The sequence below is a fragment of the Lactiplantibacillus pingfangensis genome (assembly GCF_005404945.1).
GTDB lineage: Bacteria > Bacillota > Bacilli > Lactobacillales > Lactobacillaceae > Lactiplantibacillus > Lactiplantibacillus pingfangensis.
Window position 1 is genome coordinate 57,672 of the sequence record NZ_BJDG01000007.1, and the last position, 57,671, is coordinate 115,342.

Annotated in this window: 50 protein-coding genes and 1 other annotated feature (2 of these 51 cut by a window edge); of the genes, 32 read left to right on the forward strand and 18 right to left on the reverse strand. The window is 45.0% G+C overall.

Going from position 1 to position 57,671, the window contains the following annotated elements; genetic code table 11:
• Positions 1 to 779, forward strand: partial view of an oxidoreductase gene (locus FFM74_RS04620; protein ID WP_137625463.1) — the 3' portion only. Its footprint begins 109 nt before the window's first position; only the last 779 of its 888 coding nucleotides appear in the window; its start codon lies off the left edge, out of view; it ends in the stop codon at positions 777 to 779.
• A 248-nt stretch (positions 780 to 1,027) separates the two neighbouring features.
• Here the strand turns inward: FFM74_RS04620 and FFM74_RS04625 are convergent, their stop codons facing one another.
• The 8 genes from FFM74_RS04625 to FFM74_RS13635 all read right to left on the reverse strand — a co-directional run bounded on the left by FFM74_RS04625 (position 1,028) and on the right by FFM74_RS13635 (position 7,369).
• Positions 1,028 to 1,903: an ATP-binding cassette domain-containing protein gene (locus FFM74_RS04625; protein ID WP_137625464.1), complete on the reverse strand. Its 876-nt coding sequence runs from the start codon at positions 1,901 to 1,903 to the stop codon at positions 1,028 to 1,030.
• Entirely contained in the window at positions 1,896 to 2,945 is a 1,050-nt protein-coding gene (locus FFM74_RS04630) for an ABC transporter ATP-binding protein (protein ID WP_137625465.1), read from the reverse strand. Before FFM74_RS04630 ends, FFM74_RS04625 begins: the two co-directional genes overlap by 8 nt.
• Positions 2,946 to 2,957: 12 nt before the next feature.
• A complete protein-coding gene (locus FFM74_RS04635; protein WP_137625466.1) occupies positions 2,958 to 3,269 on the reverse strand; it encodes a hypothetical protein in 312 nt (103 codons plus the stop codon).
• Complete coding sequence (locus FFM74_RS04640; RefSeq protein ID WP_137625467.1) at positions 3,238 to 4,152, reverse strand: ABC transporter permease; 915 nt, start codon at positions 4,150 to 4,152, stop codon at positions 3,238 to 3,240. The genes FFM74_RS04635 and FFM74_RS04640 overlap by 32 nt, the downstream gene beginning before the upstream one ends.
• Positions 4,153 to 4,167: 15 nt before the next feature.
• Positions 4,168 to 5,118, reverse strand: coding sequence for an ABC transporter permease (locus FFM74_RS04645; RefSeq protein ID WP_137625468.1), 951 nt, complete (start codon positions 5,116 to 5,118; stop codon positions 4,168 to 4,170).
• Positions 5,119 to 5,143: 25 nt separating this feature from the next.
• Positions 5,144 to 6,811 carry a peptide ABC transporter substrate-binding protein gene (locus tag FFM74_RS04650; protein WP_137625469.1) on the reverse strand — a complete coding sequence of 556 codons (1,668 nt, stop codon included), beginning with the start codon at positions 6,809 to 6,811 and terminating at the stop codon, positions 5,144 to 5,146.
• A gap of 21 nt (positions 6,812 to 6,832) precedes the next feature.
• Complete coding sequence (locus tag FFM74_RS13890) at positions 6,833 to 7,033, reverse strand: hypothetical protein (protein ID WP_137625470.1); 201 nt, start codon at positions 7,031 to 7,033, stop codon at positions 6,833 to 6,835.
• A gap of 183 nt (positions 7,034 to 7,216) precedes the next feature.
• Positions 7,217 to 7,369 (reverse strand): hypothetical protein, encoded by a 153-nt coding sequence (locus FFM74_RS13635; RefSeq protein ID WP_171000654.1) that lies wholly within the window; start codon positions 7,367 to 7,369, stop codon positions 7,217 to 7,219.
• Between the two features lie 229 nt (positions 7,370 to 7,598).
• Here FFM74_RS13635 and FFM74_RS04660 point away from each other — a divergent pair, with 229 nt between their 5' ends.
• The 3 genes from FFM74_RS04660 to FFM74_RS04670 all read left to right on the forward strand — a co-directional run bounded on the left by FFM74_RS04660 (position 7,599) and on the right by FFM74_RS04670 (position 11,700).
• Positions 7,599 to 9,125 (forward strand): ABC transporter permease/substrate-binding protein, encoded by a 1,527-nt coding sequence (locus tag FFM74_RS04660; RefSeq protein ID WP_137625471.1) that lies wholly within the window; start codon positions 7,599 to 7,601, stop codon positions 9,123 to 9,125.
• A complete protein-coding gene (locus FFM74_RS04665) occupies positions 9,126 to 10,094 on the forward strand; it encodes an ABC transporter ATP-binding protein (RefSeq protein ID WP_137625472.1) in 969 nt (322 codons plus the stop codon). It begins immediately after the preceding gene.
• A gap of 271 nt (positions 10,095 to 10,365) precedes the next feature.
• On the forward strand, positions 10,366 to 11,700 hold the full coding sequence (locus tag FFM74_RS04670) for a dihydrolipoyl dehydrogenase family protein (RefSeq protein ID WP_137625473.1): 1,335 nt from the start codon (positions 10,366 to 10,368) through the stop codon (positions 11,698 to 11,700).
• 68 nt (positions 11,701 to 11,768) lie between these two features.
• On the opposite strand, the gene FFM74_RS04675 is transcribed toward FFM74_RS04670, so the two are convergent.
• The 4 genes from FFM74_RS04675 to FFM74_RS04690 all read right to left on the reverse strand — a co-directional run bounded on the left by FFM74_RS04675 (position 11,769) and on the right by FFM74_RS04690 (position 15,281).
• The gene (locus FFM74_RS04675) at positions 11,769 to 12,386 is read right to left on the reverse strand and encodes a sugar O-acetyltransferase (RefSeq protein ID WP_137625474.1); all 618 of its coding nucleotides are present in this window, start codon (positions 12,384 to 12,386) and stop codon (positions 11,769 to 11,771) included.
• The gene (locus tag FFM74_RS04680) at positions 12,376 to 13,542 is read right to left on the reverse strand and encodes an MFS transporter (protein ID WP_137625475.1); all 1,167 of its coding nucleotides are present in this window, start codon (positions 13,540 to 13,542) and stop codon (positions 12,376 to 12,378) included. The genes FFM74_RS04675 and FFM74_RS04680 overlap by 11 nt, the downstream gene beginning before the upstream one ends.
• Before the next feature lie 3 nt (positions 13,543 to 13,545).
• Complete coding sequence (locus FFM74_RS04685; RefSeq protein ID WP_137625476.1) at positions 13,546 to 14,337, reverse strand: Cof-type HAD-IIB family hydrolase; 792 nt, start codon at positions 14,335 to 14,337, stop codon at positions 13,546 to 13,548.
• A 71-nt stretch (positions 14,338 to 14,408) separates the two neighbouring features.
• Positions 14,409 to 15,281 carry an AraC family transcriptional regulator gene (locus FFM74_RS04690; RefSeq protein WP_137625477.1) on the reverse strand — a complete coding sequence of 291 codons (873 nt, stop codon included), beginning with the start codon at positions 15,279 to 15,281 and terminating at the stop codon, positions 14,409 to 14,411.
• Positions 15,282 to 15,451: 170 nt separating this feature from the next.
• Here FFM74_RS04690 and FFM74_RS04695 point away from each other — a divergent pair, with 170 nt between their 5' ends.
• From FFM74_RS04695 to FFM74_RS04705, 3 genes are all read left to right on the forward strand, one after another.
• The gene (locus tag FFM74_RS04695) at positions 15,452 to 16,264 is read left to right on the forward strand and encodes a Cof-type HAD-IIB family hydrolase (protein WP_137625478.1); all 813 of its coding nucleotides are present in this window, start codon (positions 15,452 to 15,454) and stop codon (positions 16,262 to 16,264) included.
• Between the two features lie 240 nt (positions 16,265 to 16,504).
• Positions 16,505 to 16,767 (forward strand) — a binding site (T-box leader).
• A gap of 142 nt (positions 16,768 to 16,909) precedes the next feature.
• A complete protein-coding gene (gene brnQ, locus FFM74_RS04700; protein WP_137625479.1) occupies positions 16,910 to 18,280 on the forward strand; it encodes a branched-chain amino acid transport system II carrier protein in 1,371 nt (456 codons plus the stop codon).
• 46 nt (positions 18,281 to 18,326) lie between these two features.
• A complete protein-coding gene (locus tag FFM74_RS04705; RefSeq protein WP_137625480.1) occupies positions 18,327 to 19,487 on the forward strand; it encodes a cation:proton antiporter in 1,161 nt (386 codons plus the stop codon).
• 541 nt (positions 19,488 to 20,028) lie between these two features.
• Here the strand turns inward: FFM74_RS04705 and FFM74_RS04710 are convergent.
• On the reverse strand, positions 20,029 to 23,301 hold the full coding sequence (locus FFM74_RS04710) for an Ig-like domain-containing protein (RefSeq protein ID WP_137625481.1): 3,273 nt from the start codon (positions 23,299 to 23,301) through the stop codon (positions 20,029 to 20,031).
• Between the two features lie 860 nt (positions 23,302 to 24,161).
• Positions 24,162 to 26,471 carry an RNA polymerase recycling motor HelD gene (helD, locus tag FFM74_RS04715; RefSeq protein WP_137625482.1) on the reverse strand — a complete coding sequence of 770 codons (2,310 nt, stop codon included), beginning with the start codon at positions 26,469 to 26,471 and terminating at the stop codon, positions 24,162 to 24,164.
• A 203-nt stretch (positions 26,472 to 26,674) separates the two neighbouring features.
• Between helD and FFM74_RS04720 the strand changes: the two genes are divergently transcribed.
• The 3 genes from FFM74_RS04720 (at position 26,675) to trpS (ending at position 29,972) form a co-directional block, all read left to right on the forward strand.
• Positions 26,675 to 27,454, forward strand: a complete 780-nt coding sequence (locus FFM74_RS04720; RefSeq protein WP_137625483.1) for a carbon-nitrogen family hydrolase — start codon at positions 26,675 to 26,677, stop codon at positions 27,452 to 27,454.
• A gap of 14 nt (positions 27,455 to 27,468) precedes the next feature.
• Complete coding sequence (locus FFM74_RS04725; RefSeq protein WP_137625484.1) at positions 27,469 to 28,638, forward strand: pyridoxal phosphate-dependent aminotransferase; 1,170 nt, start codon at positions 27,469 to 27,471, stop codon at positions 28,636 to 28,638.
• Between the two features lie 317 nt (positions 28,639 to 28,955).
• Complete coding sequence (gene trpS / locus FFM74_RS04730) at positions 28,956 to 29,972, forward strand: tryptophan--tRNA ligase (protein ID WP_137625485.1); 1,017 nt, start codon at positions 28,956 to 28,958, stop codon at positions 29,970 to 29,972.
• A 94-nt stretch (positions 29,973 to 30,066) separates the two neighbouring features.
• Here the strand turns inward: trpS and FFM74_RS04735 are convergent, their stop codons facing one another.
• The gene (locus FFM74_RS04735) at positions 30,067 to 30,411 is read right to left on the reverse strand and encodes a hypothetical protein (RefSeq protein ID WP_137625486.1); all 345 of its coding nucleotides are present in this window, start codon (positions 30,409 to 30,411) and stop codon (positions 30,067 to 30,069) included.
• 193 nt (positions 30,412 to 30,604) lie between these two features.
• Between FFM74_RS04735 and FFM74_RS04740 the strand changes: the two genes are divergently transcribed.
• The 7 genes from FFM74_RS04740 to metG all read left to right on the forward strand — a co-directional run bounded on the left by FFM74_RS04740 (position 30,605) and on the right by metG (position 39,181).
• Complete coding sequence (locus tag FFM74_RS04740) at positions 30,605 to 31,600, forward strand: tRNA dihydrouridine synthase (protein ID WP_137625487.1); 996 nt, start codon at positions 30,605 to 30,607, stop codon at positions 31,598 to 31,600.
• 262 nt (positions 31,601 to 31,862) lie between these two features.
• Complete coding sequence (locus FFM74_RS04745) at positions 31,863 to 32,786, forward strand: Ppx/GppA family phosphatase (RefSeq protein WP_137625488.1); 924 nt, start codon at positions 31,863 to 31,865, stop codon at positions 32,784 to 32,786.
• Between the two features lie 22 nt (positions 32,787 to 32,808).
• Positions 32,809 to 34,083, forward strand: coding sequence for a hydroxymethylglutaryl-CoA reductase, degradative (locus tag FFM74_RS04750; RefSeq protein ID WP_137625489.1), 1,275 nt, complete (start codon positions 32,809 to 32,811; stop codon positions 34,081 to 34,083).
• Entirely contained in the window at positions 34,076 to 35,035 is a 960-nt protein-coding gene (locus tag FFM74_RS04755) for an IpaB/EvcA family protein (RefSeq protein ID WP_137625490.1), read from the forward strand. Before FFM74_RS04750 ends, FFM74_RS04755 begins: the two co-directional genes overlap by 8 nt.
• Positions 35,036 to 35,059: 24 nt before the next feature.
• Positions 35,060 to 35,755, forward strand: a complete 696-nt coding sequence (locus tag FFM74_RS04760; RefSeq protein WP_137625491.1) for an NAD-dependent protein deacylase — start codon at positions 35,060 to 35,062, stop codon at positions 35,753 to 35,755.
• Position 35,756: 1 nt separating this feature from the next.
• Positions 35,757 to 36,599, forward strand: coding sequence for a DUF72 domain-containing protein (locus FFM74_RS04765; RefSeq protein ID WP_137625492.1), 843 nt, complete (start codon positions 35,757 to 35,759; stop codon positions 36,597 to 36,599).
• A 512-nt stretch (positions 36,600 to 37,111) separates the two neighbouring features.
• Positions 37,112 to 39,181: a methionine--tRNA ligase gene (metG, locus tag FFM74_RS04770; protein ID WP_137625493.1), complete on the forward strand. Its 2,070-nt coding sequence runs from the start codon at positions 37,112 to 37,114 to the stop codon at positions 39,179 to 39,181.
• A 319-nt stretch (positions 39,182 to 39,500) separates the two neighbouring features.
• Here metG and FFM74_RS04775 read toward each other — a convergent pair whose 3' ends face one another.
• Positions 39,501 to 40,010 (reverse strand): hypothetical protein, encoded by a 510-nt coding sequence (locus tag FFM74_RS04775; protein WP_137625494.1) that lies wholly within the window; start codon positions 40,008 to 40,010, stop codon positions 39,501 to 39,503.
• 672 nt (positions 40,011 to 40,682) lie between these two features.
• Between FFM74_RS04775 and FFM74_RS04780 the strand changes: the two genes are divergently transcribed.
• The 9 genes from FFM74_RS04780 to FFM74_RS04820 all read left to right on the forward strand — a co-directional run bounded on the left by FFM74_RS04780 (position 40,683) and on the right by FFM74_RS04820 (position 47,863).
• Positions 40,683 to 41,459 (forward strand): TatD family hydrolase, encoded by a 777-nt coding sequence (locus FFM74_RS04780; protein ID WP_137625495.1) that lies wholly within the window; start codon positions 40,683 to 40,685, stop codon positions 41,457 to 41,459.
• On the forward strand, positions 41,446 to 42,012 hold the full coding sequence (gene rnmV / locus FFM74_RS04785; RefSeq protein WP_137625496.1) for a ribonuclease M5: 567 nt from the start codon (positions 41,446 to 41,448) through the stop codon (positions 42,010 to 42,012). Before FFM74_RS04780 ends, rnmV begins: the two co-directional genes overlap by 14 nt.
• A complete protein-coding gene (rsmA, locus tag FFM74_RS04790) occupies positions 42,009 to 42,896 on the forward strand; it encodes a 16S rRNA (adenine(1518)-N(6)/adenine(1519)-N(6))-dimethyltransferase RsmA (protein ID WP_137625497.1) in 888 nt (295 codons plus the stop codon). Before rnmV ends, rsmA begins: the two co-directional genes overlap by 4 nt.
• A 105-nt stretch (positions 42,897 to 43,001) precedes the next feature.
• A complete protein-coding gene (locus FFM74_RS04795; RefSeq protein ID WP_137607841.1) occupies positions 43,002 to 43,253 on the forward strand; it encodes a Veg family protein in 252 nt (83 codons plus the stop codon).
• A 130-nt stretch (positions 43,254 to 43,383) separates the two neighbouring features.
• Entirely contained in the window at positions 43,384 to 44,250 is an 867-nt protein-coding gene (gene ispE / locus FFM74_RS04800; protein ID WP_137625498.1) for a 4-(cytidine 5'-diphospho)-2-C-methyl-D-erythritol kinase, read from the forward strand.
• 186 nt (positions 44,251 to 44,436) lie between these two features.
• Positions 44,437 to 45,381: an alpha/beta hydrolase gene (locus FFM74_RS04805; RefSeq protein ID WP_137625499.1), complete on the forward strand. Its 945-nt coding sequence runs from the start codon at positions 44,437 to 44,439 to the stop codon at positions 45,379 to 45,381.
• A gap of 19 nt (positions 45,382 to 45,400) precedes the next feature.
• The gene (locus FFM74_RS04810; RefSeq protein ID WP_137625500.1) at positions 45,401 to 46,249 is read left to right on the forward strand and encodes a glycosyltransferase family 8 protein; all 849 of its coding nucleotides are present in this window, start codon (positions 45,401 to 45,403) and stop codon (positions 46,247 to 46,249) included.
• 131 nt (positions 46,250 to 46,380) lie between these two features.
• Complete coding sequence (locus tag FFM74_RS04815; RefSeq protein ID WP_137625501.1) at positions 46,381 to 47,073, forward strand: metal ABC transporter ATP-binding protein; 693 nt, start codon at positions 46,381 to 46,383, stop codon at positions 47,071 to 47,073.
• The gene (locus tag FFM74_RS04820; protein WP_137625502.1) at positions 47,066 to 47,863 is read left to right on the forward strand and encodes a metal ABC transporter permease; all 798 of its coding nucleotides are present in this window, start codon (positions 47,066 to 47,068) and stop codon (positions 47,861 to 47,863) included. Before FFM74_RS04815 ends, FFM74_RS04820 begins: the two co-directional genes overlap by 8 nt.
• A 409-nt stretch (positions 47,864 to 48,272) precedes the next feature.
• Here FFM74_RS04820 and FFM74_RS04825 read toward each other — a convergent pair whose 3' ends face one another.
• Complete coding sequence (locus tag FFM74_RS04825; RefSeq protein ID WP_137625503.1) at positions 48,273 to 48,797, reverse strand: TetR/AcrR family transcriptional regulator; 525 nt, start codon at positions 48,795 to 48,797, stop codon at positions 48,273 to 48,275.
• A 166-nt stretch (positions 48,798 to 48,963) separates the two neighbouring features.
• Here FFM74_RS04825 and FFM74_RS04830 point away from each other — a divergent pair, with 166 nt between their 5' ends.
• From FFM74_RS04830 to FFM74_RS04845, 4 genes are all read left to right on the forward strand, one after another.
• The gene (locus tag FFM74_RS04830; protein WP_137625504.1) at positions 48,964 to 49,497 is read left to right on the forward strand and encodes a hypothetical protein; all 534 of its coding nucleotides are present in this window, start codon (positions 48,964 to 48,966) and stop codon (positions 49,495 to 49,497) included.
• A gap of 219 nt (positions 49,498 to 49,716) precedes the next feature.
• Positions 49,717 to 50,553 carry a pur operon repressor gene (purR, locus tag FFM74_RS04835; protein ID WP_137625505.1) on the forward strand — a complete coding sequence of 279 codons (837 nt, stop codon included), beginning with the start codon at positions 49,717 to 49,719 and terminating at the stop codon, positions 50,551 to 50,553.
• 69 nt (positions 50,554 to 50,622) lie between these two features.
• Positions 50,623 to 52,005, forward strand: a complete 1,383-nt coding sequence (glmU, locus tag FFM74_RS04840) for a bifunctional UDP-N-acetylglucosamine diphosphorylase/glucosamine-1-phosphate N-acetyltransferase GlmU (protein ID WP_137625506.1) — start codon at positions 50,623 to 50,625, stop codon at positions 52,003 to 52,005.
• A gap of 762 nt (positions 52,006 to 52,767) precedes the next feature.
• Positions 52,768 to 53,376 carry a hypothetical protein gene (locus tag FFM74_RS04845; RefSeq protein ID WP_137625507.1) on the forward strand — a complete coding sequence of 203 codons (609 nt, stop codon included), beginning with the start codon at positions 52,768 to 52,770 and terminating at the stop codon, positions 53,374 to 53,376.
• Positions 53,377 to 53,902: 526 nt separating this feature from the next.
• Here the strand turns inward: FFM74_RS04845 and FFM74_RS04855 are convergent.
• Positions 53,903 to 54,856, reverse strand: coding sequence for a LysR family transcriptional regulator (locus FFM74_RS04855; RefSeq protein ID WP_137625509.1), 954 nt, complete (start codon positions 54,854 to 54,856; stop codon positions 53,903 to 53,905).
• 193 nt (positions 54,857 to 55,049) lie between these two features.
• Between FFM74_RS04855 and FFM74_RS04860 the strand changes: the two genes are divergently transcribed.
• Positions 55,050 to 55,670, forward strand: a complete 621-nt coding sequence (locus tag FFM74_RS04860) for an NADPH-dependent FMN reductase (protein WP_137625510.1) — start codon at positions 55,050 to 55,052, stop codon at positions 55,668 to 55,670.
• Positions 55,670 to 57,671 carry the 5' portion of a flavocytochrome c gene (locus FFM74_RS04865; protein ID WP_137625511.1) on the forward strand. It continues 437 nt past the right edge of the window, so 2,002 of the gene's 2,439 nt are visible here — the first part of the coding sequence; it begins with the start codon at positions 55,670 to 55,672; its stop codon lies off the right edge, out of view. The genes FFM74_RS04860 and FFM74_RS04865 overlap by 1 nt, the downstream gene beginning before the upstream one ends.

A 57,671-nucleotide genomic window follows, 5' to 3' on the forward strand; every position in this document is an offset into this window, starting at 1 on the left:
GAATTGAAAAAATGACCGATTTAGCAGCGGCCGGGGTACACGTGTTAAAACTTGACGTGACCGATGAACAAACATTGGTGGCTGCGGTAGAGACGATTAAAGCGGAACAGCAACGGCTCGACGTTTTGATTAATAATGCCGGTTACGGCTCCTATGGGGCGCTGGAAGACGTGCCGTTAGCGGAAGGCGAATATCAATTTAAAGTGAATGTCTTTGGTGTCATGCGCCTAACCCAATTGGTGTTGCCAATAATGCGGGCGCAACATCGCGGTCGGATCATAAACGTGTCCTCAATTGGTGGTAAGATTTATCAGCCGTTGAGTGCGTGGTACATGGGGACAAAACATGCGATTGAAGGCATGAGTGATGCGCTGCGAATGGAAGTGGCGCCGTTCGGGATTGATGTGTCAATTATTGAACCTGGCGGCATTAAAACGGAATGGGCTGGTATTGCCGAGAAGAAGTTATTGGAAGTTTCCGGCGAAACGGCTTACCACGATCAAGCGGTTAAAGTTGGGGCAATGTTATCATTATTTGATCAATTTGCCTCCAATCCTGGGGTTATCGCCAAGTTAATGGTGCGTGCCGTCAACGATGTTAAACCAAAGTCACGCTACCATGCGGGGATGAGTTCCGGTTTAGCTTTGACTGGGCGCCACTGGTTATCAGATCGTCAATTCGACAAGATGATGACGTTAGCGATTAATGGCGCGGCCAAATTGGCTAAGCTTGAACATCATGGGCAACGGGCCGGTAAGCGACATTATCAACATAATTAAAAAATTAGCACTTATGGATGTGTGTGCATCTGTAAGTGCTAATTTTAATTGAACTCTGAAGGCTGAAATTTGCTCTGTCAATAAGCGGCCTTTACAAATTAGTTAACCGGAAACTAATTAGGCTTAGTGGAGACGGTCAAGATCGTTGTGCAGTGTTGGTAAGATTGGTCGCCTAATCTTACAAGTCGGTCTGGGACTTTTATCTTTAGTCGAAACGTGCAAAAAGCTTATCTGTTGTTTCGCCCTTTTTAGGCAAGCACAAAATGTTGTGCTTCCTTTTCAACCAAGTGGCCACTCGTTACGGCAGTTGTTGAATCAAAATTAATGATTCGCTTGTGTTGCTCATAGATAGGGTCGGCGTGTGGTACAGCTGATAAGAGCGCCTTCGTGTAAGGATGCAAAGGATGATGATAGACCAGTTGTGTCGGTCCCGTTTCCACAATTTTGCCATGATACATGACAACGATACTGTCACTAATGTGATGGACCATTGAAAGATCATGCGCGATAAACATGTAGGTCAGCTGTTGTTGTTGCTGAATGTTATGCAAAAGGTTAACAATTTGGGCTTGAATAGAAACATCAAGCGCTGAAATTGGTTCGTCTAAGACGAGAAATTTAGGGGCGACTGCGAGTGCCCGTGCGATACCAATTCGTTGGCGCTGCCCACCGGAAAATTCGTGGGGAAAACGATTAATGGCGTCACTGGGTAGGCCGACTTCAGCGAGCAGGTCAATAATTTTGGTCTCGCGGGCATGTCGATTGGCTCCCAGGTGAAAGTTTTCCAAGCCTTCCCCAATAGTCGTTCCTACTTTTTGTCGTGGGTTTAGTGCGGCAAAGGGATCTTGAAAGACCATTTGAACTTGCCGGCGAAACTGGTAAGTTTGCTGTCTCGTAAAACTGCTCAGTGATTGCCCATTAAAGAGAATTTCACCGCTAGTGATTGGCCCAATCTTAGCGATGGCTCGGCCAGTCGTGGTTTTACCGCTGCCAGATTCGCCAACAATCCCAACGGTTGTCCCAGCTGGAATGGCAAAGCTGACTTGGTCGACCGCTTTGATTAAGTGATGATTCTTATGAAAATGAACACTTAAATTTTTAATCTCAAATAGATTTTTAGTCATGCGTGCCCTCTTTTGCTAGTGCTCGATAAGTTTGCCAGCGCTTTTGAATGCTAACTGGTGGCTCGTAAGCTGGAGTTCGTGGATCTAGTAGCCAAGATTTGACAAAATGGGTTGCACTTAATTGTGTGACTGGTGGTGTAGCTTCAAAGTCAATTGTTAGTGCATATGGATTTCGGTTGGCGAAGGGATCACCCTTGCTTTTTTGATGAAGATCCGGTGGCGTCCCTGGTAAGGTGAATAATTGTTCTTGGTCATCATCGGTATCGGGCACGGAATCTAATAATCCCCAAGTATAAGGATGTTGTGGATAATAAAAAATTTCGTTAGCGGTGCCAACTTCGACAATTTCACCAGCGTACATAATGGCCACCCGATCCGCGATATTGGCCACGATGCCTAGATCATGTGTAATAAAAATGACAGATAAATCATGTTTTTGCTTCTGTGCTTGGATTAAGTCAAGAATTTGAGCTTGCAAAGTGACATCTAGCGCGGTAGTCGGTTCGTCGGCAATCAGAACTTTTGGCTGACCAATCAAAGCCATTGCAATCATGACACGTTGGCGTTGACCGCCCGAAAGCTCATGCGGAAACTTGCTGGCAATTAATGCTGGATTGTCTAAATCGACCGCTTTGATTTCGGCGTTGACGGCGGCAATTAATTTTTTACCATGTAAATGTTCATGATATTTGAGAACTTCACCGATTTGTTTGCCAACACGCATTGTTGGATTTAGCGCACTTAAAGGATCTTGAAATACCAGCGCGAGTTGTGACCCACGAATTAAGGTTAAGTCTTTTTCAGATAATGATTGCAGATCTTGATGCTCAAATTGTAGTTGATCAGCGGTAACCTCAGCGTCTTTCGGTAAAATTCCTAATAAAGCGTGGGTCGTCACCGATTTGCCAGAGCCGGATTCACCAACTAGGGCGAGTGTTTCGCCATGTTTGAGGTTCAAGTTGACGCCTCGCACAGCATAGATTGGTCCGGCTTCGTCTGGAAAAGTTACTTGTAAATTTTTAATTTTAATAATATCAGACATTTGCAAAACTCCTTAGGATAGCCAGTGATCAATTAGTGTGCCAACTATGAGGCCAATCGCCAGCATGGCTAAGCTAACTTTAGTTGCTGGAATGTGAGTCGAAAGCCACTGCATTGGCCCAGTATGAGCGTGTTTAGGAGCTAGCAGCAATTGAAAGGCGAGGTTGAGGCACGCTACTGCGACGAGACCCCAGGCCAATTCATGAAACGTCCAGCCAACTGCGAGTGGCAGAGCCTGAACATGACTGTTAACGCTGAGAAGGGCGAGGCAGCCGCCAACAACCAGCCCGATTTTAAGCTTTAAACTTTGGATCGAGTGCGTCACGTAAACCATCTCCTACAATGTTGAAAGCTAGTACAATTACGACCAGCACGAGAATCGGAATATAAAGTTGCGAAGCATGCTGTAACATCTGATTTTGACCTTCCGAAATCAGAATACCCAAGCTTGTATTTGGCGCTTGAATGCCAAGACCCAGAAAGCTTAAACTCGCCTCTGCAAAAATATTTGCGGGGATGCTTTGACCAATATCCAAAATTAAAATGCTCATCATGTTTGGAACAAAATGGCGCAACATGATTTTCCATAAAGGGGTGTTTAACATAATTGCGGCGGTGACGTAGTCGGTATCCCGTAGTTGTAAGACTAAGCCACGAGCCTGACGTGCGGCGCCTGCCCAACTTGTGATTGCAAGTGCAAATAGCATGGTGCCAATGCCATTGCCTAGCACGGTCATAATAATCATGGTGACGAGTAGACTCGGCAAAGAGTTAAAGATTTCAATTAGGCGCATTAAGCAACTGTCGACCCAGCCACCAAAGTAGGACATCAACATGCCATAAATAGTACCGAAGACCATTGAGAGTAAGGTGGCCACGAGCGCCACAATTAATGAAATTCGTACACCTAGACAAACGCGAGTAAACAGGTCGCGACCTAAGTGATCAGTTCCAAACCAGTAAGTTTGACTAGGAGCCAGATTTTGTTGATTGACGTGGAGCTGATTGGGGTTCAGAGGACTGAGCATGGGCCCAAAAATAGCCACTAAAACTAAAATAATTAGGATGGTGGCACAAGTCATTGAGAGCCGGTCATGGCTAAATTTGTGCCCCGCGGATTGCCAAAATCCAATGCTAACCGGGGTGGTCGGCTGCTCAGCGGTGTCTGTGGCAGATGACGTTGAGACAAAGTTGAATTTAGAATCCATAGAATTAACCTCCTATCAATTTTGGTATAACTTGATTCGTGGATCGACAGCCATATAGAGTAAGTCGGTAATAAATAAAGTAACAATATATAAGGCAGCCAGTAGAACGGTCTCGCCCATGATGATGGGGACGTCACGATTGGTCAAAGCTTGAACAAAATATTGACCAATACCTGGAATCACAAAGATACTCTCAACAAACACTGAACCAGTGATACTAAAGGCAACCGTCACAGGCAACGAGGTAATGATTGGAATGGCCGCATTACGTACCACGTGATTCATGACGACGCGGCGTCCAGTCAGACCTTTTGTTTTGGCCGTGAGAACGTAATCGCTACTAAGGACGTCTAACATGGAATTTTTTAATAAACGCGCGTAACGGGCAATGTAGCCGAGACCGCCAGCTAAAGTTGGTAGGACCGTATATGACCAGCCACCTAGCCATAAATTGGACCCCTCCGGCCAGCCAATGATTGGAAACCAGCCTAATGTACCGCCAAAGTAACTTTGAAGTAGCAACGCAAGGATCAGGCTCGGTACGGACATGAGTAGTAAGGACACAATTGTTACTGAGCGATCAAGCCAAGTGTTTTTATAAACCGCTGCTAAAGTACCTAATAGGAGTCCCAAGGGAATACCAAAGAGTACCTGCTGTAACCCTAGACGTGCGGATAGTGGTAATTTTTCTTTGAGCACGGTATGCATCGTCATACCCGGGTCGGCAATAGAAGTTCCAAAGTCACCATGAAGCATATTTGTCATCGTGATTTCATAACGTTGTAACACGGGTTTATCTAAACCTGTGTTTCGATAGACTTGTTTGCGGGCCGCTGTGGGTAGTTTATCGGTTTGTGCTGAAAGAGCATCACCAGGCACGGCTGCTAATAGGAAAAAGGTCGCACTAGCGATTAAAAACAAACTGATAATCAACGCAACGAGTCGCCGTAGAATTACTTTGAGCATTAGCGCACCGCCCACTTTCTAAAAACTATTTTTTGTTGGCATAGACGTAATCGTAATCGGGACCAAAGACTGGCGTTTGGAAGTTTTTGAGATTTTTATTGGTATAGATTTGGTTCTTTGCGCCGGAAACTGGGGCCACCCCAAAGTCTTTCGCAACGACTAACTTTTCAAGTTGACTATAGATTTTGAGCCGCTTTTGGGTGTCGGCAGTGTCGGCCAAAGTGCCGTAAAGTTTGTCATATTCAGTACTATCATAACCGCCGAAAAACTTTTGGAAGCCGCCGGTTGAAACCCACAAATTCAAGAAGGTGGAAGGGTCATCGTAATCGCCATTCCAAGCATTGGCTAATAAATCATATTTATTAGCATTTCGGTCGGCAATAAAGGAGGCATCATCGGGAGCGGTGGTGATTTTGACATTAATTCCTAATTTAGATTTGTACTGTTGTTTCAAGAAAGTTCCAGTATCATCGCCAGACGTTGTTAAGTAGTTTAGCGTGACTTTACTAAGATCAGTTGATTGACCGGTTTCTTTCAGACCGGCTTTGAATAGTGCTTGAAGCTTGGCCGAGCTGTTATATTGTTTTAAAGCTGAGGTTAAAACATTGCCGGCGTAGTCATGGTAGTTAGTCGTGTTGACATCAATACTGTTAGGCACGAAGCTGTAAACGGCTTGCCCTTGTCCACCATTGATGGCTTTATTGTAAGCATTTCGATTGATTGCGAGCGATAAAGCTTCACGAATCTTGGTGTTTTTAAGTAGTTTGGAAGTCCCACCAGTGTGTTGATTGAAAACAATGAAGCTCGTGCTGCCGCCGGCTTGGGTTCGTTTTGTAATCTTGTTACTAGAAGCGAGCTTGTTGAAATCTGAAGCATTGGCGCCAGAAGTTAAGACGGCATCTAGTTGACCGGATTGGAGGAGCGAAACCATGGTTGAATCTTTAGCAGTGGTCGTGATATTGACCTTGGTTAAGTTGACTTTTTTTGCATTCCAGAATTTAGAATTCTTTTTCAAAACAATCTTGCCATTGGTTTTCCAAGAGGTCATCTTGTAGGCCCCGTTATACACTTGATCCTGCCAATCGGTTTTCCACTTCTTCGTGCCAACTTTATTGATCTTATCAAGACGAACTGGATAAAAGACGACCGAAGAAAGTTTCTTCAAAAAATAGGGCGTTTTATTGGTTAAGGTGATCTGTAGTGTATGTTGATCAAGTGCCTTTGCGCCAACTTGATTGGCAGTACCTTTCCCCGTATTAAAGGCTTCTGCCCCTTGGATGTCATAGGCCATCGAGGCATATGCAAAGCCATTTTTCGGCGTTAATTCGCGGATGATTGAATCCACAAATTGTTGGGCGGTAACCGCTTTGCCATCCGACCATTTTGTGTGCCGTAACTTGAAAGTATAGGTCTTGCCATCTTTTGAAATGGTGTAAGACTTAGCTTGTGCCAGTTTGAGACTATCCTTGCCATTCTTGGAAGTGACCCGGAAGAGCCCTTCTTGAGTAGCGTTCAAGACATTAAATTCGTTGGCATTTCGCACATCATTAACATCAACCGTGGTTGGATCACTAGCTTGTACCAGATTCAATGTTTTGTTAGTCGTTGAAGTACTATTATTTCCGCAACCAGCGAGGAGCGTGGTTAAACCAACCACCGCAACACCAGCTACCAATCCTAAATGTTTTCCCATAGATCCGAACCTCCAAATAAATTAGACATAAGTATAAGACGATTGTGACAAAAAAAGTCCCCGGGAATCTACCAATTGTAGATTCTCGGGGACGACTAAAGCCGTGTTACCACCACGAATTCCGTTCAATTTTGCGATTGAACGCTCAATAAGTACCATTAAACGATACTCGTACGCAATATCGGGCGCACCCGTGATGGCTAACTTTTTCAGCTCGCTCATCATCAGCTCCAAGACCATTTTCAATGTTTACCCGTTATCGGCTTACACCCACTCCGACTCGCTGGAAACGTTTCGACATTTACTTATCTTTTCATCACTGTCTTATTGAAAATTAGTATATGTTTAAACTGATTAAATGTCAATGATAGTTTAATTAAAAATAAATGTGATAAAGTGGTTGGGCTAAAGTGTCAAAGCCATGATGGTTGTCAATATTGTTGGAACAGTTTGAAAAACTTGAGTCATGGTGAAGACTTCTTGATTGTAAAGGTACTTAGTTAAATCAATACCAATCATGTGATTTTTGATGACACTAGTCATGCCTGAATTAGTCACAGTACGTTTTGTGATGTGGACAAGTGGCAGCACTAGATGAACTTAGATGAGAAAGTTCTGATTTGATCCTTTAAAGTAGTGTATATCAGGCGAGTTAAATGAAATTTCAGACACTTACATGAAACTTTTTTAGTTACACCAAGACGAAATTGTCGGGGCGTTTTACTGCGGTTTTAGAACTGGTTATGCTACGATTAAAAACATTAAGGAAAGTACGTGGGAGGCAATTATGCAGACCTTGATTCAAACGTTTATGGAACGTCGTGGGGATTTACTAACCGCGTTATGGCAACATTTGGGTATTTCAATTGCGGCACTTGTGATTGCAATGATTATTGCAATTCCGTTGGCAATTTGGGCGGTGCGCCGGCCTAAGATGGCCGAAGGATTATTGCAGTTGACGAGCGTGCTGCAAACAATCCCGTCGCTGGCACTTTTGGGGTTGTTAATTCCGCTAGTCGGGATTGGGACCGTGCCCGCGGTGATAGCGTTAGTGATTTACGCCTTATTACCGATTTTTCAAAATACGTATTTAGGAATTTCAGAAATTGATGAGTCGATTGAAGAAGCGGCGGATGCTTTCGGGATGTCGCGGATGCGGAAGCTGCTTAAAGTGGAAATCCCGATTGCGCTACCGCAAATCATCTCTGGGATTCGAACGGCGCTAGTCCTAATCATTGGGACGGCGACGTTGGCGGCTCTAATTGGCGCCGGTGGCCTGGGGACCTTCATCATGCTAGGGATTGATCGTAATGATACGTCATTGCTACTTATTGGGGCGATCTCATCGGCCTTATTGGCGATTGTCCTTTCAGCCTTAGTGCGGTGGTTCCAAACGGCGAAGCCCAAACAAGCGTTGACGGTGTTTGCCGTGATTGTGGCGTTACTCGGTGGTGGGGGCGCGTATAGCGTCTATGCCAATCGAACCGAAACGATTACGATTGCCGGTAAGCTCGGTTCAGAGCCAGAAATTCTAATCAATATGTATAAAGACTTGATTGAAGCGAATGACACCCATGTGAAAGTCGCGTTAAAGCCTAATTTTGGGAAAACGACCTTTTTATTCAGTGCTTTAAAGCATAATCAAATTGATATTTATCCAGAATTTACTGGGTCTGTTTTAGAGACCTTAGTTAAGGGCAACAATCCTAAAAGTATGACTGCTAACGAAACTTATCAACTCGCCAAGCAACGGCTGGCCAAACAGGACCAACTCTCACTGCTAAAGCCGATGGCGTATAACAATACTTATGCGTTGGCGGTGACTAAGAAGTTCAAAAAGGACCATCAACTCTCAACCATTAGTGATTTAACCCAAGTTGAATCGTTATTGAAACCTGGGATGACCTTGGAATTTATTGATCGTGATGATGGCTTGAAAGGCTTGAAGAAAGCGTACAACTTAGATGTCACGGCGCAATCAATGGAACCAGCGTTGCGTTATCAGGCGATTAGCCAAGGCCGCATTAATTTAGTCGACGCTTATTCAACGGACAGTGAATTGCGGCAGTACAATTTGGCAATTTTGAAAGATGATAAACATTTCTTCCCGACCTACCAAGGCGCGCCATTAATGAGCACGAGTTTTGCCAATAAGCACCCGAAGGTCGTTAAAGCGTTGAATAAACTTGCTGGCAAGATTTCTGAAACCGATATGCAAGAAATGAATTACGAAGTTAACGTTAAAAATGAATCGGCAGCCACGGTTGCCCGGAATTACTTGATCAAGCATGGTTTATTGGAAGGGAGTAATTAAATGACGGCAGCAATTGAATTTAAACACGTCAAGAAAGATTTCAACGGCAACAACGTCATTCCCGACTTGAATTTAACCGTGCAGCAAGGTGAGCTGTTTGTCTTAGTGGGCACTTCCGGGAGCGGGAAAACCACTTCATTGAAGATGATCAACCGTTTGGAGCCATTGACTTCAGGTGAAATTCGAGTCAACGACCAAGATGCGACGACGGTCCCAGTTCGTGACTTGCGTTGGGATATGGGCTATGTGCTTCAACAAATTGCGTTATTTCCAACCATGACGGTGGCGCAAAATATTGCGGTCATTCCAGAAATGAAGGGAACGCCGAAAAAAGAAATTAACCAGACGATTGATGAACTGTTAGATGAAGTTGGGCTGGACCCCGAAGTCTATCGTAATCGCATGCCAGATGAATTGTCAGGCGGGGAACAACAGCGAATTGGGATCTTACGCGCAATCGCGTCGAAGCCGTCAATTGTTTTGATGGATGAACCGTTTAGTGCGCTGGATCCGTTGTCGCGGCAACAATTACAAGACCTAGTGTTAACCTTGCATCAACGCTATGACAATACGATTGTCTTTGTTACTCATGACATGAGCGAAGCCTTGAAATTGGGCGACCGGATCGGCGTGATGCGGCATGGTCAATTATTGCAATGTGATACCCCGACAGCGATTGCGCAGCATCCAATCAATGATTTTGTGCGGGACTTTTTCGGCGCCAGTCGAGCCAAAAATGTTTACGATATTTATATTGGTCGGGTTGGCTTAGTTCAAGGTTATTTAAAGCAGAAACCAGCAGTAGCCGATGGTCGAATTCAAAGGTTAGATGCTCAGGCCACTTTACGGACAAGTTTTGAAGCCTTAACAAATCACGATTATTTAGCCATTACGGATGATAAAGTGGTGCAAGGCTATTTGGATCGGCAGACAGTGATGGCTTATTTGAGTGAACATGAAAATGATTAGAGCGTGAGATGAGCCGGGTTGCTTCTGAGCATTGCCTAGCCAAGTGATTACTGCGGTTTTGGCAGTGGTCACTTGGCGTAGCAAGCGGAGGAGGCAGGCTCATCGAACGCGTTTCGACTATCGAGCTAAGGCGCGCAGTAGCAACCGGAGTCACCAGCTTGACCGAACGCGTTTCGGCTATCAAGATAACGTGCGCATCAGGGCAACTAGCAAGCTAAAAATCGTCACACTAACCAGCACAACTAACAAAAAAATTGGAGGAAGCAAAATCATGGCAAAACAATATGATGTCGTCGTCATTGGTGGTGGCCCCGCGGGGACTGCCATGGCGAGTGGGTTGAAATCCCAAGGTAAATCAGTGCTCATTGTTGAATCAGATTTATGGGGTGGCACTTGTCCAAATCGTGGTTGTGATCCGAAAAAGATTTTGTTGAGTGCGGTGGAAGCCCAACACGCTGCCAGCAATTTACAAGCGCATGGTTTATCGGGCGTACCAACGATTGATTGGCCGGCATTGATGACGACTAAACATGGGTATACCGATGGCATTAATGATGGCACTTTGGGCGGCTTACAATCGCAACAGATTGAGACGCTGCACGGCGAAGCGTATTTCCGTGCTGACGGTCAATTGACGGTTGATGGCACTGAAGTTAACGGGACCGATGTGGTGATTGCAACTGGGCAACGGCCCGCAATTTTGCCAATTACGGGTCACGAGTATTTCCAAACCAGTACTGACTTCTTAGATTTAGCAACCATGCCTAAACGGGTGACCTTTGTGGGTGGCGGTTACGTCGGCTTTGAATTGGCGACGATTGCACGCGCTGCCGGAGCCGAAGTTCATCTCATCCACCATAATGACCGACCACTAAAAGCGTTTGATGCTGACTTAGTTGATGCCTTGATGACCAATTTAAGAGCGCAAGGGATTACGTTTGACTTGAACGTTGAGCTTAAACAACTGACTAAGACCGATGCCGGCTTGCAACTAAGTGATGAGAATGGTTTCAACTTAACGACTGATTTAGTGATTTGTTCAGCCGGACGCCTACCTAACGCAGATCATCTTGGCTTGGAAAATGTGGGTGTTAGCTATAATCGGCATGGCATTCAAGTTAACGATCATTTACAGACGGCCAACGCGCATATTTACGCGATTGGGGATGTGAGTGATACGCCGGTGCCAAAATTAACGCCATTAGCGGGTTATGAAGCCCGTTACTTAGTGGGCGAATTAGCACATACCGGCGCAGCAATCAGCTATCCGGTCACGCCAACAGAAGTTTATGCCGCACCAAAATTAGCCGAAGTCGGCGTGACTGCCGCCGTCGCTGAAAAACAGCCAGCCAAGTATAAGGTTCAGTCACTAGATATGACTAAGTGGTTTACTTATTATCGGCTTCAAACACCGCAAGCATTAGCTAAAGTGGTGATTGATGCGCAAACAGGGTTGCTAGTAGGTGCCAGTTGCCTGAGCGATATTGCGGATGAAATGATTAATTATTTGACCATTTTAATTCAAAAACAAATTAGTTTGTCTGAATTGAAGCAGTTAGTTGTGGCCTATCCAACCCCGGCTAGCGACTTGCAGTACTTGTATTAACAACGTATTTGAAAAGGGTAGCACCAGTTATCAACAACAATTGTTGATAACTGGTGCTACCCTTTTGCTTAGTCATGTAATAATGTCGGGTCAATCTGTCGATCTTTAAAGTAATACTGCCGGTCATGGTCATTAACGGGGCGTAAGATATGGCAAGGATTACCTACCGCAACCACGTTGTCCGGTAGATCTTTAGTCACGATACTGCCCGCGCCAATGACGACGTTATCACCAATCGTGATTCCCGGTAAAACGATGACACCCGCACCGAGCCAACAATTTTGCCCAATATGAACGGGCGCGTTGTATTGATAACCTTGGGCGCGGAGTTCCGGCAAGATGGGATGCCCAGCCGTCGCCACAGTGACATTGGGGCCGAACATCGTGTGGTCGCCGACATAAATATGGGTGTCATCCACTAAGGTTAAATTAAAATTGGCATAAATGCCACGCCCAAAATGAACATGATGGCCGCCAAAGTTACTGTGAAATGGTGGCTCGATGTAGCAATCGGGGCCGATTTCCGCAAACATTTTTGCGAGTAACACTTGCCGTTTGGTCATTTCGGAAGGCCGGGTTTGATTGAAATCATACAATTGATCGAGATATTGAAATTGTTTTGCTTCAATGGCGGCATCATTTGGCAAGTATAGGTCGCCCGTGTGAAGCTTTTGATTATTTTCCATGGGTTAAACTTCCTTTGATAGTTGGTTTGAGAACGGTAGCAATCGCAATTACCGCCAATACAATCGTAATCCACAACAGGACATTATCGGTCAAGACACCGGGTCCCCAGTGACCTACCAGATTCCAAACTAATGGGGCAAAGAAGGCACTGATAATGGTGGCAATCGTCAGATAACTACTCATCGTGTTGATTTGGTCATCCGCGAGGCCGGCATTGCTAGTAAAAACCAAGTAAGGGCCGGTGTATGAGTAAATAAAATTGAAAAAGATGGCGGCGCCGATGGCAATTGACGCTTCTTGCGTAACTAATAGTAAAAGCACACTAATTGCGGCGCCCGCGTAGCCTAACGTTAAGGTATAGCGGTGAAGCCGTTTGTGCAACAGGCCGAATGTCATGCCAGCGATTAAGCCACCGAGATTCATGGATGCGAGCGTCCAATTTAAGACACTCGCATCACCAAAATGACGATTGGCAAAGAGACTAGGCAATTTTAATTGAACGCCCCAGATCAGCAAATAAGTGATAAACGTCAATCCGGCTAAGCCCCAATGTGAACTGGGAAGCTTAGCGTGGCCCGTCTTAGTCGTGGCGATGACATCGTTAGTTTCTGGGACGAAGCGCCAAACGAGCAAGGCGATGACTGCCAGAACCAAGTAAAGCCAGAATACCGCCTGCCAACTAATGACGACTAGCCAACCGGCGACCGCCAGTAATACTGCGTTGCCGAGGGCGGACAAGCCAGTTTGATAGCCGAGTAAACGCGCACGCAGATCGCCGTGATAGACGTGGGCAATTAAGCTGATGGCATGCGGTGAAAATAACCCAATGCCTAAGCCTAAAATGCCACGACTAATGAGAATGACCGTAAAATTAGTGCTCAATATCGGGAAAGCACCGGCAACTGCACTGAGTAGAAGTCCCGTAATCACGACGCGCCGAATACCGAAGCGTTGCGTGAGCTGAGGATTAATCAACAAGGTGACTAATGCCGTTAAATTGGCCAGTGTGACGACCCATTCAATGACAGTCGTCGGCACTTGTGGAAACTGCCGTTCAAGCTGTGGAATAATCCCTGTAATGACGGTTGAAATACTACTAACGGTGGATAAGCTCAAAATACTGACAGTTGTCCACCGAGAAGGCTGTGCTTGCATGGCTTAACCCTCCAATGCCTCGCTCATAAAGTTGAGGACGCCCTGAGCTTCATTACTATCGGTCGTCCGGTCGGCAACGGCGGTAACTGCGGGTTGCGCGTTTGCCATCGCGACGCCGAGACCAACTTCTCGGAGCATTTCTAAATCGTTACCGCCATCACCGAAGGCACACATTTCACTTAATTCAATGTGTAAAATATTACCTAGTTCCTTTAGTCCCGCGGCTTTATTTAAACCAGGTTGGATAATATCAATGTCACCATGACCACTACTAGTCGGTTCGCCTAAACCTTGAAGCTTATCGCGGAGCTCATCAACGATGGCCATGGTTTTTTCTGGTGGGCAACTGATAGCAAATTTTAAAACGTTGTCGTTAATTGTTTCAAAGTCCGGGACGACGGCTAAATGATGATAATATTGCCGCATTTCAGTGACGTGAGCGGGATCTTCGGTCGTTAAGGCATAAGCACTCTGCGCACCACAAACGAGCAGTTGTAGCTCTGGCATTGCCATGACAATGTTCAGAATTTGAGTGGTAACGGTAGGTTTGAAAGCGTGTAAGGCGTAGGTCTGAGTTTCATCACGAATCAGTGCCCCATTTTCTGCGACATAGATGGTGTCGGGATAAGCTTTAAAAAAGGATTTGAGCTGAAAGTATTGATTGCCACTTGCCACCACCCATTGGATGCCGTAGCGTTGCATTGCCGCATGTAACCGCTTGAATTTTGCTTCGTCATAAGTCATATCGTCACGTAAAAATGAGCCATCCATATCAGTTGCAATTAATTTAATCATATTAAAAAATCTCCCTTGTGTTTGATTGATGTCGTTAGTTTAGCATGGCAGTCAATTAACGGGGGACATTTTTAGAGGCAACTGGTATCAATTTTGTGATACTTGGCAAACGTTTGGCGGTAATCAGTCGGCGTCAGGCCCTTCCAAGCTTTGAAGTTACGGTTGAGCGTCTTGCGATTGGTAAAGCCGCAACTGGTGGCAATATAGTCAATTTTACGGTCGGTCTCTAACAACAAGCGCCGCGCATTCAAGAGGCGGACTTGCCGCAAATAGCGATTGACGGATAGTTGTAAGTTCGCGTTAAACTGCTGATTGAGTGTCGTTAATGAGACGTGAAAGCGCTCCGCCAAAGTTGTGCCACTGATAGGTTCCGCGTAGGCTTGATTGATATAATCCATTACCGCATCGGTCAGATTTTGATTGGGATTAACGTCGTTGGCGGCTAACGGTACGGTAAAAGAGCGCCCCAGTTCAGCAATCAATGCATAAAAATGGCTCAAAATTTCGAGCCGCGCTAAATCGGTTGCGCCCCCGGCCAATAAGTCGTGAATGGCGATGAGATGATTACGGATGTCCGCATATGCCGTGGGATTTTTCAATTCCGCTTGGGCGCTCGTTAAGGTCAGTTGCCATTGGGTGCTGGAAGGCAGTTGGGTTTGTAAAAAGTCGTCGTCAATGATGAGACCAAATTCAATCCAAGCGGCTTGATCTGGGCCAGTCGCACTGTGGACGACCCGGCGGTTTACCGCCCAAATATCACCGGGATGAAATTCAGTTGTTTGACCATCAGTGACGAACTTTAGCGTATCGCCGCCACCGAGGTAGTTTAGTTCAATTCCTTGGTGCCAATGGGGCGCGACGTCAATGGTCGTCAGTGGATCATGTTCATAATATTTAAAGGGCAGATGGGGAATCGTCTGTACGGTTTCATGAAGAATTTTCACTATTATCACCTAAATTGTTAAAAATGAGTCATCTTGGTTTCAGGATTCGGCCTTGTTAGCGTGACTGCTATGCTATATTTAAGACACATTAAGACCGCGAAACCTGCAAGTTGTGTTAACTGACATATGCTAATTGTAACCGTATTCGCGAGTGAAAGGAACTATTGATGATGTCAATTAAATTAATTGCACTAGATATTGATGATACGTTATTGGATTCAAAAGGCGAGCTGCTGGCGAGTACGAAAGCTGCCGTCCAAAAGGCGCTAGCTCAAGGAATTAAGGTGGTGCTCTGTACCGGTCGGCCGCTAGCTGGCGTGCAACCTTATTTGGATGCGCTGCACATTGCTGGCGATGACCAATATGTGATTACTTATAATGGGGCCGTCACGGAATCGGTTACTGGAAAGGTTGTTGCTAAGCACTTAGTAGATAACGTGTTGTATCGTAAAATGACGGCGTTCGGTCAAGAACATCAGGTGCCATTTAATGTCCTAGATGAAAATAGTAATATTTACACCGCTGACCGGGATGTTAATTGGGTGACGGTGATTCAAGCTTGGGAAAATAAGGCCGGGTTGCTCGTTCGCGATCCGGATGAGTTGCCCGCTGATTTCCAAATTACCAAGGGCCTTTTCGTTGGCAATCCAGAACAGTTGGACCCAATCGAAGGGCTGGTTGAAGAAACGTTTGGTCAAGATTGCTACATTGTTCGGGCTGGCAAGTATTTCTTGGAATTGATGAATCCAGTTGTCAATAAAGGCCAAGCGTTGAAAGAATTGGCCGGGGTACTTGGATTGGATGCGGACGAAATCATGGCCGTGGGTGACGAAAAGAATGATATTCCGATGTTCCAATTTGCCGGGGCTGCAGTTTCAATGGGCAACGGCAGCGATGAAGCCAAGGCTCAAGCTGATTATGTCACTGAGACGAACGATGAAGGTGGCCTAGCCAACGCTATTCAAAAATTAGCGTTGATTTAAAACCAGCGAACTAGTTTTAAATGGTTAAACGGGTCTGGCGTAAAAACCAGACTTTTTTTGCGCTTAAAATCTGTGGATAAGCCTTTTTCAGAAGTTATACACAGTGGATAACCGGTTCGTTTGTTAATTGCTGGTCCCGTTGTTGTGGATAGTCGGGCAAGACTGTGCGTAATTTTCTGAAAAAAGTTTGACAAAAGCACAAAATGAGTTTATGATTGCAAATATTAAAAATAAATGAGAAACATCGTGATGATCAGGAGAGTAAAGCCCGAATTGAGTCTAGCGAGTCGACGTTTGGTGTAAGTCGATCTCAAAACGGTCTTGAAAGTAACCTGTGAACGGCTAATGCGAACAATTGTCAGTGTTAGCTGGGGGCACCCATTATCGTGCAGCGTATCGCTTGAGACCGGTGAAAGTTTTTGGTCAATCGCCGTACGTTATAAGTGGGCAACACTTGAATCGTGTTGTCATCTGAGGTGGTACCGCGCGGAAGCGTCCTCTGAAAACCAAGTTGGTTTTCAGAGGACGCTTTTTTTAGTTGTTTAGGGAGGCAAAAAAATGCGATTAAAGACAAGCGATGGTGGATTGAGCCGAGTGTGTCAGGTAAAAGTTGATGTCACTTAAGCTTTAAGGAGGCAATTGCCTATGCAATCAGAAAAACTATCAATCAAACATTATTTAATTATTGGCTCCATGCTATTCGGGATGTTTTTTGGCGCTGGCAACTTGATTTTTCCCATTCATTTAGGGCAACTTGCCGGCAGCCATTGGTTAAGCGCTGGTGCCGGCTTTTTACTCACTGGGACGCTGTTGCCATTACTCGGAATTATTGCCATTAGTGTTACCCGTAGTCGCGGCATTTATGACTTAGCACGGCCAATCGGCAAGCGCTATGCTACCGGTTTTATGATCTTAACTTGTGCAACGTTAGGACCGCTATTTGCAACGCCGCGGACCGCTACGACACCGTTTCAAATTGGGATTGCGAGTCATATTCCTGCTAGCCAGGCGCCGTTATATTTGGCAGGGTATTCCTTGATTTTCTTTGGGCTGACTTATTGGGCGTCACGCAAGCCTTCTGGCATTATGGATTCAATCGGTAAACTGTTAAATCCGGCCTTTCTGATTTTATTGGCGCTAATCTTTGGCGTTGCTTTTACACGGCCATTAGGCACGGCGCACACCGCCCAAATTACGGCCGCTTATCAACATGGGGCGTTCTTGAATGGCTTCTTGCAAGGCTACAACACGATGGATGCCTTGGCCGCGTTACTATTTGGGATCGTCGTGGTTAATGCGATTCGGGGCTTGGGTCAACATAATCCGACGGCAATCGCGAAAACGGCCGCAAAATCCAGTTTGCTAAGCATTTCCCTAGAAGCATTGATTTATCTTGGCTTGATTTGGCTCGGGGCCACCTCGCTAACGGTCTTTAAACTATCGACAGATGGTGGAATTGCTTTTTCACAAATTGCCAAGGCATTTTTAGGTATTCCTGGCGAAATTATTTTAGCAATTATGGCAACGCTGACTTGTTTAACGACTTCGGTCGGGTTAACGTCGTCGTTTTCAGAAGCCTTGCATGCGAAGTTTCCTAAAATTGCGTATCGGACATGGAATCGTTTAGCTTGTGGCGCCTCATTTTTAATTGCAAATATTGGCTTAGACCAGATTATCGCTTGGTCCACGCCAATGCTAATGTTCCTCTATCCCTTAGCCATTACGTTGATAATGCTGTCGATTGCGTCGCCATTATTCCAACATGATCCCCTAGTTTATCGTTGGACAACCGCCTTGACCTTAATTCCAGCCATCTTTGATGCTTTGAATGCTTCTCCAGCAATCATTACGCGCCAAGCTTGGGTTCAAAGCTTGCTGGCCTGGGATGACAAAGTCTTGCCATTTGCTAAATATGGGATGGATTGGGTGGCACCCGCATTGATTGGATTAGCGATTGGCCTGAGTTGGGCTGCCATTCGACGGGTTCTGGCGGGTAAAACGGCCAAAGTCAATTGAGTATCAGGTGTATGATGGAAGTAAGTGGCAATGAAGGATGGCGATTATGAGTTTTATAGGCACATTATGTATTTTATTATTAGCAACGACGCTAGCGGGGCACTTTTCGCATCGACTTGGGATTCCTGCCGTAATTGGTGAAATTCTGGTGGGGGTAATTTTAGGCCCAGCGATTTTCAACTTTGTGCGTTTGGGCAACTTAGTTCAGACGTTCGCCGATTTGGGTGTGATCGTCTTAATGTTCATTGGTGGGTTGGAAAGCAATTTAGCCTTATTGAAAAAATATTTACGACCGGCCATCGTTGTTGCTGTGATTGGGGTCATTTTCCCAGTTTTGATTATGGGTGGCGCCAGTTATTGGTTCCATTTCAGCTGGTTTGAGTCGTTATTTATCGGCGTGATCTTTTCGGCGACCTCCGTGTCGATTTCAGTCGAAGTGTTAAAAGAGTTCAAGGCTTTGGATACTAAGGAAGGTGCCACGATTCTAGGTGCTGCCGTGGCGGATGATATTATTGGCGTTATTTTATTGAGCATCATGATTTCAATGATGGGTGATCGGACTGGGACCAGTCAAATGAACCTTGGGCTAGTTTTATTAGAACAACTCGCATTTTTCGTCGGTGTCTTCTTATTAACACGCTGGATTGCCCCGTTCTTGATGAGTTTGAGCAACCATTTATTAATGGCCGTCAGTCCAACGATTATGTCGGTGATTATTTGTCTAGCAATGGCTTGGCTGGCCGAAACGGTCGGGTTAAGTGGCGCAATTGGGGCCTTCTTTGCCGGGACCGCAATTGCGCAAACCGACTATCAACATCAAGTTGACGTCAGTATTGAGCCGGTTGGTTATACGATTTTTATTCCGATTTTCTTCGTCAGCGTTGGTCTCAATATGACTTTTGACGGTTTCTGGCAATCACTACCATTTGTTGTGGTGATGACGATCTTAGGGGTGCTGACGAAGTTGATCGGTTGCGGTTTAGGCGCCAAATTGAACGGTTTCAGCCGCCATAGTAACTATTTAGTGGGCGCGGGAATGATTTCTCGGGGCGAAATGGCGCTAATTACGGCTCAGATTGGATTTTCGGCACATCTGTTATCAAGTAATTACTATTCGGATATTATCTTAGTCATTATTCTAGTGACGATGATTGCCCCATTTGTCTTGAAAGATGCAATTCACCGGGCTCCTGCGGTGGAAGCCTGATAATAAATCGGCAAACGGTGTTACTTCCGGTTGCCACTGATTACATGCGGGCGTGGGACCGGACCAAGCCAAGCACGTCTTGGCCCTCGCCCGAAACCCTTGCAAAACCCGCAAGTGTCCCGGACCGTCCGTCCCGTAAGACCGGCAAAAATCGCCGATCAAACGGGACTTTCACGCCTGATGCAATCAGTGGCAACCTACAGTTAATGAACAGCTAACTAGGCTTAGCGAAAACAGGCGGAACCGTACTATTACGTATAGACGGTGCAATCACCACGATTCTAATTTAACCGTATTCGTTACTGACAGGACAGTGTTTACAATCTTGTTTGTACTTTCAACACGTATTTAAAACAACCAATCCTTAAAGCTTTCGAGCTGGGATTGGTTGTTTTTTTGTCGTCATTATTAGAAAAAACGGCCCTAGTTATATCAGTATTATGAAACAAGACTGATATGACTAGGGTCGCTGGTGCCAACTAATAAAGGTTATTAGTTGGTGCTGGGTGAAGGTTGCGATAGGGCAATCCGCCTTTCTAAACTATATCTTTCGGTGACGTAACTCGAGGTAACCGAGGCCTAAAGCCAGAACTAAGACTAAACTGCCAATAACTGTGTCGAGCTTGGCATTCCGATCTTCATCGGTTTGTGGCAAACGACCCGGTGTTGGGTTGTAAGGTGTTGGTAGTGGCTTTTGACCGGTTGAAACCGTCGTTCCAGGTTTAGCTGGCGCGGTGGTTCCTGGCGTCGTTGGCGCTGGCTTAGCTGGGGCAGCTGGCCCGGGTTTAACCGGTGCGGTGATTCCAGGATTCTCAGGTTCGGGTATGCCAGGGTTGCCAGGCTCAGTTGTTCCAGGAGTTCCGGGTTCCGGTTCGCCGGGAGTTTCAGGTTCGGTAACACTAGGATTTTCCGGTTCGCCAGGTTCTTCGACGTCATCATCGGGACGATCAATTTCGGTGCTGGCACTAGCGTTATTGTCATTGTCGTCGGTGTAAAGCGCGGCATTGTCGAAGACTTCGGCACCAGTAGCCGAGTTGGTCTTAGTCCGATAACTCAAAGTAATGTTGGTCTCAAAATCACCAGCCAGTTTAAAGGTGAGAGTATTGCCAGTCACACTCACTGTCAGTGGTAAGCGCTTACCATCTTCATCAAGTGCTTGCGCACTCTCAGCGATATAAGTTTGATTATCACTGAGAAGGTCGGTGATAACTGGATTAAGCAACTGATTCCCATTGGCTTTAATGGCTAATGTCCAATTAATTTGTTGATGATCTTCTGGATCACGCCAAGCTGCGATTTTACTCATGCTAATTGGGTCCTTAGCGGGCACAACGGGTGGGTTTTCGCGATCAATTGAACTGCTACCACCGGCATGGTTATTGTTGTCATCATCGACAACAGCCGCGTTGTCAAAAGTAGCGGCGCCAGTTGGGTCGTTAGTGGTCGTTTGATAGGTCAGAATCAAGTCGGTGGCTAAGTCGCCACTGAATTGGAAGGTGAGCGTATTACCATTGACGGTCACGACCATCGGAATCGTAGCTTCGGTGTCATTTACCGCTTTAGCACTATCAGCAAGATAAGTTTGGTTATTGCTGAGAATATCCGTAACGACGGGGTTCTTCAAAGTATTGCCATTTGCGACGACTTTAAGTTGCCAATTGATCTTGCTGTGATCAGTTGGATCGCTCCAAGCCGCGGTTTTGGTCAGGCTGATGGGATCTTTAGCAGGTTCCACGGGCGGCGCTTCACGGTCAATGCTAGTGTTGGCTTCAGCGTGATTGTTGTTTTGGTCATCATAGACTGCGGCATTGTCAAACGTCTCATTCCCAGTTGCGGCGTTCGTCGTTGTTTGATAAGTCAATTTTAAGTCATCAGTCGTTTCGCCGGTGATGTTAAAAGTGACTTTAGCGCCGTTAACCGTTGCGGTGACTGGGAGAGTACCTTTCGTATCACTGACTTGAATACTGTCAAGAACATAGGCTTGATTGTCACTAAGCTGATCCGTAACGACTGGATCTATCAACCGATTGCCGTTTGAGGTGACGGTGAGGACCCAATTGATTTTAGTCTTATCAGTTGGGTCGTTCCAAGCCGCTGTCTTTTGCATGGCAATCGGATCAAAAATCGGTTTCTCAATGGCTTCACGATCAATTGAGGCGTTAGCCGAAGCATGATTGTCGTTTTTGTCCTCGTAAAGGGCAACATTGTCAAAGGTCGCCGCCGTATCTACTTCATCGGTTGTGGTTTGATACGTCAGTCTAAGGTTCGACTGATACGTTCCAGTTAACTGGAAGACGATTTCAGTGCCGCTGGCCGTGGCTTTTAAAGGCACGGTTTCACCGGCCGCCGTAACGGCATGAGCACTACCCGCGACAAAACTTTGATTACTGCTAAGCTTATCGGTGATGGTTGGATTGACTAAGTCGTTACCATTGGCCGAAACCGCCAAGTCCCAATTTAGTTTGGTCTTGTCAGCTGGATCGGCCCAAGCGACCGACTTCTTCATCGTGATTGGTTCGGTGGTTGGTGCCTCCGGTTCTGCCGTACGGTCAATCTCAGCCGTGGCGTTTGCTTTATTGTCATTGTCATCACTGAAAGCAGCATTATTGGAAAATTCCTCAGTCCCTTTAGTAGTGGCGGTGGTTGTCTGATAAGTCAAATGTAGACTCGTCGCATAGGTGCCCATGGCTTTAAAAACAATTACCCGTTTATTCCCGCTGACACTCAGCGCAAGTGGCACTTTGTCACCTAATCCAGTAACCATTTTGGCACTGTTAGGCACAAACGCTTGGTTGGGACTCAGTTGGTCGACAATTAGTGGATTGACCAGTTCGTTACCCTGGTCATTGACTTTGATTGACCAGTTTAGCTTAGTTTGGTCATGCGGGTCGACCCAGCTCACAGACTTGGACATCGTAACGGGTTCGTTTTGTCCGGGCTGTTCAGTACCTGGGTTTTCAGGTTCAGTAGTCGTATTATCTTCACGTGAAATAACTGCATTGGCTGTGGCTTGATGACCGCCATCGTCGTTGTAAACCGCCGTATTGTTAAATGTGTCGGCACCGGTTGGCAACTTGGTTTTCGTCTGGTAGGTCAAGCTAATGTTGGAAGTATACGACCCACTTAACCTAAAGGTCATCGCATTTGATAATAGACTACTCGTGGCAGTCACTGGGTAGCTTTGGCCGTTGCCATCACTGGCTTTAACACTGCCAGCAACGTAAGTTTGATTACGGCTAAAGGTATCCTTAATGACTGGATTTGTCAGTGTATTGCCATCAGGATGGACAGTTAGTTGCCAGTTGATGACGGTTGGATTTTCAGGATCAACCCAACTGGCAGCCTTATCCATTGAGATCGGGCCAGTAGGTTCGGCAGGGACGGTAACGTCAATTCTAATCCAGCCACGCCGATTTCTCGTGTGTGTTTGCATATAGCTGTTCAAAGTTATGGCACCTGTTGAACTGCCTTTACCTACATGAACTGTCCCAACCGCTGCCCCGGATGCGGTGTATGAGGTAAAATCATCGTCTTCAAGGGTATGGATGTTAGGCGGTAACGTGAAGGTTAGAGTATCACCGGCTTGAACGCTAGCGCCATTTGGAATCTGCCAATTATAGTTGACGGTATAGTCGCCAGCGGGTAATTGCACATCATGCGAAATGACTTTTCCTTTTGAATTCTTGATGATGGCACTATTGACATCTAAGCCAGTCGACGGCGCCTCTTTGGCCTGCCCAATAATTGGTGGGCCAAATGCCATTAAAGCCAGACCAGTCACTGCGAGTAAGAAAAAGCGCCAAAATTTACGCATCGTTTATTCCTCCATTTCAAAGAACCATTTTATCAAGTTGGGCAATCCCACTTGATAGTCAAAAGTTACCATGGTTGGTCAGGGAACGTTTACTGAAACTAATTATTCGTTAACCATACAAACTGGTGTAAACCGCGCTATGAATCAGTTTTAATTAATAATTTAATGACAAAGTAGCCGAAATAAAACGCCTCGGAGATGATTAGGTTAGGTGGGAGTTAAATAGTTTGTTGAAAAATAATTTTGAAATTAATATGACAAAATGAGTGCTAATTCAAGCGATATGGACAACTTAAACAGCTGCGCAAAAAATCACCGCTAAGGGCTGCCAATGGCAGGATTAGCGGTGATCGTTAGTTTAAACTCAAGGTTGAAATTCAAAATTTATGAGCAAGCGCTGTAATTAGCAATACAGATTTTACTTCCGGTTGGGACTGATAACATGCGGTCGTGGGACCGGTCCAAGCCAAGAACGTCTTGGACCTCGCCCGGAACGCTTTCAAAAAGCGAAAGTGTCCCGGACCGTTCGTGGTGTAAATCGGCAAAATCAACGGATTAACGCCACCATCACGACCGATGTGATCAGTCCCAACCTTCAGTCATTAAGCTTAGCGGAGATAGACAGAAACGTTGTGCCGTGTCGGTAAGATTGGCCGGTGTTCTTGGCCGCCTAATCTTACGGGCGATTCAAAGACGTGGGTTATCGGCTTTGAATCGAAATCCCAGACCGATCTTTGGCTGGGACTGTCCCACCATGGCACAACGTTTCTGACTGACGGAGCGGTCTAGTTTAAGACCGACCGTTGTTGATATAATCCGGTTCATGAGCCTTTTTGTGCTTGCAACCTTTAGAGGCAAAGCTAAACCCGAACTTGGTGTTCAATCGTAAATAAGGTTGGATCTAAATGAGCAATTAGTGGCGAAACGTCATCCACGCTCAGCAAGGTTAAGTGGTGCATAGCGCGAGAAGCGATCGTGTAGAGTAGCCCGACGGAAGCTTCATCAGGGTAGTTCTTGGCCGAAACATCGTAAGCGATGACGGCATCAAATTCTAAGCCTTTCGCTAAGTAAATCGGCATGACAATGACGCCTTGTGGCATGGTGCGATCGTTGTCAGTCATCAAAGTGGCAATCGTGTAGTGTTTCAAATACTGATAAACTTGCTTGCTTTCAACTAAGTCTTTAGTTAAAACAGCGACGGTTTTCGTATTTGCTAATTGACGGTTAAGTTCAGTTAACAGACCTTTCAAGGCGTTGGTTTCCCCATAGCGAATCATGACTTTAGGCAACGCACCTTCACGCGTGAAGGCTTGAATTTGCTCGCCATCTGGTAATAAGGCTTTGGCGAAGTTTGTGATCTGCAAGGTCGAACGATAGCTCTTGTTCAGTGTAATCAGATTGGCCCGCCGGACATTAAAAGCATCACGTAACCGAGCCAATAATTGTTGCGGCAGCTCGATATCTTTAAACAGCGCCTGTTCGGCATCACCCAAGAGCGTGAATTTTGCTAGCGGAAACGCATGCTTAATGTAAAGCAACTGGGCTAAGGAATAGTCTTGCATTTCATCGACAAAAATATATTGCATCCGTCGATTTTGACCGCTACCAGTTAAAATATCTCGCAGTAATAGCAGGGGGGCACAATCTAATAAGGCAATTCGATGATACTCGATTCCGGTCCGAAACTGCTTTAGCCGATTTTGCCATTGCGCTGCAGTTATCGCGGCTGGTTGGACGACTTGACTCAGAAAATCATTATATTGTTCATAAGTATCTAAAAAGTAACCATTATAAATCGCGTCGTAAACTTGGCGCAGCCGTTTGGTTACGATTTGTTTGCCGATGTAGAAGACTTCATCATCTAATGACTGAAAGTCCCCGCGGCGTTTGTCACCAAGCCAGTCGTGATAATCTTCATCGTTTAATTGGTCGATGATGTCATTAACCCAATCAGCTTGGGCTTCATGATCAATACGGTGCTTGAGCCGTTTGATTAACGTGTTTTTAAGACTTAAGAAGCGGTCGGCCGGCTGCATCGCTGCGGGCAATTCTGTGGCGATTTTAGTGATTTCGGCGCGTGAAAAGAAGACTTCACCATTGAAGACAATATTTGTGAAACGTAATTGATCGGCAGTTAGCTGATGACAATAGGCGTCCACTTGCTGCATGAAGTCAGCACTTTCTTGAAACTGGCGAATGGCGGGCACATTGGTCGTCGTTTGACGGTCATTTTCGTAACGTTCAAATAAACTTTCCACGGTCAGCCCTTGAAAACGGGCACTAAGAAATTCTGCCAAAGTGACTTGACGCATATTACGTTCACCTAAACTCGGGAGCACTTCCGAAATATAGTGACTAAAGAGGCGGTTCGGTGAAAAAAGTACCATTTGATCGGCTTCTAGTGAGGCCCGAGAATGGTAAAGCAAAAAGGCAATCCGTTGTAAGATGGCGGAAGTTTTGCCAGAACCGGCGACGCCTTGAACGACGAGTAAGTCACTGTAAGTATCGCGAATAATATCATTTTGTTCCTTTTGAATTGTCGCGACGATGTTTTGCATATAGGCGTCGTTTTGTTCGCCAAGGACGCTTTGCAAAATTTCATCGCCAACGGTTTCATTCGTGTCGAACATATTTTTAATTTCGCCATGATCAATTTGAAACTGGCGCTTTTTTTGCAGTTCGGTCGTCTGTTCACCGGCCGGCGTTTGGTAGTGAACTTCACCTAAGGTCCCATTATAGTAAACGGATGAGATTGGGGCGCGCCAATCGTAAACTAAGAAGTTCTGGTCTTGGTCAACGAATGAGGCGGTCCCGATGTAGAGCTTTTCCGGGGTTTCGTCGGGGCTATCTTGAATGTCAATTCGGCCGAAATATGGCGAATTGCTCAGGTCTTTCAGGACGCCAACTTGGCGGTTTAAAATTGCCTCAGATTCAACGGCCCGTTCGACCATTTGCTTTTGTTGTTGCAACTCGGCGTTGGTTTCAATCCGGTCATCGACTTCAAATGTATTGACAGAGTTGTTATCACCATAATTTTTTTGAATAATATCGGTTTCAAGATGGGCTTTTTCAACTAAGCGGTCAGCAGCCTTAGCGCGGGCTTTAACCTGCTTAATGACTGCGTCCACACGTTGCTGTTCTTGCTGTTGTTCCTGTTTTGATGTTGTCACTATCAGAAAGCCTCCAATCTTTAGTTCGGGTAAATCGCTTGAACAAGTTTAGGCGGATTTCCGGTGACTGTCAATTAAAGCGCCTGTAATGGTCACAATTAAAGGCGCCAGCCCTTGCAACTGTTATCAGTTTATTCTAAGATGATTTTAATAATTCTAATTATTTAGAGTGGAAATCACTTCAATAGAAAGCTTGTGAAAAAATGCAAGTCGCGTTAGCGCAATTAGATATTCAGTTTGGGAACCCTGATGAAAATTATCGTCAGATTGAGACGGCGATTACGCGGGCCGCGGAACAGGCCGTCGATGTGATTGTCTTGCCAGAAATGTGGAATACCGGCTATGCCCTCACACGGCTGGCGGCACTAGCTGATTTGAACGGGGCACGAACCCAGAAATTGTTAGCGCGGTTAGCCCAGCAATTTCACGTTAATATTGTTGGTGGTTCAGTCGCAGTGGAACGGGATGGCGCCTACTATAATGAAATGTTAGTGCTCAATCGCCATGGCCAGTTGTTAAGTCGCTATGATAAAGTTCACCGTTTTGGCTTAATGGCTGAAGATCGCTATATTACGGCGGGACAAACGGAGAATGTTTTTTCGCTGGATGCTGTTCCAGCCATGGGCGTCATTTGTTACGACATCCGTTTTCCAGAATGGTTGCGGACGCAAGCGGCTCAGGGACCACAAGTGATTTTTGTGAGTGCCGAGTGGCCGACGGTGCGGTTGCCACAATGGCGGCTTTTGTTGCAGGCACGGGCGATTGAAAATCAAGCGTTCGTCGTGGCTGTTAATCGCGTGGGCAGTGATCCGGACAATGAGTTTGGCGGGCAGTCGCTAGTCATTGATCCACTCGGACAAGTGCTAGCTTCGGCGGATGATCATCCGCAAATTATGACGGCCAAATTAAACTTAGCGCAAGTGCAGCAAGTTCGTGGCAGCATGCCGGTATTTGCTGATCGTCGTCCAGAATTGTATCAATAGAAAGTGGTGGGGTCATGAATTTTCCAGAATCAAAAGTCATGCAACAATTACCTAAGCAATTTTTTGCCAGTTTAGTGCAACGTGTCAATGCGAAAGTCGCGAGTGGCGCGGATGTGATTAACGTTGGTCAGGGGAATCCCGATCAGCCAACGCCCGCCTTTGTTGTGAAAGCACTGGCGGAAGCCGCCCAAGATCCGGCGACTCATAAATATGCCCAATTTCGTGGTCAGCCGGCGTTTAAACAAGCCTGTGCCGATTTTTATGAGCGTGAATACGGCGTCAAATTAGACCCCGAAAAAGAGATTGCCGTTTTAGGAGGCACTAAAATTGGGCTAGTAGAATTGCCGTTTGCCTTGATGAATCCTGGTGAAACGATTTTAATGCCTGATCCGGGTTATCCCGACTACTTTTCAGGCGTCGCCTTAGCCCAAGTTAAGTTGGCAACCTATCCATTATTAGAAGCAAATAATTTCTTGCCAGACTATGCAAGCTTTGATCCGGCGGTGGCCGCAGCTGCCAAGTTAATGTATCTCAATTATCCGAATAATCCGACTGGTGCCGTAGCGACGCCGGAATTTTATGATCAAACGGTCGCCTTTGCGCAGCAACATCATATTGGGGTAGTCAGTGACTTTGCCTATGGCGCGATTGGGTTTGATGGGCAGCGGCCGGTCAGTTTCCTACAGCGTGCTGGGGCGAAAGACGTTGGTATCGAGTTTTATTCATTCTCAAAAACGTATAATATGGCTGGTTGGCGCTTAGGTTTTGCAGCCGGTAACGCCGACATGATCGAAGCGATTAATCTGATTCAAGATCACTTATTTGTGAGCGTCTTTCCGGCAGTTCAACGCGCTGGGATGGCTGCCCTTCAAAGTGATCAGAGTGCGGCACAAGCGATTAGTGATCGCTATGAATCCCGTCGTAATGCGTTATTAGCTGCTGCGGCCAAGATTAATTGGCCAGCCTATCGACCGGGTGGGACTTTTTACACGCTAATGAAGGTGCCAGCTGGCTATACGAGTGAACAATTTGCCAATTTACTGTTAGATCAGGCGAGTGTCGCTGTGGGGCCATGTAACGGTTTTGGCGCGCACGGTGAAGGTTACGTTCGGATTGGCTTGCTTGTTTCTGAGGAACGGTTAGTCGAAGCGGTTGAACGTGTCGGTGCCTTGAATTTGTTTTGACAGTGGCGCGCGTAACGCTTACACTGAACATAATTAATCGTTGAAGAAAAGAAAAGTAAGGCGTCCACTGACAGAGACCTAGCGATGGCTGAAAGCTAGGACGGACTAATGAATTGGCTTTTTGGAGATTCGGTGCGAACCGGGAACCCACCCTTATCGGCAGAATGAGTGGCAAGAAAATGTTCTTGCAATTTAGGTGGTACCACGGTAATGCGTCCTAATTGACTATTAGAGTCAATGGGGCGCTTTTTTTGACTCAATTGGCTTTAGAGATGGTTTGAATCGGTGAAAACGTTAAATTTGAAAGGATGTTTAACATGACAAAAAAAGTATTATTAACAGGTGATCGGCCAACCGGACAATTACACATTGGGCATTATGTGGGCTCATTGCGTAATCGCGTGGCGTTACAAAATACGGGCGACTACGAGTCTTATATTATGATTGCGGATAACCAAGCCTTGACGGATAACGCTCATGATCCAGAAAAGATTCGTAAGAGTTTATTACAAGTGGCCATGGACTATTTGGCAGTGGGGATTGATCCAGAAAAATCGACGATCTTAGTGCAATCACAAATTCCTGCGTTAACCGATATGATGAATCAATTTTTGAACTTGGTCACTGTGGCGCGTTTGAACCGGAATCCAACCGTTAAGACAGAAATTAAGCAAAAAGCTTTTGGTGAAAGTGTGCCAGCCGGGTTTTTTGTTTATCCTGTGAGCCAAGCGGCGGATATTACGGCGTTTAAGGCGACAACGGTTCCAGTTGGTGATGATCAAGAACCAATGTTGGAACAAACCCGTGAAATCGTGCGGAGTTTCAACCGGACTTATCAACAAGATGTGTTGGTTGAACCAGAAGGCTATTTCCCACCAAAAGGCTTAGGCCGGATTCCTGGGTTGGACGGCAATGCCAAAATGAGTAAGTCACTCGGTAATGCTATCTATTTAGCTGACGATGCGGATACGGTGCAGAAGAAAGTAATGTCGATGTATACCGATCCAGACCACATTCATGTCGAAGATCCGGGTAAAATTGAAGGCAACACGGTCTTTACTTATTTAGACATTTTTGGCGAAGATACGGCTAAAATTGCTGACTTGAAGGCCCAATACCAACATGGTGGTTTAGGTGACGTTAAAATCAAACGTTACTTAATTGATGTGTTGGATGGCGTCCTCAGTCCAATTCGCGAACGTCGGGCGATTTATGAAGCTGATCCAGCCCAAGTCATGGCGATTTTGAAGGCCGGGACGGCCAAAGCGAATGTCGTCGCTGACCAAACTTGGCGCGAAATGCAAGCCGCGATTGGGATCAACTATTTCGATTAAAATTAGCTTGTGAGTTAACTGAAAATGACCAATTGTTCAGACAATCATGTCTTGACAAATTGGTCATTTTTTAGTTGATAAAAGTACATTGACGCTACGGATATTTAACGGTACTACCGAATTTTAATGGCACGAAACCGTAATGGGTATAACGATCGATGACTTGAGAGTCAATCTTTTTGAGTGCTGGGTCGATCGTCTCAAAAAGGACTTGATACTCAACTGGTAAACCAGCAATTCGGTTTTTGAGTGTCAAAGATAAATCTGCCTGCAACAGTGTGTTGCGTATGCCAAGCATAATCTTGATCTCATCTTCACCAGCAGACAAGTCTTTTGAAAATTGGCCCAATTGTGCGCGAACGGCTGTAAACTTCGCTGTTTGGACATTTTGGTAAGCGGTATTGATTAAGGTGATGAGTTCTTGTCGTTGTGTTGTCATGTTTTCCCCCCCGATAAACCATGTTTTGTGATCAGCCCAAGAAGTCTCCAAGCTTCAGCGGGCCATTCTATTTGAAGTGTACATCCGTCTAATGAACAATTCAAGAGTGCGCTGATAAGTTTGAGCCATGCAGCAAGTGATAATTAATGATAAACTTAATCACAATTATAATCGGAAAAAGGAGCGTTTAAACGTGACAGAATCAACATTTTGGACTGAGATTGCAGCTAAAGCCAAGACCGAACAACGGCCATTCTTTACAATGGCGCCGATGGAAGCTGTCAGTAATACCGTTTTTCGACAAGTTGTGGCTCGTGCAGCCGCCCCGGATACGTTCTTCACTGAGTTTGTCTATGCAAAGGGAATTACTAATCCAAACACTAAGTTCCCGGTGCACGGCCGGTTGTACGTCTCACCGGCGGAAGCCAAGATGCCAGTCGTACAACTTTGGGGCAACGAAGCACTGGATTTTGTGACGGCCGCTGCATCTTTAAAAGCCAAAGGGTTTGAAGCTATTGATCTCAACATGGGCTGCCCGGATAGCACGGTCATCAAAAATCATGGTGGCAGTGATTTAATTCGTCACCCGCAATGGGCGATTGATACGATTGCGGCTGCTAAAACGGCGGGACTTGCCGTAAGTGTCAAGACGCGACTTGGTTATAGCAAATTGGACGAGTTTCGCGAGTGGTTGCCAACCTTGTTACGACAAGACGTTGACGTTTTGACCGTCCATTTAAGAACGAAACAAGAAATGAGTAAGGTACCCGCTCATCTTGAACTGATTGATGACCTGATTAAGTTGCGTGACGAGCTGGCACCGAATACCTTGTTACAAGTTAATGGCGATATTCCTGATTATCAAGCCGGCCTAGCCTTGGCAAAAAAGCATCCAGGCCTCGATGGTATCATGATTGGCCGTGGCGTCTTTGCGAGTCCTTTTGCGTTTGAGTCACAAGCACAGACCCATTCGTTAGCGGAGTTATTAGAATTATTGCGGTTTCAACTGGATTTATTTGATGATTTCGCCACGCGCTACGATGTGCCGCGCTTTCCATCACTCAAACGCTTTTTCAAAATTTATGCGCGCCCAGAACTTGGTGCAACAGCATTACGAAATGCCATGATGGACGCTAAGTCGACGGACGAGGTTCGGAAAATTTTGAATGATTCACCATTTACAGCTTAAAGAGTGGGAAAAAAGGCGGGTTGCTACCGAGCATAGCCTAGGAAGCCGGATGATTGGGGCTTTCAATCGTTCGGTTTCCGTAGCTCTGTTGTATCCATGCCTTTTGTTCCACGTCTCGACCATAAATATTCGGAGCAAAAAGCGAGTCAGGGACACCTCCAGACTCGCTTTTTTTGCACTCGGTAGGCTTCGTTGTCCCGTTTTGAGGCTTTAATGTTAAAATAAAAACAACTAACCTTAACGAAAAGCGAGCGTGGTGTTTATGAGAAATTTAGCAATTGTCGATCTTGGGTCGAATTCGGCTCGGATGGCGGTCAGTCGGTTGCATCCAAATGGTACGGCTGAGGAAATTAAACGTGTCAAGGAAGATACCCGGTTGTCTGAAAGTATGGGGAGCGAACACGTGCTTCAACCGGCGGCCATTGACCGAACGATTCGGGCGTTGTTAGATTTCAAAAAAATATACACGCGGTTGCCAAATACGGATGTCATTGGGATCACGACGGCCGCAGTTCGTATGGCTCAGAATCAAAAGGCCTTTTTAACCCGCGTCAAAAAAGAAGTTGGTTTAGACTTAAAAGTGTTATCGGGCGACGATGAAGCCTATTATGACTATCTAGGCGTGGCGAATTCGCTCGTCATCAACGACTGTCTAATTTTGGATACTGGTGGGGCGAGCTGTGAACTGATTCTGGTCAAAGGTGGCCGGGAGAAACAGCTGATCAGCGTGCCATTTGGGGCCGTCACGTTATCGGAGCAATTTGAGCTAGATGACTTAGTCCCAGCCGCGAATTTGTTCCGGGCACAGATGTTTTTGCGCGATCGACTGGCCGACATTTGGTGGCTGACAGAAGCAATGCATTTTCCAATTATCTTGTTAGGTGGGGCAAATCGAACCCTCGCTCGGGTGAATCGGCGGCGTCAACAGAAGCTTAAGGTTGAGGATATTCACGGTTATCGCTTAAAAACGGAAACGGTTTATCAAACCTTTTTAGACTTATTAACGCGTTCTAAGGCTGGTCGCCAAGATATTTCTGGAATGGAATATGACCGAGCCGATATTATTGTTGGTGGGATGTTGCCCCTAGTGACGCTGTTACAAATGTTGGATAGTGATCGGGTGGTGTTCTCTGAGAGTGGGGTCCGCGAGGGAATCATTTCGGAACACTTGAATTCAGAAAACTGAACGTAAGGATTGGACTGATTATATGACGGCTGACTTTCGCCATTTTTATCAAAAATCATGGTCTGAACGAACGGCAATCGTCGCTGAACAAGCGCAATTGTCCGCCACTGAGACTGAGTTATTCAAAAAATATTATGTCCCGCAACACAGTGAAATCATTGAAAATTATTTAACGGATTATCCCTTGCCAATGGGGTTGGCAGTCAACTTTGTTGTTGATGGTCAGCCGGTCGTGATTCCAATGGTCACTGAGGAACCATCCGTTATTGCTGCGGCTAGTAATGGCGCCAAGATCGTCAAGCGTGCCGGTGGGTTTAAGACGACCTTAACTAAACGTGAAATGGTCGGTCAAATTGTGTTAGAACAACTGGCCGATCCGGCTAAAACGGCAAAAGTGATCATGGCGCAGCAAGCCGAATTATTGGCGGTTGCCGATGACGCCCATCCCAGCCTAAAAAAACGGGGTGGTGGCGCCCGACAACTTCGAACACGAGAACTCGGTCAGGGCTATTTGTCGATTGATTTATTTGTGGATGTTCAAGCAGCGATGGGCGCCAATATGCTCAATAGTATGTTGGAAGCCGTGGCAAAAGCCATCGGTGTGTTGACGAAAACTAACGCCCTGATGAGTATTTTATCGAATTATGCGACCGCTAGCTTAGTGACCGCGACTTGTGAGTTGCCGGTCAGTTTATTACAAGCGGGCCGTTACGCTGGAAAACTCGTTGCGCAGAAAATTGCGTCTGCTAGCACTGTGGCCCAACTCGACCCTTATCGCGCGGCTACCCACAACAAGGGTGTGATGAACGGGATTGATGCTTTGGCGATTGCAACGGGTAATGACTGGCGGGCATTAGAAAGTGGTGTTCATGCATATGCTGCCAGGGACGACCAGTACCGAGGCATTAGCACTTGGACAACTGATGGCAAAACGTTAACGGGAACGATCACGTTACCGTTACCAGTTGGCGTTGTCGGTGGGTCAATCAAGATCAATGAACTTGCACAGTTAAACCAACGTCTCTTGGGGGTTAAAACGGCGCCCGAGTTGGCTAAGATCATGGCAGCGCTCGGGTTGGCACAAAATTTAGCAGCATTGCGGGCACTAGTGACGACTGGGATTCAACAAGGTCACATGCATTTACAATTGAAATCATTAGCATTTGCTGCTGGCGCGACTGCCACCGAATTACCAACGATTTTGCAACAGCTAGAACAGGCACCACAACAAGATCTTGCAACGACGCAGCACTTAATTACAAAACTACGACAATCAAAGGAAGAAACCGATGACTGAACCTAAATTAAACCAAACTTTAACCGATCTACTCAGTACGACAAACTCACTATATCCTGGCAATGTCACCGTGACATTTGGTCAAGAAAAGGCTGGCTTTGTTCGCCATGACCAAGCCAATCAACGACTAAACGCGGGTGATATTGAAATTCAAGTCGCCGATATTACGGCACCTAATTACACGGCCTCGCATGAAATGTTGCATTTGTTGTTAATTTTGCAAGGCTTTCCACAGGTCACGTTTAACTTGACCACCCGTAATGATCAATTGGACGAACAGTTAATGGCAATTGCGATGGAACTCTACGATATGGTGGCACATGTCCTAGTGGTCAAAAAGCAACGCGAGCATGAGCTGATTGATGACACCATCGAAGACTTATATTTTAAGGGTATCTATGCCACGATTGACCCCGAAGATCCGAAACAGGATGATGCCATGATGACGTTACGCTTGTTAACGTTGACCGATTTATTAGTCTTTTTTAACGGTGACTTGACTGTTGAACGTTTGGCACAAGTGAAGGCTGATTTTCCAAAATCATGGAACGCGGCTTTAAAATTATATGCGGTAATTGCGGCGAAGCCGGTTGAGACCCCTTTTGCGATGCGGCGAACTGTCGTGAAGCTATTCAAGGCTTTCGATGAACAGATGGGCTTGTGGGACTTGCCGTTATTGCACGGCAGTGAATTTGTGACGATGCAATCCGTTTTTAGTGAGCACCAATTACGGTTAGAAGTGCGGCAGTTATTCGATGTTTATCATTCCGATATGTTGGACAAAACGAAACATACGCGGGCGTATATTGGCCTGAACAAAGGTGATCATCAAAATGCGTTTGTAGTACCAGCACCGGCGCAAAAGAAGAGCGATGAATTTTTCAAGGAACTATATGGCAAAACGGTCAAGGAACTATTTACGGAATTAGACTTACCATTTACGTTGCGGTAGGTCGACTCAAGGGAGGCCTTGAAAATGACGGCAGCACAAGCACAGTTAGCAGCGGCGAAACACATTGTTTTTATGACCGGTGCTGGGGTTTCGACACCATCAGGAATTCCAGATTATCGGTCTAAGAATGGCCTATACACTGGTCATCATAATGCGGAGTATTATTTGAGTCATGCCTACTTGGAAAGTGATCCGGAAGGCTTTTATCATTATTTAAAAGAAAATTTGTATTATCCAGATGCCAAACCGAATGTGATTCATCAAAAGATGGCAGCGTTGACCCAACAAGGTCGAGCCGGCGTGATTACCCAAAATATCGATAATTTATACCAAGTCGCCAATACTAAAAATTTGGTCGAATTTCACGGTAATCTCTATCAAATATACTGTACTAACTGTGGCCAGTCGGTCCCATTTCAAGACTACTTGAAGGCGCCTTATCATCAAGCTGATCACGGCTATTTACGGCCTAAAGTAGTGCTGTACGATGAGGGGATTGATCAAAATAATGTGGCGCGGTCGTTGGCGTTATTAAGACAGGCCGATTTGGTCGTTATTTGTGGCACCTCATTTCGTGTCTATCCGTTTGCTGGCTTGATTGATTATCGCAATTCGGCGGCAAAAGTGATGGCGATTAATGAAGAACCGCTGCAATTACCATTTGCGTTTGAAATGGTCCAAACAAACGCAATCGACTTTTTCAAAGGGGTGACAGTTTGAGATGATTACGATTGGCTTAACAACTTGGACGGAACACCCCAGTCTACTTGGTGGAACTGATAAACTCACGTTGACCGAGTATTCCGGTGTGCTCCCAGTAGTGGAAGTGGATACCCCGTTTTATGGGATTCCTAAGCCGAGCACGGTCGCTAAGTGGCAAAAATCCGTCCCGGCAAAGTTTCAATTTATTTTAAAGGCGAATCAAACGATGACGTTGCACGACACGCTGGAAGATGGCATTTCGATGGATGCCTTGAAGACGGCCTACCGCGAATATCGTGCCATGCTTAAGCCATTGACCCAGCACGATCAGTTGAAGGCAATTCTATTTCAATTTCCACCATTTTTTGAACGGTCGACCCGTAACTTTCATTATTTACAACGGATCGTGCAATGGCTCCCAGGCTTACCCATTGCGGTTGAGTTTCGTAACCAAAGTTGGTATGAACCGGGCGTCAAAGATTCGGTCTTTGATTTTCTCAAAGATCTCGGCATTGTGCACGTCGTGGTAGATGAGCCACATGCCATGAATGATGGCGTCAGCTTTGAGCCGGTTGTCACGAATCCAGACTTAGCCATTATGCGACTGCACGGTCGCAATCAGGCCGGCTGGTCAGCCAAAGGCAAAGATTGGCGCAGTCAACGGACGTTGTATCGGTATAACGATACTGAACTCGCCCAATTTAAGACGACTGTTGATCAACTCCAGACGCAGGCAAAAGAAATCTGTGTAATTTTTAATAATAATTCTGGCGGTGATGCGGCCGATAATGCCTTAGCATTAAAGGCGTTACTAGGCATTTCGTTCGGCGACTTAGGGCCACAGCAATTGGATTTATTCTAACCGTTTCCTAAGCAACGGTGGAAGTATGATACAATAAAAAAGAATCTAACTAAAAATGTTAATAATAATGTCTTATGCTAATTCAGGTGCTTTGCCACTCTGGTTGGGACAGAATCGGCTGGAACGTGGTGGCCGCGTTTGTGAGCCAAACTGCGGTCTCACAAGCCGGGCTTTATCTAAGTCGCAAAATCGGCGACTAAGATAAATGACACCACTGAGCCAATTCTGTCCCGCCCGACGTTAGATGACCGTTTATTTGTGACTATTGGGTACTTATAAATAATGGTCTATTTAGCCGAGAGGTTGGGGCTTAAAAGGCTCAGCCATGAAATTTATCTTAGTTTGGGCGGTTTTTCCCGGACTTAGATAAAGGCCAGTTTTGAAGACCGCTTTTTGGCTTCAAAATGGCCCATGGCGTTCCAGCCTTTTAAGCCCCAACCGGTAGGCGGAAAACTTAGCTAGCAAGACACGTTAATAGCGATTTAATAACATGTTTGAAGGGAATTAAAGTCATGGCAGACACAAAACCAACCTATTATATTACAACGCCGATTTATTACCCCTCCGGTAAATTACATATCGGGAACTCATATACCACCATTGCGTGTGATACTTTAGCACGTTATAAGCGGGCGATGGGTTACGATGTCTTTTTCTTAACCGGGACGGATGAACACGGCCAAAAGATTGAAGAAAAAGCTGAAAAATTAAATACTGATCCTAAGAGCTATGTCGATGGCATGGCTAAGGATATTCAAGACTTATGGAAATTGTTGGAAATTTCCAATGATAAATTTATTCGGACGACCGATGATTATCATGAACATGCCGTTCAAGTAATTTTTGACCGGTTATTAAAGCAAGGCGACATCTATTTAGGCGACTACGAAGGCTGGTATTCCGTTGATGATGAAGAATTCTTCACCGAAACACAATTAGCCGAAGTTGATCGTGATGAAAACGGTAAAATGATCGGTGGGACGGCACCTAGTGGTCATAAAGTTGAACTGGTTAAAGAACAGTCTTACTTCTTTAAGATGAGCAAGTATGCGGACTGGTTGTTAAATTATTACCAGACCCATCCAAAGTTTATTCAACCAGCCAATCGGATGACTGAAATGGTCAACAATTTTATCAAGCCCGGTTTGGAAGACTTAGCGGTCACGCGAACGAGCTTCACTTGGGGTGTGCCAGTTAAGACCGACCCTAAGCATGTCGTTTATGTTTGGCTGGATGCGCTGATGAACTATATCACTGCCTTAGGTTACGCGACCGACGATGATGACCAATTGTTCAAGAAGTATTGGCCAGCCAATGTGCAAATGGTTGGGAAAGAAATCGTGCGTTTCCATACGATTTATTGGCCAATTTTCTTGCACGCTTTGGGCTTAGAATTGCCTGAAACGATCTTTGGTCACGGCTGGTTATTGATGAGCGATGACAAGATGTCGAAATCAAAAGGTAACGTGATTTATCCTGAAACCATTGTTGAACATTATGGTCTCGATGCACTCCGTTACTATTTGATTAAGGCGATGCCTTACGGAAATGATGGCTCATTTACGCCAGAAGATTTTGTCGCCAAAGTCAACTATGATTTGGCAAACGATTTGGGGAACTTGTTGAACCGGACCGTTGCGATGATCAATAAGTATGAAGCAGGCAAGTTGCCTGAATTCAAAGCTGGTGTCACTGAATTTGACGCGGCCTTAGAACAAACCGCTACTGAAACCATTGCGAACTACAATGATGCGATGGCTAACTTGCACTTATCTGATGCGCTGAGTGAAGTCTGGAAGCTTGTCAGCCGGACGAATAAATATATTGATGAAACAGCGCCTTGGCAACTTGCTAAAAGTGACGATGTCGCTGACGCTGAAAAGTTGGCGAGTGTCATGGCTCATTTAGCGGCTAGTTTACGCGTGATTGGTAGTTTGATCAGTCCAGTGATGACCCACGCACCGAAGGAAATCTTCACGCAATTGGGCTTGGATCCTGAAAGCTTGTCGTTAGCTAATCTGAAACTCAGCGATTTGCCAGCGGGTAACCAAGTCGTTGCTAAAGGCACACCAATTTTTCCACGGTTAGATATGCCAAAAGAAATTGACTTCTTGAAGAGTCAAATGAAGAAATCGGATAAGAAGAAGGGGCGGGCCGCAATGGCTGCCGCCGCGGAAGCCGAAGTGGCTAAGCATGAAGCTGCCATCGAAGGTGACTGGAATCCAGCTGAAACTGAACTGAATTTGACCAAGCCAGAGATGGTCTTCGAAGATTTTGAAAAGGTTGAACTCAAGATTGCCGAAGTTGTGACGGTGCAAAAGATGAAGGGGAGCAGCAAGTTGCTTCAATTCCGTCTGGACGCTGGTGATGAAGATCATCGTCAGATTCTTTCTGGGATTGCCAAATGGTATCCAGAACCAGAAGTCTTAATTGGTAAGAAAGTTGTCATTGTGGGTAACTTGAAGCCACGTAAGATGATGGGACAATTGAGTCAAGGCATGTTGCTTTCAGCGGAACATGATGGTGAAGTTCAATTAATCACCGTCCCCGATAATTTGCCAAATGGGTCTTTAATTTCATAAGTAATTGTTTGAAGTCGTTGTCCATTTTGGATGACGGCTTTTTTAATTGATAAAATTTCTGATAATTCGGTATTTTCTAAAATCAATGTGGACATTAAGATACTGGCGCCTGATCGTAATTCTTACCGCTTACGATTTTTCTGATTGCTAATTTTTGTCACAAAATTTTTTAGGAATAATATCGATAAGACACTTCAATTAAACATTGCCATAAAATTAGCCCTGTGAAACCTAGTTGAGTCTCACAGGACTATTCTATTGGTCTTCTGTTAAGTAGCCAAATCACACAAAGTAACTTATACGGATGTCCGCTAATCTGCTATAACAAGAAAAGTTCATCGTCTTCGGCAATGGCTTGAAGTGTTTGAGCCTCTTTTATACTTTTCCCAATTGCTTCGTCCAGTGACAGTTGCATAATATCACGGTGTTTAGCCATAAAGGCTTCTGCAGTAATCCACATATCACTATCTCTTTCTTGGATTACACCATCAAGTTCTTTAGCTAAATATTTAACTAGGTTGTAAAAAGCCATTTTAGTTACTGTCAACTCATTTAAATGATCCGAATATACCACCAATGTATTTTTTGCTTCTTTCCCTGGAGCGATACACACTGGTGTGGCACCCCAAATGAATGGGACTTTACACCAGTCAACAAAAAGGTCGGTGAAATCGGGCCAGATTTTTAACCAATATTCTTTTTGCAAAGTCTCATCACCACCGATATGACTAACAAAGAACTTATCCTGTGGAACTTGCCAAATAATTTTTGCCAACTGCTGGTATCCAATATTTAGCTTGTTTTTCTTAATTCTGATTAGCGCTTTCATCTTTTTCTCCTTTAGTGTTATCCCCAAAATAACAGCGAAAGCATAGCACGGTTACGTCAGTATGCATGCCCACAAGAATTATTCAGAAACTTTCTAAATGAGCCCGTATCGCCTGAAATCACAATAAATTAAAATGAATTGGCGTTTTGCTGAACTACTACGTAACTCCCGCAATTATTAAGCAAAATATTCTGCAAGGATTTTTACCCAAAATTAATTCGATTTGGGTGACAGTTTTTAGGGGATTTTTGGTTGTTCAGTTTAGGTGTGATGGTGAACTTGGAAAGTTGTCAGTTGCAATTGTTTTAGCAATTAGATAAGGCATCAAGCATCACAACGGGACTAAATGATCAGTTTGCTAGTGTTGGTAGCTGTTAAAGCAATCATCTTTTGTTGGATACAAACTCAAAATAAAACACATTTTTAGCCGTGAGGGGGCTTCGTTTGGGGCTCAGCCGTGGCGTTTGACTTAGCGCGGTGGTTTGTCCGCGCTTAGTCAAAAACCAGTTTTTGAGACCGCCGTTTGGCTCAAAAATGGTTCATGGCGTTCCAGCCCCAAACGAAGCTCCCGGTAGGCGGGAACTGGCTACTATTCGCTGACCGACTTGCGCAACCGGTTAAAATCAACTATGATTACACACTGAATGTCAAAATCGAAAAGGGGTCACGGTCATGCGGATTTTTGATTCTCATACCCATTTAAATGATGAAGCGTTTATTAATGACGTGCCAAAATACTTGGCTCAGGCAAAGGCTTTAGATGTTGTTCGGATGGCAATTGTCGGTTCTAATACCCAATTGAATGCTGACGCAATTAAGTTGGCCGAAACTTATCCGGAATTGGTCGCCATCGTTGGCTGGCATCCAGAAGACTCTAAAAATTACGATGCTGCGGCTGAAAAGTTGTTGATTGAACAACTCCAGCATCCTAAAGTAGTTGCGTTAGGTGAAATTGGCCTCGACTATCATTGGGATACTTCGCCACGCGAAACCCAGCAAAAAGTTTTTGCGCGGCAAGTTGCGATTGCAAAAGACATGCAGCTGCCGATTTCGGTGCATAATCGGGATGCGTTCGCGGATACTTACAAAATTTTGAAGGCTGCCGATATTCGTGACACTGGTGGCGTCATGCACAGCTTTAATGGTGATCCTGAATGGCTCAAGCGTTTCTTGGATTTGGGAATGCACATTTCATATAGTGGCGTGGCGTCCTTTAAGCACACGGATGAGGTTCATGAAGCCGTTAAGCAAACCCCTGCTGATCGGTTGTTAGTTGAAACGGATGCGCCATATTTAACGCCCGAACCTTATCGTGGCAAACAAAATGAGCCTGGGTTTACCCGCTATGTGGTTGAAGCCGTGGCTAAATTGCGTGAAACCACAGCGGACGAGATTGCGGCGCAGACTTATCAAAATGCAGAGGACTTATTTAAGATTGAAGAAAATTAAAGAAGTTATCGTCGTTGAAGGCAAGGACGATACCAAACGATTGGCATTGGCCGTCAACGCTGATACGATTGAAACCAACGGGTCGGCCGTCTCGGATGAAACGGTGGCTCAAATTAAAAAATTACAAGCATCACGCGGTGTGATCGTGTTTACCGACCCAGATTTTTCTGGTGAACGGATTCGCCGGATAATTTCGGCAGCTGTGCCAGGGGTTAAACACGCGTTCTTACCACGTAAAGCGGGTGTGCCAACGAAGTCCGGTGGCAGTTTAGGGGTCGAACACGCGAGTCCCGAAGCGCTTCGAACGGCACTAGCACACTTATACACCGAAAATTTAAGCGAGCCCCAGACTTTAATCAGTCAAACTGAGCTAATTAAAGCCGGCTTGTTGGCAGGACCAGCTGCCCGCCAACGTCGGGAACAACTTGGCGAATTATTAAAAATTGGTTATGTGAATGGTAAACAATTACCGAAACGGCTTCAATTATTTCAAGTCCAGCCTGATGATTTTTGGCAGGCAGTCGACCAAATCAACCTTGAGGAGAACAAATGAGTAAAGAAATTGATATTGCAAACCCCGCCCGTACCCAGGCGATTATGAATTCCTATGGGCTAAGAGTGAAGAAGAGTCTTGGCCAAAACTTTTTAACCGATCAAAATGTGCTCCATAACATCGTCTTTACCGCCGACATCAGCCAGAATGACAATGTCATTGAAATTGGCCCTGGGATTGGCGCGCTAACCGAATATTTGGCCCGCGCAGCGCATCAAGTTCTGGCCTTTGAAATTGATGACCGGTTGTTACCAATTTTAGATGAAACTTTGGCTGATTATGATAATGTTGAAATTATTAATCAAGATATTCTGAAAACGGATCTCCCCGCTATGATTGCAGATCATTTAGATGATGGCCATCCCTTAAAATTAGTGGCCAATTTGCCTTATTACATTACGACACCCATTTTAATGAGTGTTTTGGCGGGAACGGTAAAGTTTGAAAACATTGTGGTGATGATGCAAAAAGAAGTTGCTGATCGACTGGCCGCTGAGCCGGGGACTAAGGCCTACGGGGCTTTGACGATTGCTGTTCAGTACCGAATGGCTGCCGAATTAGCGATGGTCGTGCCACGAACGGTCTTTGTTCCATCGCCAAATGTGGATTCGGCCATTGTTAAGTTAACGGCACTGCCACCACGGACACATGTCCCATTTGATGAAGCCGCCTTTTTCAAAGTGGTTAAGGCTGGTTTTGCACATCGCCGAAAAAATTTATGGAACAACTTACAAAGTTTGTTTGGAAAAGAACCAGAAACCAAAAATGCTATCCAGATGGGCTTAGATGCGGCTGGGATTGATCCTCGAATTCGCGCTGAACGCCTCTCTGTTGATGAATTTATTACTTTAACGGATGCGCTACATGAATCAAAATTACTCTAATATCAACTGACTTATAAAATTGTTGCACATTGGAAAACCTTGTGATATAATATTGACTTTTCTATGAAAAGCTAGTATAGTTGTTTCACATGAGGAGGTTTCTGAATGCCAATTTCACTAGCTGCAATTAAAGATAAGCTTGACGCTCGCATCGGACAACGTATGAAGGTTGTTGCCCAAGCGGGCCGTAAGAAGACCACTGAACGTCATGGTATCTTAAAAGAAACGTACCGTTCTGTGTTTGTCGTTGATCTAGACCAACAAGAAAACGCTTTTGAACGGGTCTCATACAGTTACACAGATGTGTTAACGAAAAACGTTCAAATCGCCTTTGAAGATGAAACAACTGAAGCTTAATTCGCCCTGCGCGAACGCTCAATATTAAGACCCCCAGCAAGGTCTTTTTATTTTGGCCTTTAATTAGTATAATTATAGTCAAAGTCAAAACGACCCAAGTATTCGCGGTCATATGAAGAGGGTGAGACGCGTGCAGATCGTGGAAAAAGCACCAGCTAAAATAAATCTGGGACTCGATACCTTGTTTGAGCATCAAAACGGGGATAAAGAATGGAACATGGTGATGACCTCAGTCGATTTGGCCGACTACGTTCAGATTGAAACGTTGCGGACAAATCGGATCGAAGTTGCGACCGATAGTGGCTTTTTGCCAAATGATCGCCGCAATTTAGCTTTTCAAGCAGTTAGTTTGTTGAAGCGACACTACCATATTCAAAGTGGTGTCCGGATTAAGATTAAAAAATCGATTCCGGTTGCTGCTGGACTAGGTGGCGGTTCTTCCGATGCTGCCGCGGTCTTGCGCGGCCTAAATCGGCTATGGGAACTGAACTTAGATTTGGCAACCTTAGCGAAGCTCGGTCTAAAAATTGATTCAGATGTGCCCTATTGTGTGTATAGCCAAACCGCACATGTGACGGGTAAAGGTGAATTAGTGAAACCGCTGCCAAAACTACCGCCGATGTGGATTGTGTTAGCTAAGCCCAAAATTAGTGTCTCTACACCTAATATTTTGCGGCAGGTTGATTATCGACAGCTAACGGCCCATCCGAATATTGACGGGCTCTTGGCGGGAATTGCCGCCGGTGAACCCGGTGAGATTTTCCCGAATATGGGGAATGTTTTGGAGACAATTACGGCCAAACGCTATCCTGAAATTACGCAAATTAAGCAACAATTGTTGACTTTCGGCGCCGATGCCGCCCAAATGAGTGGTACCGGGCCAACGGTTTTTGGCGTTTGCCGTAAGCGATCGCGGGCGCAGCGTGTGTATAATTCATTGAAGGGCTTTTGCAAGGAAGTCTACTTAGTGCGGCCGGTAAACTTGATTGACCGTTAATCAGTTTTTTACACACCTTATTTCGGCGTCAGTTAACTTAGGATCAAACAACTATCAGTTGGGCGTTACTTGAAGCGAGTCCTCAAGTCGTGGCTAGCTGATTTTTTTGTTTGCATAAATTAATGGTAAATTATGCAAAAGTAAGCGGATTTATGGTTAAATGAAGACAGAAATGAGGTGGTTACGATGAAAGCAACAACTAAACTAGGCCTGACATTAGCGGGCGCGGTCGGTGCAACGACCGCTGCTGGGTCGTTACTTGGCGGCGCAATTGCCTATAAAGTGGCCATGCATGTGAGCGATGACCAAAAAAAGCAAGGCCAAGTCTTATCACAGTCAGAAAATACGGAAATTGAAAACTTTTGGTATGAGAAACAGCCGAAACAACAGTGGTTTATGCAGACATTTGATGGGCTGAATCTAGTTGCCACTTATATTCCTAACCCTCATACGATTGGTCGGCTAGCGATTTTGGCACATGGTTTGGGTCATTCACGCGAGCAAATGATTCCGTATGCCCGAATTTTTATGAGCTTAGGTTATGACGTCTTGATGCCCGATGCGCGCGCTTTTGGCGACAGTGAGGGCCATACGATTGGCTATGGCTGGTTGGACCGATTAGATTATGAGCGCTGGATCATTACCGCATTAAATGAATTGGGAAATGATTTGGAAATTGTCTTGATGGGGATTTCAATGGGCGCGGCAACCGTCATGGCGACGAGTGGTGAGCCATTGCCTAGCAATGTCAAAGCCATTATCGAGGATAGCGGCTATACCGATTTATATGCTGAAGCGAAGTTTCGACTCACCCATAAATTTCATTTGCCGGCTTACCCCATCATGCCAATGGCAAATCAGATTGCGCGCAACAGCGCCGGTTATGCGTTCACAGATGGCAAAATTTTACAACAAGTCGCCAAAAGTGGCCTACCGATTCTGATGATTCATGGGTCACACGATCAAACGGTCCCAGTCCGCAACGCGCATCAATTATACGAGCTGTTGCCACAACAAAAGGGACTTTACATTGATGCGGAAGCCGCCCATGTCCAAGCCATTCGCACGCATCCGGACCGCTACCAAGCAGTGGTGAGTGAATTCTTAACCGAACAAGTCGGATTAAAATAAGTTAACTGAGGTGCTGGAAATGGCTGATGAAATTAATGTGTTAGTGACGCTGAATGCGGGGTACTTGCCACCGTTAAAAGTGATGTTATGGTCGTTACATGCTAACAATCCTACTGAAACAGTGAATGTTTGGCTCGTGCATGCCAGTATGACGGCAGCACAAGTGGCCGAGGTGCAACAATTAACGGACGCGTTTGGCTGGCACTTACATGATGAACACGTCACGGCGGCATTCGTGGCCCAAACGCCGCTAATTGAACGTTATCCGCAAGAAATGTATTTTCGACTATTGTGTGGTCAAATTTTACCAGCTAATGTCAAACGAGTTATTTACTTAGATCCAGATATTTTAGTGATCAATGAGATTCGCCCCTTATGGGAACTGGATTTACAAGGCAAAATGTTAGCGGCAGCAGCCCATCGTGGCGTGACAAAATTGGTCGATAATGTCAACCAGATTCGGTTGGGGACGACCACGAGTTATTTTAATTCTGGCGTCTTAGTGATTGACGTGGCTCAAGCTCGGGAAAAAATTAAGCTGGCAGATATTACCGCCGCCATTGAAAAGTATAGTGCGACCTTAATTTTGCCTGACCAGGATATTCTGAACTTTTTATATGGGAATGATATTTTAGAAATTCCAGAAGAAATTTGGAATTATGATACCCGCAAGTACTTGGTCTATCAAACGCGGACATTGACGGAGCACGATATTCACTGGGTGATGTCGCAAACCGTGATTTTACATTATTGTGGGACACCCAAGCCCTGGGATGTGAAGAGTGATAGTAAGTTTACTGGGTTATTCTTGAATTATCAGCAACAATTAAACCGCTGGGTAGCGAATTTAACGCCAGTGGCCGAATAAGTGACGAGTGACGGAAGCTGATGTCTTCTGGCACTCGTTTTTTAGACCCTATTGACAAATCGCTCATTTCCGGTAAACTAAAATAGTAATCATTACTATTTACTTTATTTAAGAGAGATGGGGGCAGACATATGACGGAACCCTTAATTGCCGTCCAGCACCTGGGGATTAGCTTCCCCAATAATCAGGTTTTCAAGGATTTAAATTTTAAGATCGAGCAAGGTGATTTTTTAACGGTCATCGGTGAAAATGGTGTCGGTAAAACGACCTTAATTCGCGCACTATTAGGCTTAGTTAAGCCGTCTGCGGGGCACATTGATTATTATCCAAATCGCAAAGCAATCAAAATTGGCTATGTGCCACAATTTCGGAATCTCGATCAAGAATATCCATTAACGGTGGAAGATTTTGTCGGTTTAAATATTCGTGGTTGGTTGCCGTGGCTGACGAAAGCGGAACATCGACAAGTGCAGACTGCGATGGCCGTGACGAATGTTAAAAAAATCAAGCAACGGCCACTAGGAATGGCTTCTGGTGGGGAAAAGCAGCGCGCCTATTTGGCCCAAGCGATTGTGCAAGCGCCACAATTACTGATTTTGGATGAATCCACGGCCAGCTTGGACAATGAAATGAAATACGAATTATTGGATCTGGTTCAAAATCTGAACCAAACGAGCAATATTACTGTCTTCTTCGTGACCCATGATTTGCCATTAGCTAAACAGTATGCAAAACATTACTTGGCATTGCGTCCTGGTCAACAACAGTTTGGCGAAATGGCGGAGATGTCGGTTGATCAGCTGAAGGGGGTTACCAATGTTTAGTTTAGCGTTTATGCAAAATGCGTACTTAGCTGGGACCTTCATTGCGATTATTTGTGGCACGATTGGTGTCTTTGTCATCGCCCGGAATTTGTCCTTTTTAACGCATACCTTGTCAGAAATTGGGTTTGCGGGGGCAGCATTTGGTATTTTTATGGGTTGGACGGCGTTAACCGGGATGCTGATTTTCACGGTAGTCAGTTCAGTCATCGTTGGTCAGATGAGTGTGAAACAATCACGGCGAGAAGCGTCGATCTCAGCGATTTCGGCATTGTTCATTGGCTTAGGAATCTTATTCTTATCCTTGTCGAATCAAACGTCGAGTTACGCGACTAGTATCTTATTTGGGAGTGTTATTGGGATTGCCCATGCGGATGTGATTCGAGTGGCCGTGCTCTCTGGCATCGTAATTTTAGTGATGTTAGGTTTGTATCGACCGCTAAAATTTGATTCGTTTGACGCAATTGGCGCCAAGGTTAGTGGGCTATGGACGACGGGGATTTCAGTCATCTTCCTAGTTTTAGTGGCGATGAGTGTCAGTGTCGCCGCCCAGATTGTCGGATCACTGTTGATCTTTATTTTACTCACTTTGCCAGCAGCGGCGGCACGCTATTTTGTGCACACCGTTAGCAAAATGATTGGCCTATCCATTGGTTTTGCCCTGATTGGGGTTTGGTTAGGGCTGTATTTGAGCTATGTGACCAACTTACCAGTGAGTTTCTTCATTGCTTCGATTGAATGTTTATTCTATTTGGCAGCCCTCGGGTTTCAACGGTTGCGAGTGGGTAGCTAGTGATGGCCGTACTGACTAGCTAAAATAGATCATTTTTAAATAGACGTTGGCACAAGCAAATCGTGTCGGCGTCTATTTAAATTGTCTTAATAATCGGCCATACAACTTAATTAGCAGCCATCACTTCCGGTTGAGACCGATAACATGCGGTCGTGGGACCGAGCCAAGCCAAGCACGTCTTGGCTCTCGCCCGGAATCCTTGCAAAAATTGCAAGGATTCCGGTCCGTCCGTGTTGTAACGTCGGCAAAAAAAGCCGATGTAACAAAACCATCACGACCGATGTTACCAGCCACAACCTCCAGCTATTAAGCTTAGCGGAGCGCACATCGCAATTCCTAATTTAGGAGTGTCCGTTGCTGGCATAGTTCTGTTCACACGTATTTAGAAAGCGGTCTAACGCAATCAGTGTCAGACAAACTTAGCGACTTGCTGCGCTAAATAGGTTGGTGATTCAATTAAACCGTGAGTGACCCAGCTAATCGACATATTAATCACGGCACCTGAAAAGAATTCTAAGTAGTAGGGCTCGGTTAGCTTTGCACTGTGGACGCCGATGCGGTCTTGCTTAAGCAATAATTGAAAGGCTGATTGAAAGGTTTGCAGCAAAATATCGATCTTATCATTTTTGATTAGCAGGCGATAAGTGACTACCGCGGATTTAGTGAGTTCAAAATAGTGGGTCATTAATGTGGTTAGCTCAACTTGTGAGCCCGTTGGCAGGCCGCGAAAGTAATGTCTGATTGCTTGTGCTTGAAAGGCTAAAATGATTTGGTCAAAATTTTGATAGTACCGATAGAAATAAGACCGTGAGACATGGGCTTGCTGACAAAGTTCAGTGATGGAAATTGCTGCTAAGGGTTTTCGTGACATCAATTGAAGCAATGCTTGGTAAATTGCGGTTAAATTCTGCTGTTTAAGTTCTGATGGACTCATAGGTAACAACATCCTCTCTTTTGTAACCTAAGACTAGTATAATGGCCGAATAATTTATAAAATAACCATAGCACTTATAATAAGGCCAGTGCCGTTAAATTTTAACGCGCGTTGGTGTATCATGAACAAGCAGTTAGGCTGAAATTAAGAGAATTGAGGCAGAAAATTGACAAACTTATCATTCACCAACCTCGTTTTAGGGGCATGGTTACTCATTGTTGTCATTCGGCGGCAGATTGCGCCCCGGGTGATCCGGTTTAAAGCGAACTTTTATCTTTTAATTATCTTACTAGGGATGGCCTCGATTGGCGATGCCTTTACCAAGCAACACTTGCACATCACGCCAGTTCAAGCCGTTATTTTTGGTGTTCTTAGTCTAGTCAGCGCGATTGTCTTTGCCTTGTTACGGGCTTGGACCTATCACCTCTGGGTCAACGAGGATGGCTTAGTTATGCGACAAGGCAGCTGGCTCACCATTTTGTGGTGGGTGCTCGGGATTGGCGTTCATTTAGGCGTTGATCAGTTATGGACCGGCAGTAGTGCCAGCTTGTTACTATATCTTGGTGTGACACTGGCCGTGCAACGTGGTTGGGTTTGGTGGTTGGCCCGGCGCGCGTATCCAACTGAAATTCAGGCGAACCTGCGGCAACAATCAGCTGAACACCGGCATCATGAGCGTCGGTCACGCAGAGAACGATAATTAATTTTGGGTTATATCAAGCACTAATCAAATTCGATTAGTGCTTTTATTGTTCTCAAATTCCAGTAAAAACTTCTGATATTTTCATTTTTTAGTCAATATTATTAAGAAATTCCGATTGTTTCGTAAAAAGATGCTAAAAGACTACCTAATTTCCGAACGTTTGTGTTATCATTTTGCATGGACTTTAAAAATGAAGATTTAGGTTGAGGTGGAAACATGAAAGTACGTAGAAGCGAACGTTTAATTGATATGACGCGTTATTTATTAGAAAGACCACACACGTTAGTGTCACTGACGTTTTTTGCGAAGCGGTATGAATCGGCGAAGTCTTCAATCAGTGAAGACTTGACCATTTTGAAGCGAACCTTTCAAATGCGGGGCACTGGGATTTTGGAAACCATTCCTGGCGCAGCCGGTGGGGCACGTTTTATTCCGTATATTTTAAAAGAAGAAGCACAAGAATTTATTGATGAAATGACTGATAAAGTCGCTGACAAGAGCCGGGTACTTCCTGGTGGGTACATTTATCTTTCGGATATTTTAGGACAACCGGAAATTTTGCGTCAAGTGGGTCGAGTGATTGCCACGCAATACTTGAATCAAAAAATTGACGCCGTCATGACGGTAGCCACTAAGGGAATTCCGATTGCACAAAGTGTTGCGACTTATTTAAACGTGCCATTTGTCATTGTCCGGAACGATTCCAAAATTACCGAAGGCTCAACGGTTAGTGTGAACTATGTGTCTGGGTCCTCTGAACGCATCAAGAAGATGGAACTTTCGAAGCGGAGTTTAACCGAAGGCGCCAATGTCTTGATCGTGGACGACTTCATGAAGGGCGGCGGCACTATCAATGGGATGAAGACTTTGATTGAAGAGTTCGATGCCAACTTGATTGGGATTACCGTCTTTGCCGAAGCGGCCTTTAGTGGTAATCGTCTGATTGATGATTATACCTCTCTGTTGCAAGTTACGAATGTGAATGATAGCGAAAAGGCAATCAAAGTCGTGCCCGGCAACTATTTGGAAACGGTATTTGGCGCCGAAGTTTAAGTCGCCATGTTAACCATACCAATTATTTGTTATGATTAACTTATCTGAAGACTAAGGAGAAAATTTGTAATGACAACCAAAAATGCAATCATCATGGCCGCTGGTAAAGGGACCCGGATGAAATCCAAGTTAGTCAAAGTTTTGCACCAAGTTTGTGGCAAGTCGATGGTCGACCACGTGTTGACCCAAGTTGAAGCCACTAATATGGATCACATTGTGACAATTGTTGGTCACGGTGCTAAAGATGTGGAAGCCGCATTAGGTGACCGCACAAAATACGCTGTCCAAACAGAACAATTAGGTACTGGACATGCGATTTTGCAGGCAGAACCACTCTTAAAAGATGAAGATGGCATGACGCTCATCGTTAGTGGTGACACGCCGTTATTCCGTGCCGAAACGTTCCAAGAATTATTTGAATACCATCATGCTAAAAAAGCAGCTGGGACGGTTTTGACGTCTGAAGCGCCTGATCCCCAAGGCTACGGTCGAGTCGTTCGGAATCATTTAGGCATCGTTGAAAAGATTGTTGAACAAAAAGATGCTACTAAAGAAGAACAAGAAATCCATGAAATCAACACGGGTGTGTATTGCTTTGACAACAAAAAGTTGTTTGCGGCTTTACATCAAGTGACCAATGATAACGCGCAAGGCGAATATTATTTGACCGATGTCATTCAGATCATGAAAGATCAAGGCGATATTGTTGCCGCTTATCGGATGTCTGACTTTGACGAATCCATGGGTGTCAATACGCGTGCGGCTTTAGCACAAGCAACCAAGGTCATGCAAAAGCGGATTAACGACGCCCACATGGTCGCTGGTGTCACAATTGTTGATCCAGCAGCCACCTATATTGATGCTGGGGTTAAGATTGGCGCAGATACGATTGTTGAACCGGGCGTACTGATCAAAGGGAAGACCACGATTGGTGAAGATTGCTTTATTGGGGCACATTCTGAAATTCATGATATGACGATTGAAGATCGGGTCACGGTAACATCATCGTTCTTGGAAGACTCAATCATGCACGCTGATAGTAATATTGGGCCATACAGCCATTTGCGGCCACAAGCGGACATTGGTGAACATGTCCACTTAGGTAACTTCGTTGAAGTGAAAAAGGCGCAAATCGGTGCGCGCAGTAAAGTTGGGCATTTGACCTATGTTGGTGATGCAACCTTAGGCAAAGACATCAACGTCGGTTGTGGCGTAGTTTTCGTCAACTATGATGGTGTGAACAAGCACCATACCAATGTTGGCGACTCGGCCTTTGTTGGGAGCAACTCGAATATCATCGCACCAGTTGAAGTTGCGGATCATTCCTTTATTGCGGCTGGGTCAACGATTACAGACGACATTAAGTTCCATGAAATGGGCATTGCCAGAGCGCGGCAAACTAACAAGCCGGACTTTTGGAAACGGGTTCCTCATGAACCAGAAAATATGTAATTAAGATTATAAATCAAAGGGCACGTTCAAATTCTATTTTTGGAATTTGAACGTGTCCTCTTTATTTGCAAAAAAGTCTTTTCAAAGCTATTTTTTGCCAATGAGGCTCATGATATGAATGTTGATTTATTTCAAAAAATCTTGCGCCAAATGCTTTTTCAGCAACTCAGACTCCGAAGACAAATACAAATTTTTCGTGTTCGGAAATTTTAGTAACCATATTGGTAATTAACATATGCACAAATAGTTTCCTGAGATTGCATTTCAGGACTCCTTTATAAATTCGAGTTTATTGGATTTCATATGAAAAATAGTCAGCTCAAAAAGTGAATTTGTTCAAGAATCTTCAATGCAAAACGTGAACATAAAAAAATTACGAGCACAATTCAACACTTTTCCATAGAAGAGATTATACTGCGATTAAATTATAGAATGATTATAATTAGAAACCGGCGACAAAATGCAAATGGTGACGGTTTATTATGACAATTGGTGCCATTTATGTGTTCGAGTGCGCTGCTACAGTTCGCAGGTTTTAGAAAACGCTTACAGTTCGTAAAAATGCGCAATTTGAAGTGACAACGTGGCTTGCTGCAGTTGGCTTTGTTGCTTTTGCTGTAGCAGTAGTGACTGTTGTTGCTTATCGCTCAGATCCTCGAAATTTGCCGGTCAGTCGTCAAAATAAAGCAATTAGACAATATGTTAATAACATCGATAGTACGAGTCCAACACCCGTTACTCAATGAAAAAGAGGTGTAAATTATGCTAATACCAGAAAGATTTGCAAAGATGAGAAATCCTTTAGGCATCTTTAATGGTATAGTGCTGATGTTATTTTTGTTCATACAATTGAGGGTTACGCGCTTACCGTTAACTTATTTGCAAATTTCTAATTCATTTTTGATCTTATTGACGATAGTATTTCTATTGAGTCAGGGGATTTTGCTATTCCGCAAAAAATTTTCAAATGAAGAAATTCCTAATAAAATGAACTTGGATTTCAATTTATTCACGTTTATTTTCTGTATTGAAATGCTATTAGTACCTAATGCGTTTGATGAAAGTAATTATGATTGGTTATCTTCCGCTTTTATCATCTCAATAATTGGTATTCCATCGATGTACGTACAACGAAACCCATTCTGGGGTGTTAGGATTCCTTCAAATAAGATACCAAGAACTCCAGAATCTTGGATTAAAATGAATGTACTATATGCAAGATTATCAATCATTCTGAGTGTGATTCTATTCTTGGTACAACTGACAATTCCCAAGCTTGTGGATGTTGTCTTAGTCATCTCCGTGTCATTAATAGTCTTCATATTGGTTAAATACGGTCACTCTCTGGGTAAAATAGAGATTCATCATTAATTATCAGTGTATTAAGCGGATTGGGATAGGTTACGATTCAGAAAAAAATAAGTGGCTGGTTTAGGACAGAAGCCCTAGATTCTAAAAAGGATAGTTCTGTGAAATTGATTTTTGATTTCTCAGAACTATCTTTTTTAAGGTGTCTGGTATAAATCATCTGATTGACAGGTAGTTATGAACGTTATCCAAATCAGATAGCATCAGAACTTTGCATTGGGTCAAACAGACTAGTATCTATACTCTTATTTACAGATGTTCACTAATTATACGCCTAAGACGTGTCTTCAAATTATTTTGTACGTATGAAAGTAGTCACAGCATGAACGAATGCTAAAAACGACTCGGAAAATTTTTCAAAGCGAGTCGTAATATGTCTAAATTGTTTTAATTTGTTGAAGCAACACTCGATTATTTGAAGCTGATGTTCGTCAATCAACTCATAGCGATGGCTTATCATTGTCATCAGTGCTTTATTTTTATCATACAGGTCAGATAACTAATAGGCGTTACGGTTTTTATGCTCGGCCTATTCCGGTGACAGTGACGCAATTTCCGCTAAACTAGCCTCCAAGTTCGTTAAGAAGATGGTGATGAGGTCTTGTTCGTTTTGACTTAACTGGTGCGTGTTGGCGAAAGCAATGAAGTAGTTTAAAGACAAGAGACTCGCTGGTAACGGATAGAGATTATAAGCGTCGCCATCCGGTTGAACATAGACACTGTCAGGTAAAAAGGTGATTCCAAGCCCTTTTTCGGCGAGCTTGGCAATCGTAAACGTATTGGTGCTCTCAACGACGATTTCTGGCGTAATGTGATATTTTTGCAACAAATAGTCTACTTGTCGACGAATCGATGAGCCGCGTGGCGATAAGACTAACTTTTCATGTAATAAGGCTTCAATATCGAGCGTTCCGGGATTGATGAAGGCTTGGTGGGGCTGATAAAACTTGGAAGTTTGTGGAATCACCGCGTAATAGCCATCTTTACCACGTTCGTGAACAGTTAGGCCAGGGGCGACGGTTTCTGGGTTTTGACCGATCAGAAAGTCCAATTCACCATGCAGTAACCGCTGTTCATTACGTTCTGCGATGTCTTCCGTCAAATTGAGCTTAACTTCAGGGTGAACTTGCGCGTAAGCTGGTATGAATAACGGCAACAGATAATAGCCTAAGCTAGATAAAATGCCAATGCGAATCGTCTGATGTGCCGGCGCAGTAAATTGGTGTAATTGTTGGCGAAATTGATCCTTTTGATTTTCTAAAGTGGTTAAGTACTGATAATAGAGGCGTCCAGCCGGCGTGAGCTTTAAAGGGGCCGCCTCGCGATCAATAATCGTCACCCCTAGTTCTGCCTCGACGCTTTTGATGGTCTGCGTGAGATAGGGCTGAGAGATGTAGAGGTCTTTGGCCGCTCGTGTAAAGTTGCCGTGTTTCAGTAGCACGTCGATAAATTGTAATAAATTTGTGGAATCTGTCTTTGGCATCAGTGGGCCTCCAATCATGATAGTTATTTTGTTATGAGTTAATAGTTAAATAAATATTTCACAAAGTTGGAACAATCCCTTAAACTAAAGGTCGTTAGGAATGTTAGTGCTATTATGGCACAAAACATCGCCTGAATAACGGGTTAATAATGATGATTTTAACAAATAATATGATTTCGAGAGGATGTTACTGATGAAATTAGTCGGAATTGTTGGGACGAACGCGACTCGTTCGACCAATCGACAACTGTTGCAATATATGCAACAGCACTTTGCCAAGCAAGCCACGATTGAAATTGCAGAAATTTCCGGATTGCCAGCTTTTGATGAACCAGAGGATCGGACGGCACCAGCTGCGGTTCAAGCCTTGTCTGACCAAATTGCGGCGGCCGATGGCGTTATCTTTGCCACCCCAGAGTATGATCATTCAATTCCAGCCGTTTTAAAGAGCGCGATCGAATGGCTCTCATACACAACGCGTCCGCTGATCAGTAAGCCAGTCATGATTGTCGGGGCCTCAAATGGGTCATTGGGAACTTCTCGGGCGCAAGCTCATTTACGCCAAATTTTGGAAGCCCCTGAATTAAAGGCGTTGGTCATGCCTAATGTTGAATACTTGTTAGGGCACTCGTTACAAGCCTTTGATGCCGCGGGTAACTTAAAAGACGCCACCAAAGCAGCCGAATTAGCCGATGATTTTACCGCCTTTATGGCCTTTGTGGACTTAACCGCCAAAATCACGTCGGCAAATAAGTTTGTTGAGAAAAATCAACAGTTTTCTTGGAGTCAAGTCGCAGACGGGAGGGATCTCTAATGAAATTTATTGGAATTGTTGGGACGAATGCTAAAAAGTCTTATAACCGTCAGCTGTTAACCTTTATGCAACAACATTTTGCGGCCAAAGCAGAAATTGAAATTTTGGAATTGGCTAATGTGCCGATGTTTGACGAGTCGGATGATCAGTCTGAAAGTCCAGTTATTCAAGAATTCGTTCAAAAAATCGACGCAGCCGATGGCGTGATTATCGCGACGCCTGAACATAATCATTCGATTCCTTCCGCTTTGAAGAGCATTATCGAATGGCTATCTTTCAAATTACATCCCTTAGATGGCAAACCCGTAATGATCGTTGGAGCGTCATACAGTGTTCAAGGCTCGTCGCGGGCGCAATTACATTTACGGCAAGTCTTGGATGCGCCAGGTGTCAACGCCAGTGTCATGCCCGGTTCTGAATTCTTATTGGGACGGGCACAAACGGCTTTTGACGCGCAAGGGCAGCTAAAGTCAGCTGGGACGATTGATTTCTTAGACAGTTGTTTTGCTAAATTTATGAAATTCACCAATCTGGTGACGGCACTGGCAGCGCCAACGGCTGTGAAATATCAACCGGGAACGTATGATGTTACTGCGACGGGGCACAATGGGGCGCTACCAATGTCCGTGACCCTCTCAGACGATCGAATCGAATCAATTAAGATTGATACGTCCTCAGAAACTAAGGGGATTGCCGACGTCGCCTTTAAGCGAATTCCCCAAGAAATTATTGATGGTCAAACGCTGGCAGTCGACGCGATCTCTGGGGCATCAGTCACAAGTAATGGTGTCATCAACGGGGTCGCCCAGGCGGTTAAACAAGCCGGCGCGAATCCCGATGAGTTGAAAAAACGGCGGCAAACGGTTACGGCACCACAAGCAAGTGTCACCGATATTACAACGGATGTTGTCGTTGTTGGTGCCGGTGGTGCGGGGTTAACCGCCGCGGCCAAAGTCTTACAAGCTGGCCGTAATGTGTTAGTGCTAGAAAAGTTTCCAGCAGTTGGGGGCAATACCGTCCGTGCTGGTGGGCCAATGAATGCGGCTGATCCTGATTGGCAACATCAATTTGACGCCATTCCGGGTGAAAAACACACGCTCAAAGAAATTACTGAAATTGATGAAGCGACAATTGATCAAGACTATCTCCCAGATTTTCGGGCGCTGAAAGGGCAAATTCAAGCCTATTTAACCGAAAACGAGGATCAACGGGGCTATTTATTTGATTCGATACTGTTACACCGAATTCAAACTTATTTGGGTGGTAAACGAACGGATCTAAATGGCAATAAAATCTATGGTCAGTATGACTTGGTCAAAGTTCTGACTGATCATGCGTTAGAATCTGTGAAGTGGCTCGAAAAAATTGGCGTTGATTTTGACAAATCGCAAGTCACGATGCCAGTTGGCGCAATTTGGCGGCGCGGTCACAAACCAATGGGAGACCTAGGTTTTGCGTATATTCAAGCGTTACAACCATTCGTCACAAAACATGGTGGTCGTCTCATGACTGAAACGACGGTCAAGGAATTAACGACCACTGACGGTAAAGTTGATGGCTTGATTGCCGAAGGACCTAAGCATGAAAAAGTGGTCGTCCATGCCAAAGCAGTCATTTTAGCGTCCGGTGGATTTGCGGCCAATACGAAGATGTTGCAAAAATATAATACGTATTGGACGTCGATTGATGATGATATTCAAACGACAAATTCGCCAGCAATGACTGGTGACGGGATTCGCTTGGGAACGAGTGTTGGGGCCGATTTAGTAGGGATGGGCTTTTCACAAATGATGCCGGTCTCTGACCCGGATACCGGTGAACTATTTAGTGGCCTACAAGTGCCACCGCAGAACTATGTCATGGTGAATCAAGCCGGTAAGCGGTTTGTTAACGAATATGGGAGTCGTGATGAATTGACGCAAGCGGCGATTGATAACGGCAGTCTGTTCTATTTGATTGCGGATGACGCAATTAAGGCGACCGCCTACAATACGTCACAAG

Coding starts and splice junctions, on each gene's coding strand:
- FFM74_RS04685 (WP_137625476.1), bottom strand. CDS start 14,337: ATGATTAAATTAATTGCAACTGATATGGATGGCTCATTTTTACGTGAC.
- metG (WP_137625493.1), top strand. CDS start 37,112: ATGGCAGACACAAAACCAACCTATTATATTACAACGCCGATTTATTAC.
- FFM74_RS04845 (WP_137625507.1), top strand. CDS start 52,768: ATGCTAATACCAGAAAGATTTGCAAAGATGAGAAATCCTTTAGGCATC.
- FFM74_RS04860 (WP_137625510.1), top strand. CDS start 55,050: ATGAAATTAGTCGGAATTGTTGGGACGAACGCGACTCGTTCGACCAAT.
- FFM74_RS04855 (WP_137625509.1), bottom strand. CDS start 54,856: ATGCCAAAGACAGATTCCACAAATTTATTACAATTTATCGACGTGCTA.
- FFM74_RS04675 (WP_137625474.1), bottom strand. CDS start 12,386: ATGGAAAATAATCAAAAGCTTCACACGGGCGACCTATACTTGCCAAAT.
- FFM74_RS04640 (WP_137625467.1), bottom strand. CDS start 4,152: ATGGATTCTAAATTCAACTTTGTCTCAACGTCATCTGCCACAGACACC.
- FFM74_RS04680 (WP_137625475.1), bottom strand. CDS start 13,542: ATGCAAGCACAGCCTTCTCGGTGGACAACTGTCAGTATTTTGAGCTTA.
- FFM74_RS13890 (WP_137625470.1), bottom strand. CDS start 7,033: ATGAGCGAGCTGAAAAAGTTAGCCATCACGGGTGCGCCCGATATTGCG.
- FFM74_RS04760 (WP_137625491.1), top strand. CDS start 35,060: ATGACGGCAGCACAAGCACAGTTAGCAGCGGCGAAACACATTGTTTTT.
- FFM74_RS04725 (WP_137625484.1), top strand. CDS start 27,469: ATGAATTTTCCAGAATCAAAAGTCATGCAACAATTACCTAAGCAATTT.
- FFM74_RS04805 (WP_137625499.1), top strand. CDS start 44,437: ATGAAAGCAACAACTAAACTAGGCCTGACATTAGCGGGCGCGGTCGGT.
- FFM74_RS04645 (WP_137625468.1), bottom strand. CDS start 5,118: ATGCTCAAAGTAATTCTACGGCGACTCGTTGCGTTGATTATCAGTTTG.
- FFM74_RS04705 (WP_137625480.1), top strand. CDS start 18,327: ATGAGTTTTATAGGCACATTATGTATTTTATTATTAGCAACGACGCTA.
- rsmA (WP_137625497.1), top strand. CDS start 42,009: ATGAGTAAAGAAATTGATATTGCAAACCCCGCCCGTACCCAGGCGATT.
- glmU (WP_137625506.1), top strand. CDS start 50,623: ATGACAACCAAAAATGCAATCATCATGGCCGCTGGTAAAGGGACCCGG.
- FFM74_RS04720 (WP_137625483.1), top strand. CDS start 26,675: ATGCAAGTCGCGTTAGCGCAATTAGATATTCAGTTTGGGAACCCTGAT.
- trpS (WP_137625485.1), top strand. CDS start 28,956: ATGACAAAAAAAGTATTATTAACAGGTGATCGGCCAACCGGACAATTA.
- FFM74_RS04625 (WP_137625464.1), bottom strand. CDS start 1,903: ATGACTAAAAATCTATTTGAGATTAAAAATTTAAGTGTTCATTTTCAT.
- FFM74_RS04825 (WP_137625503.1), bottom strand. CDS start 48,797: ATGAGTCCATCAGAACTTAAACAGCAGAATTTAACCGCAATTTACCAA.
- FFM74_RS04810 (WP_137625500.1), top strand. CDS start 45,401: ATGGCTGATGAAATTAATGTGTTAGTGACGCTGAATGCGGGGTACTTG.
- FFM74_RS04630 (WP_137625465.1), bottom strand. CDS start 2,945: ATGTCTGATATTATTAAAATTAAAAATTTACAAGTAACTTTTCCAGAC.
- FFM74_RS04820 (WP_137625502.1), top strand. CDS start 47,066: ATGTTTAGTTTAGCGTTTATGCAAAATGCGTACTTAGCTGGGACCTTC.
- FFM74_RS04710 (WP_137625481.1), bottom strand. CDS start 23,301: ATGCGTAAATTTTGGCGCTTTTTCTTACTCGCAGTGACTGGTCTGGCT.
- FFM74_RS04695 (WP_137625478.1), top strand. CDS start 15,452: ATGTCAATTAAATTAATTGCACTAGATATTGATGATACGTTATTGGAT.
- FFM74_RS04650 (WP_137625469.1), bottom strand. CDS start 6,811: ATGGGAAAACATTTAGGATTGGTAGCTGGTGTTGCGGTGGTTGGTTTA.
- FFM74_RS04750 (WP_137625489.1), top strand. CDS start 32,809: ATGACGGCTGACTTTCGCCATTTTTATCAAAAATCATGGTCTGAACGA.
- FFM74_RS04775 (WP_137625494.1), bottom strand. CDS start 40,010: ATGAAAGCGCTAATCAGAATTAAGAAAAACAAGCTAAATATTGGATAC.
- purR (WP_137625505.1), top strand. CDS start 49,717: ATGAAAGTACGTAGAAGCGAACGTTTAATTGATATGACGCGTTATTTA.
- FFM74_RS04795 (WP_137607841.1), top strand. CDS start 43,002: ATGCCAATTTCACTAGCTGCAATTAAAGATAAGCTTGACGCTCGCATC.
- FFM74_RS04735 (WP_137625486.1), bottom strand. CDS start 30,411: ATGACAACACAACGACAAGAACTCATCACCTTAATCAATACCGCTTAC.
- FFM74_RS04665 (WP_137625472.1), top strand. CDS start 9,126: ATGACGGCAGCAATTGAATTTAAACACGTCAAGAAAGATTTCAACGGC.
- FFM74_RS04745 (WP_137625488.1), top strand. CDS start 31,863: ATGAGAAATTTAGCAATTGTCGATCTTGGGTCGAATTCGGCTCGGATG.
- FFM74_RS04780 (WP_137625495.1), top strand. CDS start 40,683: ATGCGGATTTTTGATTCTCATACCCATTTAAATGATGAAGCGTTTATT.
- FFM74_RS04755 (WP_137625490.1), top strand. CDS start 34,076: ATGACTGAACCTAAATTAAACCAAACTTTAACCGATCTACTCAGTACG.
- brnQ (WP_137625479.1), top strand. CDS start 16,910: ATGCAATCAGAAAAACTATCAATCAAACATTATTTAATTATTGGCTCC.
- FFM74_RS04660 (WP_137625471.1), top strand. CDS start 7,599: ATGCAGACCTTGATTCAAACGTTTATGGAACGTCGTGGGGATTTACTA.
- FFM74_RS04765 (WP_137625492.1), top strand. CDS start 35,757: ATGATTACGATTGGCTTAACAACTTGGACGGAACACCCCAGTCTACTT.
- FFM74_RS04815 (WP_137625501.1), top strand. CDS start 46,381: ATGACGGAACCCTTAATTGCCGTCCAGCACCTGGGGATTAGCTTCCCC.
- FFM74_RS04670 (WP_137625473.1), top strand. CDS start 10,366: ATGGCAAAACAATATGATGTCGTCGTCATTGGTGGTGGCCCCGCGGGG.